The organism is Pseudomonas sp. Je.1.5.c (genome assembly GCF_051129895.1).
Taxonomy (GTDB): domain Bacteria; phylum Pseudomonadota; class Gammaproteobacteria; order Pseudomonadales; family Pseudomonadaceae; genus Aquipseudomonas; species Aquipseudomonas urmiensis.
On the sequence record NZ_JBCPSP010000006.1, the window covers coordinates 1 to 55,973 of the forward strand.

Annotated in this window: 53 protein-coding genes and 2 pseudogenes; 29 read left to right on the plus strand and 26 right to left on the minus strand. The window is 62.3% G+C overall.

Translation table 11 applies throughout. The annotated features are described in order from the left end of the window. Positions 1-54: 54 nt before the first annotated feature. On the minus strand, positions 55-1,602 hold the full coding sequence (locus AAZU54_RS06955; protein WP_186553887.1) for an AmpG family muropeptide MFS transporter: 1,548 nt from the start codon (positions 1,600-1,602) through the stop codon (positions 55-57). Between the two features lie 43 nt (positions 1,603-1,645). Next, complete coding sequence (locus AAZU54_RS06960) at positions 1,646-1,999, minus strand: MGMT family protein (protein WP_312152139.1); 354 nt, start codon at positions 1,997-1,999, stop codon at positions 1,646-1,648. 153 nt (positions 2,000-2,152) lie between these two features. Here AAZU54_RS06960 and AAZU54_RS06965 point away from each other — a divergent pair, with 153 nt between their 5' ends. The 10 genes from AAZU54_RS06965 (at position 2,153) to AAZU54_RS07010 (ending at position 10,723) form a co-directional block, all read left to right on the plus strand. Beyond that, the gene (locus tag AAZU54_RS06965) at positions 2,153-3,160 is read left to right on the plus strand and encodes a DUF481 domain-containing protein (RefSeq protein ID WP_186553889.1); all 1,008 of its coding nucleotides are present in this window, start codon (positions 2,153-2,155) and stop codon (positions 3,158-3,160) included. Positions 3,161-3,294: 134 nt separating this feature from the next. Continuing rightward, a complete protein-coding gene (locus AAZU54_RS06970) occupies positions 3,295-4,026 on the plus strand; it encodes a HugZ family protein (RefSeq protein WP_186553890.1) in 732 nt (243 codons plus the stop codon). 65 nt (positions 4,027-4,091) lie between these two features. Then, complete coding sequence (locus tag AAZU54_RS06975; RefSeq protein WP_186553891.1) at positions 4,092-4,553, plus strand: FxsA family protein; 462 nt, start codon at positions 4,092-4,094, stop codon at positions 4,551-4,553. A gap of 259 nt (positions 4,554-4,812) precedes the next feature. Continuing rightward, a complete protein-coding gene (locus AAZU54_RS06980; RefSeq protein ID WP_003260750.1) occupies positions 4,813-5,106 on the plus strand; it encodes a co-chaperone GroES in 294 nt (97 codons plus the stop codon). A gap of 48 nt (positions 5,107-5,154) precedes the next feature. After that, complete coding sequence (gene groL, locus AAZU54_RS06985; protein WP_186553892.1) at positions 5,155-6,804, plus strand: chaperonin GroEL; 1,650 nt, start codon at positions 5,155-5,157, stop codon at positions 6,802-6,804. 190 nt (positions 6,805-6,994) lie between these two features. Further along, entirely contained in the window at positions 6,995-7,678 is a 684-nt protein-coding gene (gene colR, locus AAZU54_RS06990; protein ID WP_186553893.1) for a two-component system response regulator ColR, read from the plus strand. Beyond that, positions 7,668-8,996, plus strand: a complete 1,329-nt coding sequence (locus AAZU54_RS06995; RefSeq protein ID WP_312152137.1) for a sensor histidine kinase — start codon at positions 7,668-7,670, stop codon at positions 8,994-8,996. The genes colR and AAZU54_RS06995 overlap by 11 nt, the downstream gene beginning before the upstream one ends. 114 nt (positions 8,997-9,110) lie before the next feature. Next, the gene (locus tag AAZU54_RS07000; protein WP_434726899.1) at positions 9,111-9,791 is read left to right on the plus strand and encodes a class I SAM-dependent methyltransferase; all 681 of its coding nucleotides are present in this window, start codon (positions 9,111-9,113) and stop codon (positions 9,789-9,791) included. A gap of 6 nt (positions 9,792-9,797) precedes the next feature. After that, positions 9,798-10,499 carry a lipopolysaccharide kinase InaA family protein gene (locus tag AAZU54_RS07005; RefSeq protein ID WP_186553896.1) on the plus strand — a complete coding sequence of 234 codons (702 nt, stop codon included), beginning with the start codon at positions 9,798-9,800 and terminating at the stop codon, positions 10,497-10,499. Then, a complete protein-coding gene (locus AAZU54_RS07010; protein ID WP_434726900.1) occupies positions 10,496-10,723 on the plus strand; it encodes a hypothetical protein in 228 nt (75 codons plus the stop codon). The genes AAZU54_RS07005 and AAZU54_RS07010 overlap by 4 nt, the downstream gene beginning before the upstream one ends. A gap of 100 nt (positions 10,724-10,823) precedes the next feature. Here the strand turns inward: AAZU54_RS07010 and AAZU54_RS07015 are convergent, their stop codons facing one another. The 5 genes and pseudogenes from AAZU54_RS07015 to AAZU54_RS07035 form a co-directional block, all read right to left on the minus strand. After that, positions 10,824-13,877, minus strand: coding sequence for a multidrug efflux RND transporter permease subunit (locus AAZU54_RS07015; protein ID WP_312152134.1), 3,054 nt, complete (start codon positions 13,875-13,877; stop codon positions 10,824-10,826). Between the two features lie 10 nt (positions 13,878-13,887). Next, entirely contained in the window at positions 13,888-15,042 is a 1,155-nt protein-coding gene (locus tag AAZU54_RS07020) for an efflux RND transporter periplasmic adaptor subunit (protein ID WP_186553899.1), read from the minus strand. A gap of 139 nt (positions 15,043-15,181) precedes the next feature. After that, positions 15,182-16,276: pseudogene (locus AAZU54_RS07025) on the minus strand (DUF1513 domain-containing protein); the annotation flags it as partial. 2 nt (positions 16,277-16,278) lie between these two features. Then, entirely contained in the window at positions 16,279-17,343 is a 1,065-nt protein-coding gene (locus AAZU54_RS07030; RefSeq protein ID WP_186553901.1) for an imelysin family protein, read from the minus strand. Between the two features lie 19 nt (positions 17,344-17,362). Continuing rightward, a complete protein-coding gene (locus AAZU54_RS07035; RefSeq protein WP_434726901.1) occupies positions 17,363-18,784 on the minus strand; it encodes a di-heme oxidoredictase family protein in 1,422 nt (473 codons plus the stop codon). Between the two features lie 173 nt (positions 18,785-18,957). Between AAZU54_RS07035 and AAZU54_RS07040 the strand changes: the two genes are divergently transcribed. Next, positions 18,958-19,707, plus strand: a complete 750-nt coding sequence (locus AAZU54_RS07040; protein ID WP_434726902.1) for a hypothetical protein — start codon at positions 18,958-18,960, stop codon at positions 19,705-19,707. A gap of 2 nt (positions 19,708-19,709) precedes the next feature. Beyond that, on the plus strand, positions 19,710-20,111 hold the full coding sequence (locus AAZU54_RS07045) for a hypothetical protein (protein WP_186553904.1): 402 nt from the start codon (positions 19,710-19,712) through the stop codon (positions 20,109-20,111). Positions 20,112-20,323: 212 nt separating this feature from the next. On the opposite strand, the gene AAZU54_RS07050 is transcribed toward AAZU54_RS07045, so the two are convergent. The 4 genes from AAZU54_RS07050 to AAZU54_RS07065 form a co-directional block, all read right to left on the minus strand. Then, positions 20,324-21,661, minus strand: a complete 1,338-nt coding sequence (locus tag AAZU54_RS07050) for an imelysin family protein (RefSeq protein WP_186553905.1) — start codon at positions 21,659-21,661, stop codon at positions 20,324-20,326. 149 nt (positions 21,662-21,810) lie between these two features. Further along, entirely contained in the window at positions 21,811-23,862 is a 2,052-nt protein-coding gene (locus AAZU54_RS07055; protein WP_186553906.1) for a putative bifunctional diguanylate cyclase/phosphodiesterase, read from the minus strand. Positions 23,863-24,193: 331 nt separating this feature from the next. After that, the gene (locus AAZU54_RS07060) at positions 24,194-24,790 is read right to left on the minus strand and encodes a superoxide dismutase (RefSeq protein WP_186553907.1); all 597 of its coding nucleotides are present in this window, start codon (positions 24,788-24,790) and stop codon (positions 24,194-24,196) included. 193 nt (positions 24,791-24,983) lie between these two features. Continuing rightward, positions 24,984-25,583, minus strand: coding sequence for a LysE/ArgO family amino acid transporter (locus AAZU54_RS07065; RefSeq protein WP_186553908.1), 600 nt, complete (start codon positions 25,581-25,583; stop codon positions 24,984-24,986). Positions 25,584-25,708: 125 nt separating this feature from the next. Here AAZU54_RS07065 and AAZU54_RS07070 point away from each other — a divergent pair, with 125 nt between their 5' ends. The 3 genes from AAZU54_RS07070 (at position 25,709) to AAZU54_RS07080 (ending at position 28,559) form a co-directional block, all read left to right on the plus strand. Further along, the gene (locus AAZU54_RS07070; protein ID WP_368972814.1) at positions 25,709-26,599 is read left to right on the plus strand and encodes a LysR family transcriptional regulator ArgP; all 891 of its coding nucleotides are present in this window, start codon (positions 25,709-25,711) and stop codon (positions 26,597-26,599) included. 49 nt (positions 26,600-26,648) lie between these two features. Continuing rightward, entirely contained in the window at positions 26,649-27,644 is a 996-nt protein-coding gene (locus AAZU54_RS07075) for an NAD-dependent epimerase/dehydratase family protein (protein ID WP_186553910.1), read from the plus strand. 90 nt (positions 27,645-27,734) lie between these two features. After that, positions 27,735-28,559: an ATPase gene (locus tag AAZU54_RS07080; RefSeq protein ID WP_186553911.1), complete on the plus strand. Its 825-nt coding sequence runs from the start codon at positions 27,735-27,737 to the stop codon at positions 28,557-28,559. A 116-nt stretch (positions 28,560-28,675) separates the two neighbouring features. On the opposite strand, the gene AAZU54_RS07085 is transcribed toward AAZU54_RS07080, so the two are convergent. Genes AAZU54_RS07085 through AAZU54_RS07095 form a run of 3 tightly spaced genes read right to left on the minus strand, consistent with a single transcriptional unit; the run spans position 28,676 to position 31,230 of the window. Next, complete coding sequence (locus AAZU54_RS07085; protein ID WP_434726903.1) at positions 28,676-29,725, minus strand: alkene reductase; 1,050 nt, start codon at positions 29,723-29,725, stop codon at positions 28,676-28,678. 19 nt (positions 29,726-29,744) lie between these two features. Continuing rightward, positions 29,745-30,914: an MFS transporter gene (locus tag AAZU54_RS07090; protein WP_186553913.1), complete on the minus strand. Its 1,170-nt coding sequence runs from the start codon at positions 30,912-30,914 to the stop codon at positions 29,745-29,747. A 13-nt stretch (positions 30,915-30,927) separates the two neighbouring features. Continuing rightward, the gene (locus tag AAZU54_RS07095; RefSeq protein ID WP_186553914.1) at positions 30,928-31,230 is read right to left on the minus strand and encodes an ArsR/SmtB family transcription factor; all 303 of its coding nucleotides are present in this window, start codon (positions 31,228-31,230) and stop codon (positions 30,928-30,930) included. 154 nt (positions 31,231-31,384) lie between these two features. Here AAZU54_RS07095 and AAZU54_RS07100 point away from each other — a divergent pair, with 154 nt between their 5' ends. Then, on the plus strand, positions 31,385-31,954 hold the full coding sequence (locus AAZU54_RS07100) for an ACP phosphodiesterase (protein WP_186553915.1): 570 nt from the start codon (positions 31,385-31,387) through the stop codon (positions 31,952-31,954). A 72-nt stretch (positions 31,955-32,026) separates the two neighbouring features. On the opposite strand, the gene AAZU54_RS07105 is transcribed toward AAZU54_RS07100, so the two are convergent. Both AAZU54_RS07105 and olsB read right to left on the minus strand, forming a co-directional pair. Next, positions 32,027-32,815, minus strand: a complete 789-nt coding sequence (locus AAZU54_RS07105) for a lysophospholipid acyltransferase family protein (protein ID WP_434726904.1) — start codon at positions 32,813-32,815, stop codon at positions 32,027-32,029. Then, positions 32,815-33,570, minus strand: a complete 756-nt coding sequence (gene olsB, locus AAZU54_RS07110) for an L-ornithine N(alpha)-acyltransferase (protein WP_186553917.1) — start codon at positions 33,568-33,570, stop codon at positions 32,815-32,817. Before olsB ends, AAZU54_RS07105 begins: the two co-directional genes overlap by 1 nt. Positions 33,571-33,705: 135 nt before the next feature. Between olsB and AAZU54_RS07115 the strand changes: the two genes are divergently transcribed. From AAZU54_RS07115 to AAZU54_RS07140, 6 genes are all read left to right on the plus strand, one after another. Next, on the plus strand, positions 33,706-34,593 hold the full coding sequence (locus AAZU54_RS07115) for an acyl-CoA dehydrogenase (RefSeq protein ID WP_434726905.1): 888 nt from the start codon (positions 33,706-33,708) through the stop codon (positions 34,591-34,593). Between the two features lie 42 nt (positions 34,594-34,635). Further along, positions 34,636-35,724 (plus strand): serine hydrolase domain-containing protein, encoded by a 1,089-nt coding sequence (locus AAZU54_RS07120; RefSeq protein ID WP_434726906.1) that lies wholly within the window; start codon positions 34,636-34,638, stop codon positions 35,722-35,724. Beyond that, positions 35,721-36,017, plus strand: coding sequence for an amidase (locus AAZU54_RS07125; protein ID WP_312155890.1), 297 nt, complete (start codon positions 35,721-35,723; stop codon positions 36,015-36,017). The genes AAZU54_RS07120 and AAZU54_RS07125 overlap by 4 nt, the downstream gene beginning before the upstream one ends. A 44-nt stretch (positions 36,018-36,061) precedes the next feature. Next, on the plus strand, positions 36,062-36,643 hold the full coding sequence (locus AAZU54_RS07130) for a YceI family protein (protein ID WP_264236535.1): 582 nt from the start codon (positions 36,062-36,064) through the stop codon (positions 36,641-36,643). 1 nt (position 36,644) lies between these two features. Continuing rightward, entirely contained in the window at positions 36,645-37,802 is a 1,158-nt protein-coding gene (locus tag AAZU54_RS07135) for a phospholipase D-like domain-containing protein (RefSeq protein ID WP_405129549.1), read from the plus strand. Positions 37,803-37,932: 130 nt separating this feature from the next. Continuing rightward, the gene (locus AAZU54_RS07140; protein ID WP_434726907.1) at positions 37,933-38,511 is read left to right on the plus strand and encodes a DJ-1/PfpI family protein; all 579 of its coding nucleotides are present in this window, start codon (positions 37,933-37,935) and stop codon (positions 38,509-38,511) included. 71 nt (positions 38,512-38,582) lie between these two features. Here the strand turns inward: AAZU54_RS07140 and AAZU54_RS07145 are convergent, their stop codons facing one another. Then, complete coding sequence (locus AAZU54_RS07145) at positions 38,583-40,106, minus strand: fumarate hydratase (protein WP_186553924.1); 1,524 nt, start codon at positions 40,104-40,106, stop codon at positions 38,583-38,585. A 250-nt stretch (positions 40,107-40,356) separates the two neighbouring features. Here AAZU54_RS07145 and AAZU54_RS07150 point away from each other — a divergent pair, with 250 nt between their 5' ends. After that, a complete protein-coding gene (locus AAZU54_RS07150) occupies positions 40,357-41,277 on the plus strand; it encodes an iron-sulfur-binding ferredoxin reductase (RefSeq protein ID WP_186553925.1) in 921 nt (306 codons plus the stop codon). 140 nt (positions 41,278-41,417) lie between these two features. On the opposite strand, the gene pyk is transcribed toward AAZU54_RS07150, so the two are convergent. After that, complete coding sequence (gene pyk / locus AAZU54_RS07155) at positions 41,418-42,872, minus strand: pyruvate kinase (protein WP_186553926.1); 1,455 nt, start codon at positions 42,870-42,872, stop codon at positions 41,418-41,420. A gap of 181 nt (positions 42,873-43,053) precedes the next feature. Here pyk and AAZU54_RS07160 point away from each other — a divergent pair, with 181 nt between their 5' ends. The 3 genes from AAZU54_RS07160 (at position 43,054) to sbcB (ending at position 45,443) form a co-directional block, all read left to right on the plus strand. Beyond that, positions 43,054-43,440 carry a tetratricopeptide repeat protein gene (locus tag AAZU54_RS07160; protein ID WP_186553927.1) on the plus strand — a complete coding sequence of 129 codons (387 nt, stop codon included), beginning with the start codon at positions 43,054-43,056 and terminating at the stop codon, positions 43,438-43,440. A gap of 122 nt (positions 43,441-43,562) precedes the next feature. Further along, the gene (locus tag AAZU54_RS07165; protein WP_312153048.1) at positions 43,563-43,922 is read left to right on the plus strand and encodes a PilZ domain-containing protein; all 360 of its coding nucleotides are present in this window, start codon (positions 43,563-43,565) and stop codon (positions 43,920-43,922) included. 90 nt (positions 43,923-44,012) lie between these two features. After that, on the plus strand, positions 44,013-45,443 hold the full coding sequence (gene sbcB / locus AAZU54_RS07170) for an exodeoxyribonuclease I (protein ID WP_186553929.1): 1,431 nt from the start codon (positions 44,013-44,015) through the stop codon (positions 45,441-45,443). Positions 45,444-45,508: 65 nt separating this feature from the next. Here the strand turns inward: sbcB and mvaT are convergent, their stop codons facing one another. Beyond that, positions 45,509-45,886: a histone-like nucleoid-structuring protein MvaT gene (gene mvaT / locus AAZU54_RS07175; RefSeq protein ID WP_186553930.1), complete on the minus strand. Its 378-nt coding sequence runs from the start codon at positions 45,884-45,886 to the stop codon at positions 45,509-45,511. 300 nt (positions 45,887-46,186) lie between these two features. Between mvaT and purU the strand changes: the two genes are divergently transcribed. Both purU and AAZU54_RS07185 read left to right on the plus strand, forming a co-directional pair. After that, the gene (gene purU, locus AAZU54_RS07180) at positions 46,187-47,038 is read left to right on the plus strand and encodes a formyltetrahydrofolate deformylase (RefSeq protein ID WP_186553931.1); all 852 of its coding nucleotides are present in this window, start codon (positions 46,187-46,189) and stop codon (positions 47,036-47,038) included. Between the two features lie 16 nt (positions 47,039-47,054). Continuing rightward, a complete protein-coding gene (locus AAZU54_RS07185; RefSeq protein WP_405129548.1) occupies positions 47,055-47,291 on the plus strand; it encodes a hypothetical protein in 237 nt (78 codons plus the stop codon). Here AAZU54_RS07185 and AAZU54_RS07190 read toward each other — a convergent pair. From AAZU54_RS07190 to AAZU54_RS07210, 5 genes and pseudogenes are all read right to left on the minus strand, one after another. Continuing rightward, the gene (locus AAZU54_RS07190; RefSeq protein WP_186553932.1) at positions 47,194-48,189 is read right to left on the minus strand and encodes a lysylphosphatidylglycerol synthase transmembrane domain-containing protein; all 996 of its coding nucleotides are present in this window, start codon (positions 48,187-48,189) and stop codon (positions 47,194-47,196) included. The genes AAZU54_RS07185 and AAZU54_RS07190 overlap by 98 nt on opposite strands. Then, positions 48,186-48,953 carry a DUF2334 domain-containing protein gene (locus tag AAZU54_RS07195; RefSeq protein WP_434726908.1) on the minus strand — a complete coding sequence of 256 codons (768 nt, stop codon included), beginning with the start codon at positions 48,951-48,953 and terminating at the stop codon, positions 48,186-48,188. The genes AAZU54_RS07190 and AAZU54_RS07195 overlap by 4 nt, the downstream gene beginning before the upstream one ends. Beyond that, on the minus strand, positions 48,946-50,067 hold the full coding sequence (locus AAZU54_RS07200; RefSeq protein ID WP_186553934.1) for a glycosyltransferase family 4 protein: 1,122 nt from the start codon (positions 50,065-50,067) through the stop codon (positions 48,946-48,948). The genes AAZU54_RS07195 and AAZU54_RS07200 overlap by 8 nt, the downstream gene beginning before the upstream one ends. 235 nt (positions 50,068-50,302) lie before the next feature. After that, on the minus strand, positions 50,303-51,067 hold the full coding sequence (locus AAZU54_RS07205; RefSeq protein ID WP_428626912.1) for a methyl-accepting chemotaxis protein: 765 nt from the start codon (positions 51,065-51,067) through the stop codon (positions 50,303-50,305). A 93-nt stretch (positions 51,068-51,160) separates the two neighbouring features. Further along, positions 51,161-52,177: pseudogene (locus tag AAZU54_RS07210) on the minus strand (HAMP domain-containing protein); the annotation flags it as partial. 169 nt (positions 52,178-52,346) lie between these two features. On the opposite strand from AAZU54_RS07210, the gene AAZU54_RS07215 reads away from it, so the two are divergent. Next, positions 52,347-53,822, plus strand: a complete 1,476-nt coding sequence (locus tag AAZU54_RS07215; RefSeq protein ID WP_186553936.1) for a helicase HerA-like domain-containing protein — start codon at positions 52,347-52,349, stop codon at positions 53,820-53,822. A gap of 133 nt (positions 53,823-53,955) precedes the next feature. Here the strand turns inward: AAZU54_RS07215 and AAZU54_RS07220 are convergent, their stop codons facing one another. Both AAZU54_RS07220 and AAZU54_RS07225 read right to left on the minus strand, forming a co-directional pair. Next, complete coding sequence (locus AAZU54_RS07220; protein WP_186553937.1) at positions 53,956-55,428, minus strand: inorganic phosphate transporter; 1,473 nt, start codon at positions 55,426-55,428, stop codon at positions 53,956-53,958. A 302-nt stretch (positions 55,429-55,730) separates the two neighbouring features. Beyond that, positions 55,731-55,931, minus strand: coding sequence for a hypothetical protein (locus AAZU54_RS07225; protein ID WP_186553938.1), 201 nt, complete (start codon positions 55,929-55,931; stop codon positions 55,731-55,733). Positions 55,932-55,973: the final 42 nt, after the last annotated feature.

Genomic DNA, 55,973 nt, shown 5'->3' on the forward strand with positions numbered 1-55,973 from the left:
ACAGCAGGCTGTGGGCTGCGTGGGAGCGGGCTTGCCCCGCGATAGCTCTACCTGTCAGGGTTGTTCAGGCGCAGAACCTTGCACTGGCGCTTGCTTGCCCCGCCCAATCTCCTGACGCCACTGCAGGGCGATCAGGATCAAGGTCGGCACCCCCAGCAGCGCAGTGATCAGGAAGAAGTCGTGATAGCCGAACTTCTCCACCATCACCCCAGAGTAACCACCAATCAAGCGCGGCAACAGCAGCATGATCGAGCTGAGCAGGGCGTACTGAGTTGCCGAGAACTTCAAATTGGTCAGGCTGGACAGGTAGGCGACGAACGCTGAAGTGGCCATGCCGGAGCTGAAGTTATCCAGCGAAATAGTCACCACCAGCATTTCCAGGTTCGGCCCCATATCGGCCAGCATCAGGAACAGGATGTTGGTCGCCGCCGATGCCACGCCACCGATGAACAGGATCGGCATGATGCCGAAACGCACGATCAGCAGCCCGCCAGCACCGGCGCCGAGCAGGGTCATGATCAGGCCGAAGATCTTGCTGACGCTGGCGATCTGGTCCTTGGTGAAGCCCATGTCGATGTAGAACACGTTGGCCATTACGCCCATCACCGTATCGGACATGCGATAGGTGGCAATCAGACCCAACAGCAGCAACGCCTGCCAGCGATAACGCGCGATGAAGTCATTGACCGGCGTCAGCACCGGCGCCAGGCCGCGGCGGCCCAGGGAAGACAGGCAAGCCCAGGTCAGCAATACATACAACAGCAGACGCAGGAAGGCGCGGTCTTCGAGAAACAGGTCGAGTACGGTCGAGTCGCCGAACACCACGCTGGCCCAGTCGGTATTGAACAGCTGGGTGAAGCTGGCTGGGACCGATACCAGCAGGATGATCAGCACGAACACCGAAGCCAGCTGGTGGCCCAGGCCATAACGTGCGGCAGACAGTTGAGTGCGCAGCGGAACCGGTGGCTCACGCATCACCAGGGTAGTGAATACCGCAGGCAGCATGATCACGCCAAACAGCACGTAGGTGCCGGTCCAGGCCTGATGCAGGTAACTGAAGCCGGTGGAGCCAAACCACTCGGCGAAGAACAGCGCACCCGCCGTGGCCAACAGCGCGGCGACCCGGTAACCGGCCATGTAGCTGGCGGCGAGGGCGGCTTGGCGCTGGTCGTCGGCGATTTCCAGGCGATAGGCATCGACGGCGATGTCCTGGGTCGCTGAAGCGAAGGCCACCAGCACCGCCAAGGCAATCAGCCACGACAGATGCTTTTGCGGGTCGCACAAGCCCATGCCGACCAGGCCGATCACCACCAGCACCTGCGACAGCAGCAGCCACGAGCGACGCCGGCCAAGGCCGCCGAGCAGTGGCAGGCGCCATTGGTCGAGCAGTGGCGACCAGACCCATTTGAAGGCGTAGGCAAGGCCGATCAGGCTGGCATAGCCGATGGTTTCGCGCGCCACACCGGCTTCGCGCAACCACACCGAAAGCGTTGAGAACACCAGCATGTACGGCAGGCCGGCGGCAAAGCCAAGCAGCAAGAGCACCAGGGTTGACGGGCTGGCATAGGCAGCGAGCGCAGCGCGCCAGGTTTTACGGGGCATGGGCCAACATCTGCCTCAAGTTTACGAAAACAAAGCGCGCACTCTAACCGCTGTGCTCCATTGGGCGCCAGCCATGGCGCGTCATATCCACACGATTATTGGTTACATTGACCCCTTCCGCGCGCAGCCGGGCACGCTGTTCGTCGCCTGACGGGGTACCCAGTGCCAAGCTCAGGCGCCCTCCGGCGCCGAGCACCCGGTGCCAGGGCAAACGGGTATCCGCAGGCAGTTGCCCAAGGGTACGCCCGACCCAGCGCGCTGCTCGCCCAAGCCCTGCCAGCTCGGCCAGCTGGCCATAGCTGACGACCTTGCCCGAAGGAATCTGGCCCAGCACGGAATACAGTGCCATTCGTCGGGCATCAGCATCTTCTGCCGAAAGGCGCGAAACCCCTGACATCAGGCGAGCGCCGGGTGTGGCAGGCCGAACGGCGTGCCAACTTGGTAAATGAGAGTTGAACTCAACGGCATGGGCTGGGTCTGTCCTTGCTCTAGTCGTGTGTATCTGGATAATGCCCGGCTTTTTTCGTCAAACCGAGCCCGTAGTCAGCTTATGTATTCTAGAACCTTGCTCTGCCTTATCGCCGCATCCCTGTGTACCCCTGTGTTGGCCGACACCGTCTGGATGAAGAACGGTGACAAGCTCAGTGGCAAGATCAAGGTCTTCGACGGCGGCAAGCTGCTGCTCGAGACGCCGTATGGCGGCTCCATCGCCCTGGACTGGAAACAGGTGCAGACCCTGGAGAGCGATCAGGAGATGCTGGTCAAGCAGGACGCCTACACGGGCGAGAAAGCCAAGTCGCTCAAGGCCGCCGAGCCAGGCAAGGTCACCCTGGCCAACGGCGATGCGCCCAAGACCGTCGATCTGGCCAGCATCGAGCAGATCATGAAGCCGCGACCTTTGGTCGAAGACTTCCTGTGGAAGGGCAATGTCGACCTGGCCATGGACTACAAGCGCGCCGAGAACGACACCGACGACTACGACGTCAGCTTCAAGACTACCGCCCGCCACGGCCGCTGGCGCCACAATGCCGAAGGCGAGTACAACCGCGAAACCAAGGACGACGTCACCACCACCAACAACTGGAGCGCCGAGTACGCGCTGGACCGTTTCCTCACTGAGAAATGGTTCTGGCAGGGCCGTCTGGAATACAAGCGTGACCACATCGAAGACCTGGCTCGCCAGCGCACCGTGGGTACCGGCCCGGGTTACCAGTTCTGGGATGACGAACTGGGCGCGTTCTCGCTCGGCTCGCTGATCAACCGCACTGACTACCAGTACCGCGATGGCGGCAAGGACAACTTCTATTCGGCGGCAGTCAAGTGGGACTACACCCGCTACCTGATCGGCAAGAACGTCCAGCTGTTCACCAATGGCGAGCTGGGCAAGCCACTGGGTGGGGTCGCCGACTACTCGCTGGATGCCGAGATCGGCCTGCGCTACAAGGTTACCGAGTGGGCCTCGCTGAACCTCAAGGCCGAGAAGGACATGATCCAGGGCACCCGCGACAGCGATCTGGACAAGACCCGCTATACCGCAGGCTTTGGCGTTACCTGGTAAAAGCAGTTGCTAGCGGTAAGCTACAAGCGCCAAGCAAGAGCGGACGTACGGACCTCTAACCGGCGTCGCTGGCTTGCTTTTTCTTGCCGCTTGTAGCTATAGCTTGCAGCTGATTTTCTTCAGGAGCCTCTTTCGTGAGTACCAACGCCCTTCGCCCCGCCCGGGAACTGCTGCTCAAGGAATACCGCGGCGTGCTCTCGACCCATTCCAAGTCCATGCCCGGCTACCCGTTCGGCTCCGTCGTGCCGTACTGCCTGGACGCCGAAGGCCATCCGCTGATCCTCATCAGCCGCATCGCCCAACACACCCACAACCTGCACAAAGACCCCAAGTGCTCGCTGCTGGTCGGTGAGCGCGACGCCGAAGATGTGCAGGCCGTCGGCCGCCTGACGGTCATGGCCGAGGCGCACAAGCTCACCGATGAAGCGGCCATCGAAGCGGCCGCCGAGCGTTACTACCGCTACTTCCCGGAAGCCGCCAACTACCACAAGGCCCATGACTTCGATTTCTGGGTGCTGCAGCCGGTGCGCCACCGCTACATCGGCGGCTTCGGTGCGATCCACTGGCTCGACCAGGTCACCCTGGCCAACACCTTCGCCGGCAAGGCCGAAGCGAGCATGATCGAGCACATGAACAGCGACCATGCCAACGCCATCGCCCACTACGTCGAACTGAGCGACTTGCCACGCACGCCAGCGGCGCACATGGTCGGTATCGACAGCGAGGGGATGCACCTGCGCATCGGCCAGGCGGTTTACTGGCTGCCATTTCCAAGCACCTGCAATACGCCGACACAAGTTCGCGAAGCCCTGGTTTTGCTGGCGCGCGCCGACAACTGGCCATCTGCGACACACGTCGAGGGTTGAAAAAGCGAGCACACGCATCCATTTGAGGTCTTACTGGAAGGTTGTCTTCCGTCGAGGAACCCTTGATGCGTGTTTTCCTACTGCTGTTTCTGATTTTTCCGGTGCTGGAGCTGTTCGTCTTCGTCAAAGTCAGCGCCGCCATCGGTTTCTTCCCGGCGCTGCTGCTGATCATCGCCGGTTCCGCCCTGGGTGTGCTGGTGATGCGTGTGGCCGGCTTGGCCACCGCCCTGCGTGCCCGTGAGAGCCTGCAGCGCGGCGAGCTGCCCGCCGAGGACATGTTCCAGGGCATGATGCTGGCGGTCGGTGGTGGCCTGTTGCTCATCCCAGGTTTCATCAGCGACGTGCTCGGCCTGATCTGCCTGCTGCCGTTCACCCGTCACCTGGCGGCGCGCAAGCTGCGTCAGCGGGCCGAGGCCCAGGCCATGCGCCAGCGAGCGTTCCAGGACGATCCGTTCAATGCCCGTCCGCCAGAAGGCGCCCACCGTCCTAACGTCATCGAAGGCGAGTACGAGCGGCGCGACAAGTAATTGTTGCAAGCCTTTACCCAACGGCCCCGAGAGGGGCCGTTGTGCGTTTTGCGATAAGCCTATGAAATATTTTCCAGGGCAAGCCTTGTAATTGTTTCCAGCGACCTCATGTATGTGGTCACCGCAAGGTTTCTGGTGGAAACGCCAGACAAGACTCAGGGGTTTGCCTGATGCAGGCCCCTCCCGGCAACGCCGGAATGCCTCAACCCGCCGGTGTCGATACCGGCCGATGAAAACCACAATTTGGGAGAGATCGACAATGAAGCTTCGTCCTCTGCATGACCGCGTAGTCATCCGTCGCAGCGAAGAAGAATCGAAAACCGCTGGCGGTATCGTCCTGCCGGGTTCGGCCGCTGAAAAACCAAACCGCGGTGAAGTTGTTGCCGTCGGCACCGGTCGCATCCTGGACAACGGCGAAGTTCGCGCGCTGGCCGTGAAAGTGGGTGACAAAGTGGTTTTCGGCCCTTACTCGGGCAGCAACACCGTGAAAGTCGATGGCGAAGACCTGCTGGTAATGGCTGAGAACGAGATTCTCGCCGTTATCGAAGGCTGATTTCCCCGATTTCCCGTTACTCCAAAGAATTCCAAGGATTAAACGATCATGGCTGCTAAAGACGTAAAATTCGGCGATTCCGCCCGTAAGAAAATGCTCGTTGGTGTCAACGTTCTGGCTGACGCTGTTAAAGCGACCCTCGGCCCGAAAGGCCGTAACGTTGTTCTGGCCAAGAGCTTCGGCGCGCCAACCATCACCAAAGACGGTGTTTCGGTTGCCAAGGAAATCGAACTGAAAGACGCCTTTGAAAACATGGGCGCCCAGCTGGTCAAGGAAGTTGCTTCCAAGGCCAACGATGCTGCCGGTGACGGCACCACCACCGCTACCGTTCTGGCTCAGGCCATCGTCAACGAAGGCCTCAAGGCCGTCGCTGCCGGCATGAACCCGATGGATCTGAAGCGCGGTATCGACAAGGCCACCGCCGCTGTTGTCGCCGAGCTGAAAAACCTGTCCAAGCCATGCGCCGACTCCAAGGCCATCGCTCAGGTAGGCACCATCTCCGCCAACTCCGACACCTCCATCGGTGAAATCATCGCCGAAGCCATGGAAAAAGTCGGTAAAGAAGGCGTGATCACCGTTGAAGAAGGCTCGGGCCTGGAAAACGAACTGTCTGTCGTAGAAGGCATGCAGTTCGACCGCGGCTACCTGTCGCCTTACTTCGTCAACAAGCCAGACACCATGGTTGCCGAGCTCGAAGGCCCGCTGCTGCTGCTGGTCGACAAGAAGATCTCCAACATCCGTGAGCTGCTGCCAGTTCTGGAAGCCGTTGCCAAGGCCGGCCGTCCGCTGCTGATCGTTGCTGAAGACGTTGAAGGCGAAGCGCTGGCTACCCTGGTCGTCAACAACATGCGCGGCATCGTCAAGGTTGCTGCGGTCAAGGCGCCAGGCTTCGGCGATCGCCGCAAGGCTATGCTGCAAGACATTGCCGTCCTGACTGGCGGTACCGTCATCTCCGAAGAGATCGGTCTGTCCCTGGAGTCGGCTACCCTGGAGCACCTGGGTAACGCCAAGCGCGTCATCCTGTCCAAGGAAAACACCACCATCATCGACGGCGCTGGTGTCGACGCTGACATCGAAGCACGCGTCAAGCAGATCCGTGCCCAGATCGAAGAGACTTCGTCGGACTACGACCGTGAGAAGCTGCAAGAGCGTCTGGCCAAGCTGGCTGGCGGTGTTGCCGTGATCAAGGTCGGTGCTGGCACCGAAGTTGAAATGAAAGAGAAGAAAGCCCGCGTTGAAGACGCCCTGCACGCTACCCGTGCAGCCGTTGAAGAAGGCGTGGTGCCTGGCGGTGGTGTTGCCCTGGTACGTGCCCTGGCAGCCATTGTCGACCTCAAAGGCGACAACGAAGACCAGAACGTCGGTATCGCCCTGCTGCGCCGCGCTGTTGAATCGCCGCTGCGCCAGATCACTGCCAACGCCGGCGACGAGCCAAGCGTTGTCGCTGACAAGGTCAAGCAAGGTTCGGGTAACTTCGGTTACAACGCCGCTACCGGCGAATACGGCGACATGATCGAGATGGGCATCCTTGACCCAGCCAAGGTCACTCGCTCGGCGCTGCAAGCTGCAGCTTCGATCGGCGGTCTGATGATCACCACCGAGGCGATGATTGCCGATGCTCCTCAGGAAGCTGCTGCTGGCGGCATGCCTGACATGGGCGGCATGGGTGGTATGGGCGGCATGGGCGGCATGATGTAAGCCAGCCTTACCCCCTCGCTGTAACGAGAAGCCCCGCCTAGTGCGGGGCTTTTTGTTTTTTGTGTCGAGATGCAGGTTCGGTGAACAAAGCGTCGGCATCGACGATATCCCCGCAAGGCTGGCGCCCGGCCATTGATGGCCGTAAGCTGCGCCTGCCGCGCACTGCGAAAGCGCCGCACAGGAGACCCCGATGCGCATTCTTTTGGTTGAAGACAACCGCGATATCCTTGCCAACCTGGCCGATTACCTCGGCATGAAGGGCTACACCGTCGATTGTGCCCAGGATGGTTTGTCTGGCCTGCACCTGGCCGCGACCGAGCACTACGACCTGATAGTGCTCGACATCATGCTGCCTGGCATCGATGGCTACACCCTGTGCAAGCGCCTGCGCGAGGATGCCCGTCGCGATACGCCGGTGATCATGCTCACCGCTCGCGATCAACTGGATGACCGCCTGCAGGGCTTTCGCTCCGGTGCCGACGACTACCTGCTCAAGCCGTTCGCGCTGTCGGAGCTGGCCGCGCGCATCGAAGCGGTGCTGCGCCGCAGCCAAGGGGGAGGGCGTCGCACGTTGCAGGTCGCCGACCTCAGCTATGACCTGGACACCCTCGAAGTCACCCGCCAGGGCCGCTTGCTCAAGCTCAATCCGGTGGGCCTCAAGCTGCTCGCGGTACTGATGCAGAAGAGCCCGCACGTGCTGCGCCGCGAAGTGCTGGAAGAAGCCCTGTGGGGCGATGACTGCCCCGACAGTGACAGCCTGCGCAGCCACGTCCACCAGCTGCGCCAAGTGATCGACAAACCTTTCGACAAACCTTTGCTGCATACCGTCCACGGCGTCGGCTATCGCCTCGCCGAGGGTCGCGATGGAGTTTAAGCAAAGCCTTGCCCAGCGCATCATCATCGCCTTTGCCTTGATGAGCGCCCTGGTGGCCGGGGCCTTCGCCTTCGGTATCGTCGCCACCGTGCACCTGGTCGAAGAACGGCTGATCTCTGCCGTGCTCGGCGGTGACCTGCAGCGCCTGCTGCGCATGGACAGCGTCAGTGACTGGAGCCACCGGCCACGCCCGGACCAGCTGTTCTACTTCAGTGGCGGGCGCGACGATTTCGAGTTGCCCAAGGACTTGCGCCACCTCAACGCCGGTTTCCATGAGGTGTTCCGCGATCAGTTGTCTTACCACGCCATGGTCGAGGTAGTGGACGGTCGGCACTACGTGCTGCTGCAGGACCAGAGTGATTTCGAAGAGCGCGAGCGGGTGTTGTTCGCAGTGGTGGTGGTTGGTTTCGTGCTCAGCCTGGTGCTGGCGGTGTTCCTCGGCTGGCTGCTGGCCCGGCGGGTGATGGCCCCGGTAATCCGCCTGGCGCGCCAGGTTCGCCATCGCGATCAGTTGCTCGGCCTGGCGCCGCCCTTGGCCCCGGACTATGCGGCGGACGAGGTTGGCCAGTTGGCGGTGGCCTTCGATGACACCCTGGGCCGGTTGCGCGATGCGTTGACCCGCGAGCGGCTGTTCACCAGTGACGTCAGCCATGAGTTGCGCACGCCACTGATGGTACTGGCCACTTCTTGCGAGCTGCTGATGGAAAACCCCGGTCTGGACAGCCGCGCGCGTAACCAGGTGGAGCGCATCGCCCGCGCCACCGAGGAAATGCGTGAGCTGGTGAAGACCTTCCTGATGCTCGCCCGCGCCCAGCGCGATGAGGGCGCGGTCGCCTCCAAGGCGACTTTGCGTGAGGTGGCCGACGATCTGATCGGCGTCTGGCGCGATACCGTCGAGCAAAAGGGCCTGACCCTGTACTACGACGGTCGGGTCAGCGCCAGCCCGGTGCTGTACAACGCCACCTTCCTGCAATCGGTGATGGGCAACCTGCTGCGCAACGCGGCGCACTACACCGACAGTGGCTACATCCGCCTGAGCCTGGAGGCTAACGGTTTCAGTGTCGAGGACAGTGGTGTGGGTATCCCGGAAGAGCAGCGCGAAGCGATGTTCCGCCCCTTCGTGCGTGGCGACGAGCGCCGCGGTGAGGGCCTGGGCCTGGGCCTGTCGCTGGTGCAGCGGATCTGTGACGACCAGGGCTGGCGGGTCACCCTGAGCGCGACCTTGCCACACGGGTGTCGCTTCCAGGTCGACCTCAGTCAGGGCGCGCCAGCGCCGGAAGCGGGCACGCTGATCGGCCAAGAGCCCTCTACCAAGTAATTAGTAACTTCTTGCAAAACTTGTGGAAAAGTCCGACAGATTTTTCACATCGGCATGACCTGATTCCAACGTGCGCTTACCTAAGGTGAGCGCACTGGAGTCTGGAGATGCCCAATGCGTAGCCCCATCAAACTCGAATTTTCCGAGAAGTACGACCAGCAACACGCGCGTGACTACTTCCTCAAGCACCAAGATGGCTTGGCTCGTCGCCTGTCGCACCAGCGTGATGAGCAACTGGCACGGCGCGCCCTGGCGCTGGCGGGTGACCCTGGCCTGGTGCTCGACCTGCCCTGCGGCGCTGGCCGCTTCTGGCCGCTGCTGGCGGAAAAGACCAATCGGGTAATCATTGGCGCCGACAACTCCGAAGCGATGATCGAGACAGCCTGTGCCGCGCAACCGCCAGAAGTGGTGGCGCGGGTACAGCCCTTGCAGACTTCAGCCTTTGCCATCGATCTTCCGGACAACGCCGTGGACAGCATCTTCTGCATGCGCCTGTTCCACCATATTGGCGAAGCGGCCCATCGCCAGACCATTCTCTCGGAGTTTCATCGGGTTAGCCGCGACAGCGTAATCCTGTCGCTGTGGGTTGATGGCAATTTCAAAGCCTGGCGGCGCAAAAAGCTTGAGCAGCGTCGTAGCGCCAAAGCGGAGCAGGGCAGTTACCAAAACCGCTTCGTGTTACCCGCTGACACAGTCGAGCAAGAATTTTTGGCTGCCGGCTTTCGCATTCAGGAACGTCTGGACTTCCTGCCGTTCTACGCCATGTGGCGAGTTTACGTATTACGCAAGGGGTAGGCATTCATGGCAGTAGCCCAGAGTCGCGGTTCGCAGTTCGATTACTATTGGCAACAGCAGGGTGAGTGGGTCGAGGAACCCAATCAGCGGCGCGGCGGCGAAAGCGGCGTGCAGCGGCTGAACGACGCGAGCGGGCAGCTGCTGTATGCCAAGCGTCAGGTCGGGCATCTCTATCGCAGCCTGCTGCATCCGTTTGGCCGGCCAACGGTGCTGCGCGAGCAGGACGCCTTGCACAGCTTCGAACAACTGGGTGTGCGCGTGCCGCGCATCGTCTACTGCGGTGCTCAACGCGATGGCGATCACCAGTGGCGCGCGCTGTTGGTCAGCGAAGCGCTGGATGGCTTCGTCGATCTGGATACCTGGCATGCCGAAGGTGCGCGGGAGCGCTATCCGCAGGTGCTGCACGAACGCATGCTCAAGGATTTGGCCGACAATCTGGCGCGCATGCACCTGGGTCATTGGCAGCATGGCTGCCTTTACGGCAAGCATGTATTCATCAAGATCAGTGGCGAGGGCGAGCAAGCCCGCGCTGAAGTCGCGTTGCTCGATTTGGAGAAGTGCCGGCGGCGCATCAGTCGCCAGCGTGCAGCGCTGAACGACTTGGGTCAGCTACGCCGCCATTCGTCACTCAACGAGGCAGAGTGGCAAACACTGCTCTATTTTTACCAGATGGCGTTTGGCAGCGCTGTCAAAGGGTTAGAGCAATGAAACTAGAAATAGCTCGAGCTTTGTTTCTGGTGGGTGCATTGGTGGTGACGACGGCGGCTGCTGCTGCCTGGGACGAACCGGGCCCAACAGTATTCAGCAAAGCTGGTCAGGCAGGGCAGTGCGCTCTGCCGCGTGTGGCAAAACAGCAAGCCGTGGCGCAGCCAGACAATGATCTGCTGTTGTTCCTGTTCGGCTTGCGTCAAGGGTTGCGGCCGTTCGGCTGACAATATCCGAGTCATTCATTCCCTGTAATAGCCGGCGAAGCCTGCGACGGGCTGCATAGCAGGCCCAATCCGCTAGCGAGGGCTTCGCCAGTTCCCACGACTACCTCTCGATCACCGTCTGCTGTTCCCCTGCAATCGTCTTGTGCGCCAGCAAGGTATAGATGCAGGGCAGCACGAACAGGGTAAACAGTGTCCCGATCGACATCCCGGTGGCGATCACCATGCCGATATCGAAGCGGCTCACCGCCCCGGCGCCTGTCGCCAGGATCAACGGCACCATGCCGAACACCATCGCGGCGGTGGTCATCAGCACCGGGCGCAAGCGAATCGCTGCCGCTTCTTCAATCGCCTCGCGCCTGCCCAGGCCCTTTTCTTCACGCAACTGATTGGCGAATTCGACGATCAGAATGCCGTGCTTGGTGATCAACCCGATGAGTGTCACCAAACCCACCTGGGTGTAGATGTTCATGCTCGACACCCCCAGAAACAACGGCAGCAACGCCCCGCAAATCGACAGCGGCACGGTCACCAGAATCACCAGCGGATCGCGGAAACTCTCGAACTGCGCCGCCAGTACCAGGAAAATGATCGCCAGCGCCAGGCCAAAGGTCACCCACAGCGCGCTGCCTTCCTGGACGAACTGCCGCGCGACTCCGGCATAGTCGAAAGAAAAGCCTTCCGGCGCCTCTTCACGGGCGATCTGCTGCACGGTTGCCAGTGCCTCTCCCATGCTGACCATCGGCACGCCCTGGATCATCGCCGAGTTCAGCTGCTGGAACTGGTTGAGCTGGCGCGGGCGGGCGCGGTCGCTGAGGGTGATCAGGGTCGACAGCGGCAGTAGTTGGCCCTGGTCGTTCTTCACGTAGTAGTTGTTCAGCCAGCCTGGGTTGTCGCGGTACGGCCGCTCGACCTGGGCGATGACCTTGTAGCTGCGCCCTTCCAGGGTAAAGCGGTTGATCTCGGCTTCGCCCAGCAAAGTCGCCAGGGTACCGCCGAGCACGTCCATCGACACGCCCATCTGCGCCGCTTTGGCCCGATCAATGTCGACCACCACTTCAGGCTTGTCGAACGCCAGGTCGATGTCGAGGAAGGCGAACTTGCCTGAGGCCTGGGCACGTTCCTTGACCCGCTGGGCGACGTCTAACAGGGCGGGGTAATCGCCAGCGCTGTTGATCACGAACTGGAACGGCAGACCCTCGCCGGTGCCCGGCAGCGAGGGCAGGTTGAAGCCAAAGATCTGCAGGCCGCCGATCTCTTCGAGCTTGGCTTGGACCAGCGGCAGCAACTCCATCTGGCTGCGTTCGCGCTCATTCCACGGCTTGAGCAAAAAGCCGCCGATGCCGCTCTGTACCCCATTGAAACCGTTGATCTGGAACGAGGAGTAATACTCGGGGAAGCTCTTGAAGATCGTGGTGAATTCGTCGGTGTAGGCGTTCAGGTAATCCAGGTTGGCCGGCTGCGGCGAGCTGCTCATCATGAAGATAACCCCCTGGTCTTCGTTGGGCGCCAGTTCACTCTGGGTGAATTTCAGCAGGACCGGGATCAAGCACAGGATGATCACGGCGAACACCAGCACCACTGGCCGGCTGTTGAGGGTGGCGTGCAGCAGACGCTGGTAGCGAACCTTGAGCCCTTCGAACAGCACATCCAGGCGATGGGCCAGGCCGCTGGGGTTCTGCTCGTGACGCAGCAACAGTGCGCACATCATCGGCGACAGGGTCAGGGCGACAACGCCGGAGATGATCACCGCACCCGCCAGGGTCAGGGCGAATTCCTTGAACAGGGCGCCGGTCAGGCCTTGCAGAAAGCCGATCGGCGCATACACGGCGGCCAGGGTGATGGTCATCGACACCACCGGCATGGCGATTTCGCGGGCGCCCTCCAGGGCTGCATCGAAGGGTGACTTGCCCTCTTCGATATGGCGGTGGATGTTTTCCACCACGACGATGGCATCGTCCACCACCAGGCCGATGGCCAGCACCATCGCCAGCAGCGTGAGCAAATTCAGCGAATAGCCCATCATCTGCATGAAAAACAACACGCCGATCATCGACAGCGGGATGGTGATGACCGGGATCAACACCGAACGCAGCGCGCCGAGGAACAGGAACACCACGACGATGACGATCAACACCGCCTCGCCGAGGGTCTTGATCACCTCATCGATCGAGGCCTGGATGAACAGCGTGGCGTCGTAGGCGATGGACACCTTCAGGCTTGCCGGCAACTGGCTCTCCAGCTCTGGCATGATCCGCCGCACTTCCTTGATCACCTCCAGCGGGTTGGCCGCAGGCGTCGCCTTGATGCCGATGTACACCGATGGCGTGCCGTCGAACGAGCTGACCGTGTCGTAGTTCTCCGCGCCCATTTCGACGCGCGCGACGTCGCCCAGCAGCACCCGGGTATCGCCCTCGGTCTTGAGCGGCAGGGCGGCGAAGGCTTCCGGCGATTTCAGTTCGGTGGTGGCGTTGATGCTGGTCACCACGTACTCGCCTTTGACCTCGCCGGCAGCGGAAAGGAAGTTGTAGCGGCGCACCGCTGCGGTGACATCGTTGGCCGAAAGGCCGAAGCCTGCCAGCTTGACCGGGTCGATCCAGATGCGCATGGCGAACACCTGGTTGCCGAGGATCTCGGCTTCAGCCATGCCTGGCAGAGTGGCCAGCTTGGGCTGGATCACCCGCGACAGATAATCGGTGATCTGCGGGTTGCTCATCTGCTCGCTGTAGAAGCTGATGTACATCAGCGCCGAAGCGTCGGCGGCTTCTTTGCTCAGCACCGGGTCTTCGGATTCTTGCGGCAGCTTGTTGCGCACTTCGTTGGCCTTGGCCAACAGCTCGGTGAACAGCCGGTCGCTGTTGGCGCCGATACGCGCGTAGATGGAGATGATCGAGAAGTTCTGGCGGCTCACCGAGGTCATGTAGTCGATGCCTTCGGCGCTGGCCAGGCTCTGCTGTAGCGGCTGGGTGATGTAGCCCTGGATGGTTTCGGCGTTGGCTCCGGGGTAGGCGGTGGTCACCGTGATCAGGGCGTTTTCCATCTGTGGGTATTGGCGGATCTGCAGCTTGCTCCAGGCCTGGAAACCCAGCAGCAGGATCAGCAGGCTGACCACGCTGGCCAACACCGGGCGGCGGATGAACGGGTCGGTGAACGCCATGCCAGCCTCCTCAGTCCGCGCGCTGCGCGTTGGGTGCGTTTTGCCGCTGCAGGGCGTGGTCGGGGGCAATCCGGATCGGCGCGCCCGAGGTCAGCTTCAATTGCCCGGCGCTGACCACCTGATCGCCCGCCTTGAGCCCTTCGCTGATCACCACCACGCCATCGCGGCGTTCGCCGGTTTGTACCGTGCGCTGCTCGGCGATCAGCACGGGTTGGCCTTCTGCGTTGGTTTCGGGCTGGCCGCCCTTGTCCTTTTTGGCGCTGACGACGTACACCGAATTGCCATACAGCGTGTAGGTAATCGCGCTTTCCGGCACCACCACTTGCGGGCGTGGATCAGGCAGCAGGATCAGCAGATTGGCGAACATCCCCGGCAGCAGCTTGCGCTCGGGGTTGGCCAGGGTGGCGCGCACCAGCAGGTTGCGCGTGCTTTCCTCGACCTTGGGGTTGATCGCGCTGAGGCTGGCTGGGAAGGTCTGTTCGGGGTAGGCGCCCACCTGTACCAGTACCTGTTGGCCGAGGCTCAGCTGCGGCAGGGCTTGTTCGGGCACGTTGAAATCGACGTAGAGGCTGGACACATCTTGCAGGGTGGCGATCACCGTGCCGCTGGCGAGGAAGTCGCCGACATCCACCTGGCGAATGCCGATGGTGCCGCTGAACGGCGCCTTGATGCTCTTTTTCGCCAGCGATGCCTTGAGCTGGTCGACCACGGCCTGGTTGCGCCGATATTGCGCAGTCAAACGGTCGAACTCACCGCGGGAGATGGCTTGGTCGCCGACCAGTTGGCTGCCGCGGCCGAAGTCCACCTTGGCCAGCCCCAGGTCAGCCTGGGCGGTGCCCAGCAGTGCGGTTTCGGCGTCGCTGTCCAGTTGCAGCAGCAATTGCCCGGCCTTGACCTGTTGGCCGGAGTCGAAGTGCAGCGACTTGACCGTGCCGGCCACTTCCAGGCTCAGGTCGACGCCCTGCAAGGCCTTGAGACTGCCGACAGCGGGCAGTCGCTGTTGCCACGGGCGCTGCTCGGCGGTCGCGGCGGCCACGCTGATCGGTGGCTTGGGCGCGGTGAATACCTGGATCTGGTTGTAGATCGAGAAGGCCTTGATGCCCCCCAGGATCAATACAATCAGCAGCACGACGGCCAACATGATCAGCATGCGGCGGCGCAGCATAAGTCCGGTTCCTTGGATGCGTGGTTGTTATAGGTATGGCACGACCACGGGCGATCCTGCCCACGTGCGGATGGGAAGAGTATTGCCTGTTTTCAGGAAAACGTGGAGAGCAGGGGCCGACTGGCCTCATCGCGGGGCAAGCCAGATGCAGGTGGTTATCCCAGAACCCCGAAGGCAGTTCCATCGGCTGGCCGATCAAGTCTTGCTTGCGACAGTCATAGAAGCGGCAGCGCCCCTGCCCGGAGGTGACGACAAAACCATCTTTTACCGCCCCCACCCCAGCGCAATCGGGCATCGGTGCATCAAGCCTGACCTGGGCACTGTCCAGATCCCAGATAAACAAGCGGTTGGCACGCGGCGCAGTCAGCGCCACCAGGCGTAAATCATTGTGGATGGCCACGCTGGCGGTGTACTGGGCCATGGCCTGCAACTGCCGCTCGGGCACCGGGAATGCCCTGAACGGCTCGCCCGGGCGCTTGATCGCAAGCAGTTCGGCAGTTTCATCGGCATCGCCCATGAACTGCTGGCAGGCGACCACCGTGCCATCGTCGGCAATGGCCAGGTGACGCACGCTGTTCATCTGCTGGGTAAGGGTTTCCTTGCTCAGCAGGGTGCCGTCGCGCTGCATCAGGACCAGGCTCGGCTCCATCGCATTGAGGTTCATTTCTACCCGGCTTTCGGCCTCGGTGCGGATACCGCCATTGGCCACCACCAGGGTTTCGCCGTCGGGTAGCCAGGCCAGCTCATGTGGACCGATTCCGTGAGTGGGGATCTCGCCCGCATGCACCAGCCGTTCACCTTCGAAGCGGTAGACGCCAAGCACGCCACGTCCTGGGTCGGTGGTGTCGTTCTCGGTGGTATACAACCACTCGCCGCTGTTATGGATCACCGCGTGGCCATAGAAGTGGCGGTTGGGTTGCGAGCGGATGGTTTGCAGCAGGCGCCCGTCACGCAGGTCGACCAGGTAGCTTTCGGTACCTGGGCGGCGGGCGACGAACAGGGCGATCGGTAGCTCGGGGTGGTTGATGATGGCGTGGCAACGCTGGCCCACTTCGGTGGCGAACACGTGGCTGCCGTCCAGCCGGTAGCCCACTGCGTAGTGCTTGCCGTCGGCGTCGTCACGCGCCGACAGCAGCAGCGGTTCGCTGCCTTTGTTGCGCAACAGGCTCCAACCGCCCAGGGTCAGGGCGCTGAGCAGGAGGCTACCGAGTTTGAGGGCCTGGCGTCGCAGCATGATCAGTCACCGTCGTTGGCATTGAAGCCCAGCTGGATGTTCAACGCCTTGGCCAGCTCGCCTTCATGCAGGCGGTGCACCACGTTGAGGCTGTCGTAGATCTGGTTGAGCGTCTGTTTGCCGGCATCGTCGGCCAGCAGCTCGCCCAGGGTCTTGTGGTTGTCGGCCAGCAGTTTGACCGAGCTTGCGTAAGCGTCGTCGATCTTCTGCGCGAGGGCGCTCTGGTCTTTGCCAAGCAGGCCGCGCAGGCCTTGATTGTCGACCCCGACCCATACCGCTTGGGCGGCTTTGAGGCTGGCTTCCAGGCTTTTCAGCGAAGAGTGGCTACGCCAGGCTTCGGCTTGCAGCGGCTGGGCGATGCCCTTGCTCTGGCGGCCCATGGGTGCGCCGAGCTTCTTCTTCAGGGTATCCAGGGCGGTGACCTGGGCGCGCAGCAGATCGGCGATCGCTTCGTGCGAGTCAGCGTAGCGCTGATTAGGGAACTTGGTCATCTGCGAGAGCATGCCGTCGGTGCTGTTCCAGCCCTTGAGGATCTCTTCGGCCAGGGCCTTCTGGTGATCGCCAATGGCCACCAGCAGCGGGCAGTAGCGGGCCTTCTGCTCAGGCGTGGCGACGTCTGGCTTGCTGTCGAAGAGGATGTACTCGTAGGCCGACAGACCGCGTACCACTACGCTGGCCTTGCCCAGGCTCTGGGCGTCGATTGGCTTGTCGGCGTTGACCAACTGCTCGACCTGACGGCCGACCAGGTTTTTCTTGTCGGGCCAGAACTGCACCTGCCAGGGGCGATTGCCCTCGGCCAGTGGGCCGACCAGCAGCGGTTGCAGCTCGGCCCAGGCTTTCTGCGCGTTGAGGAAGTCGGCGCGGGCGGCGTCCAGCGAGGTTTTGCCTTCGCAGTAGGCCAGGGCACTGGCGGCCAACTGGCGGTCGGCTTCGACCCAGCGGCTGTAGGTCGGCAGGATCACCTGCTTGGCGATGGCGGCGGAGGTCACCGCTTGTGGGTCTTGCGGCGAGCAAGCACCCAGGGCGAGTGCGGCGAGGCTGGTGAACAACAGTTTGGGTCGGAACATGCCCGGCTCCTTGCGCGTTTTAAAGTGAGTTCAGGAACGCCAGCAGCGCGGCGCGCTGCTCGGCATTGAAGGTCAGAACCTGGTCGCGCGCCGCCTGCGCTTCGCCGCCGTGCCAGAGCACCGCTTCGAGCAGGTTGCGGGCGCGGCCATCGTGCAGCAATTGGCTGTGGCCGCTGACCGCTTCGGTCAGGCCAACGCCCCACAGCGGTGGGGTGCGCCAGTCTTGGCCGCCAGCGGCAAATTCGCTGCGGTGGTCGGCCAGCCCCGGGCCCATGTCGTGCAGCAACAGGTCGCTGTAGGGGCGGATGAGCTGGTTGGCCAGTTCAGGCTCGGCGGCATCGGCGGCGGTGGTGAACTGCGGTGTGTGGCAGCTTTGGCAGCCCGCCTGGAAGAACAGGTTCTTGCCGGCCAGCACCTGCGGCGCAGCCACGTCGCGCCGCGCTGGCACGCCGAGGTTGCGGGTATAGAAGGTGACCAGGCGCAGGATGTTGTCGCTGACTTCCTTCTCGCCGTCGGCGCCATCGCCGTTGGGCGCGGCCAGGCAGTCGAGTTGGGCGGGTGTGCAGTCATCGTGCGGCAGCAAGGTAGTGGTCAGGCCCATGTCACCGGCAAAGGCGTGGACGTTCTGCTGGTTGACGTTGGGCTGGCCGGCCTTCCAGCCGAATCGGCCGAGCACGGTCTTGCCTTGGGCATCATCCCAGACTTGATTGGCCCGCCCGCGAATGCCGTCGCCATTGCGATCGTCCGGGTCGGCGTTAGCCAGGATCGCCGCCTCTGGAATGGCTTCGAGCAGGCCCAGGCCGATCATCGGCGGTGCTACGCGGGCGGAGAAGCGGGTATCGGCATGCATCGGCCCATAGCCGAGTTGGCTGATTTGCAGCTGCGGCCGGCGTAGCTCGACGCTGTAGCCATCGGCGAAGCGGACCGTCTCGCTGCTGTAGGTCACGCGCACCTTGCCTTCCGGGGTCACGCCGGGGATGGCCATGTCTTGCAGTTGGGTGCCGTAGGTAGGTTCCGGTACCACGCCCAGGCGCTGGATTTCCTGGGCGTAGGCAGGTTGGTCAGGAATCGACAAACGCACCAGCATCGACACCGCATTGCTGGCACCCGGCTCGGGAGGATGTCCGCGTCCGTCACGCACATGGCAGTTCTGGCAGGCGTTGGTATTGAACAGCGGGCCGAGGCCATCACGCGCGGTGGTGGTGGCGGGGGCGATCACCCAGGGGTTACGGAAAAAACTGTTGCCAACGGCAAAGTCCAGCCGACGCTCCGGCGAGAGGTTGGCCGAAGGCAGGGAAAAGGCATTGCGGTCGCTGCGCAGGACCGTCGCCTTGCCGCCAGACAGGGCCTCGCCGGGCTCGGCCTGGGTGAAACGCGGGGCGTCGTCACAGGCGGCCAGGGCAGTAGCCAGTAGCAGGGGGCTTAGGCGGAGCAAGGACATCAACGATCCTGGGCTTGGGCAAAAAACCGGCGTGCAAGCTTAGCAGGCTAGGGGTGTTTGAATAAGAGCAATTTGCAACTACTGGATGAAATCGTTGTCAGTTACCGCGCCGGTTTGTGGGACGGTTCTTAAATTCGCGAAGGACTTGCGCGGCGATCCGGGCCGAGATCGACATGGGCTCCAAGGCGATCGATGCCTTGGAAAGCCAATTGCCGGAAGGCGCGGCCAGCAAGATCCTGCGCGGCTACACCTTCATTGGCGGCGACAACCTCAGTGACTGGACCTTGGCCGGCCAGCTGCACCTTGACTACATCGCCCAGCTCTACCAATCGAACGATCCACGCTGGATGAGCGAAGCCAGCAAATACACCGAGCAAACCGGCTTCAGTCCCTTTGGCTTGAATCCGCTGGCGCTCGGCGGCATGGGTAAAGGCCTGGCCACCGCGGGCTCCGTTGGCAAGGCTGGGAGTGTTGAGCCAGGCAGCGTTTCACCAGGCTCGACGCCAGCCAAATGGGACAACGCCGTGTCGCGTGCCGAAGGCGACTTTGGCGCGCTCAATCAGCCGTCGAAAACGGGCCAGACGCCTGCGTTCTTCAATCCGCAACGGTCGGCCAGTGAGGCGCTGAACAACGGTCGAATTCACATCGATGATCTGCGCAAGCTGGTACCTCCGGGCACACCTGACGGATTCAAACCTTCGGTGACGATTACCGACGGGAGTAAGTTCAACTACGTCATTGGTGGGCAGAAGGTCGAGGTCAAATGGCATGCGCCGGATAGCAATGCTGCGGCTAAGTTCCCCGGCTCCAACTCTGGCGCCGGCTGGACTGCGCAAATCAGGATTGGTGGCAAGCTGCTGGGCCAGGATGGCAAGCTCTACAGAAAGGCCGGTAATCAAACTCACATTCCCGTAGATTTCTAGCGATGAAAACGCCTGACTATTATCAGTCCCTGCCCGACGGCATGCCGCCGCAGAGTATTCGTGATGAGTTCGAAGCCATCCTGCTGGCGCCGGATGACATGGCCACACTGCCACTGACCGAGGCGCTATACGAGCTGGCTGATCGGCAATGGCATACCTACAGCTTGCTCGATGAGGCGCTGAAGGGGCGGCTGGAACAGTTGCTCATCAGTCGCTGGCGGGATGATTTTGAGATCACCGAGAACCTGTTGTCGATAGTGTCTCGACTGGGCTTGGTGGGGGTGTGGGAATTTCTTCTGGGGCTCGATAAGCAGCGGATTTCAGCTGCAACCCGCGAGGCGATCGACGATGCCGTGGCGGAGATGGCTGACAGCATTGCCGATCCCTACAGCGGGATGCGCTAGGGCCACCAAACGACAACGCCCGGTATATACGAATTGGGGCCGCTTTGCGGCCCTTCGCGGGCAAGCCCGCTCCCACAGGGATTGCGTCGACCTTCAGGTAAACGCTTCCTCTGTGGGAGCGGGCTTGCCCCCGAAGGGCTGCAAAGCAGCCCCGATTCTTGATTGACTGGCCGGCCCGAAGGCCGCCATTTGATTGATCCAGTATCAGCCGATCAGAATTCGTGATCAGCGGTATCCGGGTTCAGGTTGGCAATGCCCAGCTTGCCGGCAGCCTGCTCGATCGCGCCGGTCTGCTTGACCAGCGAGGCGATGGCGTCACGCACGATCTGGTTGCCGGCAGCGTTGTCGGCGGCGATCAGTTGATCGTAGTGCTCGCCCTTGAGCGCGTGGTCAACGATGACCTGGATCTTGGCCTCGGTGGCCTCCAGGTCAGCCTTGAGGGTGGCGTCAGCGGCCGGGTCGACCTTGGCCACCAGCGACGACAGGCTCGGGCCGGTCAGCTTGCTGCCATCGACTCGGGTGTACTCGCCCAGGTAGACGTTGCGGATACCCTTGGCGTCGTAGAAGTGCGAGTAGTGGGTGTTGTCGCTGAAGCAGTCGTGCTCGTCTTCAGGCGAGTTGGCTTCCAGGGAGACCTTCATGCGCTCGCCGGCCAGTTCACCCAGCGACAGGCTGCCCATGCCGAACAGCATCTTGCGCACGCCGTCGTTGACAGGCTCGGCTTCAAGCTTGGCGCGGTAGTTGTCGGCGACGTTCGGTGCCCAGTTGCCAACCATCTCTTCGAGGTCTTTGACCAGCAGGTCGGTGACCGCTTTGAGGTAGGCACGGCGACGCTCGTTGTGACCGCCAGTGGCGCCTTTGCCTTCCAGGTAGTCGGTCGCTGGGCGGTTGCCCGCGCCTGGGCCGGTGCCGTTGAGATCCTGGCCCCAGAGCAGGAATTCGATCGCGTGGTAGCCGGTGGCGACGTTGGCTTCCGAACCGCCCAGCTCATTGAGGCTGGCGAGCTTCTCGGGGGTGATGTCCTTGACGTCGATCTTGTCTTCGCCGACCTGGATCTCGGTGTTGGCGATGATGTTGGCGCTGGCGGCTGGGTTACCCAAGGCGTGCTCGTAGCTCTTGTCGACGTAGTCGATCAGGCCTTCGTCCAGCGGCCAGGCGTTAACTTGGCCTTCCCAGTCGTCGATGATGGTGTTGCCAAAGCGGAATGCCTCGCTCTGCAGGTAAGGCACGCGCGAGGCGGCCCAGGCGTCTTTGGCCGCTTTCAGGGTTTCATCGTTAGGCTTGGCCAGGAACGCGTCGATGGCGCTCTGCAGGGTCTTGGCGGTGCTCAACGAGTCGCTGTACACGGCATGGACCAGCTCGGCGTAGTGCTTGACCACGGCCTTGCCGGCGGCTTCGTCGATCGCCCCAGGCGCCGCAGCAGCGGTGCTGGCGGCAGCAGGTGCCTGGGCTTGCGGTGCGGCAGCCTTGTCGTCCTTGCCTTCGCCGCAACCGGCGAGAGCGATGGCGATGGCCAGCAGACTGGCGGAGGCCAGAGGCATTCGAATCATTATTGGTTTCCCTGCGTCGTGTGGTTGGACTGCGCGGCGTGGCACGCGAAACCGCAACATCATGCGAAAGATTTGCATTTGCTGTAAAGGGGTGGGCACGCAATTCATGCAAATGCCGGTTACCAGGGCATTCTCAGCAGTGGCAAGGGTTACAGCGCCGACACCTGATTGCGTTGCGCCTGGCGCAGGAAGGCGGTGAGCTCCCGGGCCGACAACGGTTTGCTGTAGTGATAGCCCTGACCTTCATGACAACCCTGGGCAATGATGTAGGTCTCTTGTTCGGCGGTCTCCACGCCTTCGGCGATCACCTGCATGCCCAGGCTCTTGCCCAGCTGGATGATGGCGCGAACGATGGTCGCGTCGTCATCGTCATCGAGCAGGTCCTGGACGAAGCTCTTGTCGATCTTGATCTTGTCCAGCGGCAGCGATTTCAAATAGCTGAGCGAGGAATACCCCGTACCGAAGTCGTCGATGGCGATCAGCGCGCCGGAGCGGCGCAGGCTCAGCAGGTGCTGGGCGGCGGTGCTGATGTCTTCCATCAGGCCGGTCTCGGTGACTTCCAGCTCCAGGCTGCGCGGCGGCAGGCGGTAGGCCTGCAGCAGGTTGTTGACCACCCGCGGCAGCTCATTGTGGTGCAGCTGCACGGTCGACAGGTTGACCGCCATGCGCAACTCGCTGAAGCCCAGGTCGTGCCATTCACGCAGCTGCCGGCAGGCCTGGTCGAGCACCCATTCGCCGATGCTGATGATGTTGCCGTTTTGCTCGGCCAGCGGGATGAACTGATCCGGCGGGACCATGCCCAGTTCCGGGTGCTGCCAGCGCAGCAGCGCTTCAACGCCGACCACGCGATGATCGCGATAGCTGATCTGCGGCTGGTAGACCAGGTACAGCTGGTTGCGCGGCAGCGCTTCACGCAGGTCTTTTTCCAGCTCGCGGCGCCGACGCATCTCGCTGTCGACGCTGGCGATGTAGAACTGGTAGCGGTTGCGCGAGCGGGCCTTGGCCAGGGTCATGGTCTGCTCGGCCTTTTGCAGCAGCTTCTCGGTGCTGTCACCGTCTTCCGGGAACAGGGTGATACCGATGGTCGCGCGCAGGCGGATTTCCTGCAGGTCGACGGCGAACGGCGCTTCCAGATCATCGAGGATGCTCTGGGCCAGCTCGGCCGCTTCATAGGGCTGCTCGATATTGGCCTGGACCAGGGCGAACTGATCGCCGCCCAAGCGCGCCAGGGCGCCAAGGCGGCCGCTGTGGGCGCGCAGGCGGTCGGCCAGGGCCAGCAGCAACTGGTCGCCGACCTGGTAGTTGAATTGCTCGTTGATGCTCTTGAAGTCGTCCAGCCCCACGCACAGTACCGCCACGCGCCGTTGCAGGCGGCCACCATCGACGAGGATCTGGTCGAGCTGCTGTTGCAACTGCTGGCGGTTGGGCAGACCGGTGAGGAAGTCGTACTGGGCCATGCGTTGCAGGCTGTTTTCGGCTTCGTGGCGCAGATGCGTGTTGCGTTCGATCGACGCCAGCAGCTGGTTGGCCGTATTGACCCACAGCCCCAGTTCGTTGCGTTCATGACCCTTGATCAGTGGAATCTGATGCTGGCTAGGGCGGTCGGGGTTGATCTGGGTGAGGTGCTCGATGATTTTCGACAGCGGCTTGGTCAGCAGCCAGTGATAGACCAGGTACAGCACCAGGCCCATGGCCAGCGCGCGCAGCACGCCGGAGATGAAGATGATCACTGCGTTGATCAGAAAATCTTCGCCATAGGCGGCGGTGTCGAGGGTGATGCTCAGGTCGCCGTAGTATTCGCTATAGGGCCCGCGGCCGACCAGTTGAGTGGTGTAGGTGCGTTCCTGGCCGAGAAACAGGTCGGTCAGCCAGCGCATGGACATATCCTGCAGCGGCCGGGATTTTTCCGCCAGCATGGTTTCGTTGGGGTGGCCGATAGAGGCCATGCGCACCGACTCGTCCTGGAACAGGCCTTCCATGACCTGCATGCCCATTTCCCGGTCGAGGCTATACACAGCCTGGGTCGACGGGTCGCGGAACATGTCGAGGATGCGCTGGGCATCATTGTTCACGGCCTGGCGGGTCTTGTAGGTGTCGTAGACGATCTGCGCACAGCTCAGAACCACGCCGACCGCCAGTGCGCAAAGCAGCACAACCCTGAGCAACTTGACCGATAAGCTGTTGCGAAATTCCAGCTTCAATGGGGTTTCCTTAATCCATGCGCATGCCACTATTTTGCCATTAGCTTCGGCAATAGACTATCGACCTTGCTGCCTTCGGTACTGTATCGGTTGCGCGCCCCTGCGACTTGAGTGCGTTGCGTCAACTTTCCAGACGTTTGATGTTAGCGCGCTATGCCAGGGGAGCAAGAGGGGGAAGGCCGCCAGACGGTGAAAAATTGTAGGGGCTGGCACTGATCGGGGCTGCCCTTGGCCTCGCTGTGCATGCCCCAGGCTTCTCTAGCGCCATGCCATAGCGCTGCCACAAAAAAACCCGGCAAGTGCCGGGTTTTTTCTACAAGCCAGAAGCCACTCAGGCAGTGAAGGTCTTGCCTTCGAACTGCTCGGCAACGAACTTCCAGTTGACCAGGTTCCAGAACGCCTCGACGTACTTCGGACGGACGTTGCGGTAGTCGATGTAGTAGGCGTGCTCCCAGACGTCGCAGGTCAGCAGCGGAGTGTCGCCGTTGGTCAGCGGGTTGCCAGCGCCGATGGTGCTGGCCAGGGCCAGGGAACCGTCAGCCTTCTTCACCAGCCAGCCCCAGCCGGAACCGAAGGTGCCAACCGAAGTCTTGGTGAACTCTTCCTTGAACTTGTCGAAGGAACCGAAAGCGCTGTTGATGGCGTCGGCCAGAGCACCGGTCGGCTGACCGCCAGCGTTTGGCGCCAGGCAGTTCCAGTAGAAGGTGTGGTTCCAGACCTGAGCGGCGTTGTTGAAGATGCCGCCCGAAGAGGTCTTGACGATCTCTTCCAGGGTCTTGCCTTCGAATTCAGTGCCTGGGACCAGGTTGTTCAGGTTCACGACGTAGGTGTTGTGGTGCTTGTCGTGGTGATACTCCAGGGTTTCCTTGGAGATGTGCGGCTGCAGGGCATCGTGGGCGTAGGGCAGCGGCGGCAATTCAAAAGCCATGGTGGATCTCCTGATTCAGGTCTAGTTCGCGGTTTGCGCAAGGCCGATCACGGGCGGCCCGGTAAACGTCGGCGAGTTTGTACTCTTTGCGACGCAAGCTCTGGATCATATCACCAGCCCCGGCGCATAACCACGCAACAACTATAGGGAATAGAGGTTCCAGAGCGGTTACATGGCCGCTGACCTATGGCCGTCAATTGAAGATCAACTGCGCAGCCACGGCGAACATCATCACTGCCACCATCAGGTCGAGCAGGCGCCAGGTGGTGGGGCGCGCCAGCCATGGGGCCAGCCAAGCGGCGCCCAGGGCGAGGGTGAAGAACCACACCAGCGAGGCGCTGGCAGCCCCGGCCACATAGGCTCCGGGTACGCTTTGCTGGGCGCCCAGCGAGCCGATCAGCAGCACCGTATCGAGATACACGTGCGGGTTGAGCAAGGTCACGGCCAAGGCGCTGAGCAGTACCGCGCGACGTGAGCGCATGCCCTGGCCTTCCTGTTGTTGCAGGCTCTGCTTGGAGCACGCCCGTTGCAGCGCCTTGGCGCCATACCAGATGAGAAACACCGCGCCGCCCCAGCGCGCTGCCGCCAGCAGCATCGGGTTATGCGCCAGTACCGTGGCCAGGCCAAACACCCCGGCAGCGACCAGAATGGCGTCACACACGATGCACAACAAGGCCACCGGCAGGTGGTGCTCGCGGCGCAGGCTCTGGGCCAGGACAAAGGCGTTCTGCGTGCCGATGGCCATGATCAGACCAAAGGCGACCAACATGCCGTTTAGATAGCTTTGCCACATAGCGCGAACACTCCACTGACGCCAACCGCTGGGTCGACGCTGTTTTGCTGATTGAATGCTGTCATTGTGGATAATCCCGCTGTATAAGAAAAACAAATAAAGCTGATCAGTCATTAGGAAAATCGATGTTCGATTACAAACTGCTTGCCGCCCTCGCTGCGGTGATCGAACAGGGCGGTTTCGAGCGTGCGGCGCAGGTCCTGGGGCTGTCGCAGTCGGCGATCTCTCAGCGCATCAAGTTGCTTGAGGCGCGGGTCGGCCAGCCGGTGCTGGTGCGGGCTACCCCGCCCAGCCCTACCGAAGTCGGCCGGCAGTTGCTCAACCATGTGCAGCAGGTGCGTTTACTTGAGCGCGACTTGCAGCGCCAAGTGCCGGCGCTGGACGAGGAGGGCATGCCCGAGCGTCTGCGGATTGCCCTCAACGCCGATAGCCTGGCGACCTGGTGGGCAGGCGCCGTGGGCACCTTCTGCGCCGAGCAGCAAGTGTTGCTGGACTTGGTGGTGGAGGATCAGGAAGTCGGCCTTAAACGCATGCGCGCCGGCGAAGTGGCGGCGTGCCTGTGTGGCAGCGAACGGCCGGTGGCCGGGGCGCGCAGCCTGCTGCTGGGGGCGATGCGCTATCGAGCCCTGGCAAGCCCGGCGTTCATGGCTCGCTACTTCCCCCATGGCTTTGACCCCAAGCGGCTGGCGCGCACCCCGGCGATCGTGTTCGGCCCGGATGATTTTCTCCAGCATCGTTACCTGGCTTCACTGGGCATCCAGGAAGGCTTCCTGCATCACCTGTGCCCGTCTTCCGAAGGTTTTTTGCGCCTGACCGAAGCAGGCTTGGGTTGGGGGTTGGTGCCGGAGCGCCAGGTCGCCGCCCAGTTGCAGGGAGGTGAATTAGTGGAAATCTGCGCCGATACCCCTATCGATGTGCCGCTGTACTGGCATCATTGGCGCAACGGCGGGCAACTGCTCGCGCAATTGACCGAGCACCTGCGCCAGATGGCGCCGGGCTGGCTGGTGCCCTTGTAGGGGCTGGCGACGTCAACTGCATCTGAAATCTGGCAAGGCGGAGTGTTACATGCGAATTCTGGTCACCGGCGCGAGCGGCTTCATTGGCGGGCGCTTTGCGCGTTTTGCCCTGGAGCAGGGCCTGGACGTGCGCGTCAATGGCCGGCGTGCCGAAGGCGTGGAGCACCTGGTCAAGCGCGGCGCGCAGTTCATCCCCGGTGATCTGGGCGATGCCGAACTGGCCCGGCGCCTGTGCCAGGGCGTCGATGCCGTGGTGCACTGTGCAGGGGCGGTGGGTAACTGGGGCCGCTACCAGGATTTCCACCAGGCCAATGTGGTGGTCACCGAGAACGTGGTCGAAGGCTGCATCAAGGAGCATGTGCGGCGCTTGGTGCACCTGTCGTCGCCGTCGATCTACTTCAATGGCCGCTCGCGCCTGGATATCCGTGAAGACCAGGTGCCGCGGCGCTTGCATGATCATTACGCGACCACCAAGTATCTGGCCGAGCAGAAGGTCTTTGGTGCCCAGGAGTTTGGTCTTGAGGTGCTGGCATTGCGGCCGCGCTTCGTCACCGGCGCAGGCGACGCGAGCATTTTCCCTCGGCTGATGCAGATGCAGCGCAAACGCCGTCTGGCGATCATCGGCAACGGCCTGAACAAGGTCGACTTCACCAGTGTGCACAACCTCAACGAGGCGCTGCTCAGCGCGCTGTTCGCCGATGACCAGGCCTTGGGCCAGGCCTACAACATCAGCAATGGCCAGCCGTTGCCGCTGTGGGATGTGGTCAACTACGTGATGCGCCAGATGCATCTGCCGCAGGTCACCCGCTACCGCTCCTACGGCCTGGCCTACAGCATGGCGGCCCTGAACGAAGCCGCCTGCATGCTCTGGCCCGGTCGCCCGCAGCCGACCTTGTCGCGCTTAGGCATGCAGGTGATGAGCAAGGACTTCACCCTCGACATCAGCCGCGCGCGCCAGTATCTGGACTACCGCCCGCAGGTCAGCTTGTGGAGCGCGCTGGATGAATTCTGCGCGTGGTGGAAGAACGTCCCAGGCAACCAGTGAACCTGGCGCAGGTATGAAGGTCATCAGTGCGCCGCCGTTTGCGCGGTTTATACTAATGCCTCTTTGCTACCACTGCGGTTGAATCCACCCATGCGTAACGATGCTCGAGACGATTTCGACGACGTGCCCACCCTGCGCGCCGGCACCCCCGATGATGATGAACTGCTCCCTGCGCATGTCGCGCGCACGCGGCAGAAGGCCGCGCGGCCGGCCAGCAATGGCCCGCTGTGGGCACTGCTGGGCGCGTCGTTCATCGCCTTGGCCGGGTTGGGCTGGTGGAGTTTTCAGCAGATCTCGCTGATGGAGCAGCAACTGGTGGCCACCCAGGAAAGCTTCGCCCGCATCAGCGAAGAAGCTGCCGGTCGCTTGCAGGCGATCAGCGGCAAGGTCGATGCCAGCGATGCCAGCGTCAGCACCGGGAGCGAGGCGTTGAAGTTGCAGATTCGCCAGTTGCAGGCAAGCTTGGCCGAACAGGGCAAGCAGCAGCAGGGGGTGGCGGGGCAAGCCGGGGATTTGGGCAAGCGCCTGGAGCAGGTGCTGGCCGATACCCGCGAGCAGCAAAAAGCGGTGACTGAGTTGCAGAGCCAGTTGCAGGCGCAACTGAAAGCGGTCAACGCTGAGCTGGCGGCGCTCAAGTCGGGGCAGTTGGACGGTGGCAAGCTGGACAGCGAGCTCAAGAGCTTGAGCAGTGAAGTTGCAGCGTTGAAGAAGCAGGGCAATCCGAGCGCGGCGATCGAGAGCCTGGAGCAGGATGTGCTGGTACTCAAGAGCCAGGTCGACAACAAGCCAGCGGCCACGGCTGGTGGGGCTTCGGTACAGGAGTTCGATGCGTTCCGCGGGCAGACTACCCGCAGCATCAACACCCTGCAGAGCCAGATTCAAAACCTGCAGCAGCAGATCAACGCCCGGCCCTAGAGATCGTGAGGCCGCTTTGCGGCCTTTCGCGGGCAAGCCCGCTCCTACAAGGTCAGCGCGGATCTGTAGGAGCGGGCTTGCCCGCGAAGGGGCGCACAGCGGCCCCGGGATGTCACTTACAAGCGCGGATAATCGATATACCCCACCGCCCCCTTGCCATAGAAGGTCTCCGGCCGCGGCTCATTGAGCGGCGCATCGCCAGCCAAGCGCGCCGGCAAATCAGGATTGGCAATAAATGGAATGCCAAACGCCACTGCATCCGCCTTGCCACTGGCCAACGCCGCATTGGCACTGGCCTTGTCGAACCGCTCATTGACGATATACGGCCCGCCAAAGGCTTGTTTGATCAGCGGCCCAATGCTGTCATCGGCCTGTTTTTCCCGCGAGCAGATAAACGCGATACCCCGCTTGCCCAATTCGCGGGCAACGTAGGTAAAGGTCTCGACCCGATCGGCATCGCCCATATCATGCGCATCGGCCCGCGGCGCCAGGTGCACGCCAACGCGGCCCGCACCCCACACCTCGATCACCGCATCGGTCACTTCCAGCAGCAGTCGTGCGCGGTTCTCCAGCGAACCACCGTAGTTGTCGTTGCGCTGGTTGGTGCTGCTTTGCAAAAACTGATCGAGCAGGTAACCGTTGGCGCCATGAATCTCCACGCCATCGAAACCCGCCGCCTTGGCGTTCTCCGCACCCACCCGATAGGCATCGACGATATCGGCGATCTCTTCGCTTTCCAGGGCCCGTGGTGTGGGGTATTCGGCCAGCGGCCGGACCAGGCTGACATGGCCTTTGGGCTGGATCGCACTCGGTGCGACCGGCAATTCGCCATTGAGGTAGCTGGGATGGGAGATGCGCCCAACATGCCACAGCTGCAGGACGATTCGCCCGCCAGCCCCATGCACCGCCTTGGTCACGTTGTTCCAGCCGCGCACCTGGTCGTTGGACCAGATCCCTGGGGTGTCCGGATAACCGACGCCCATTGGCGTGACAGATGTCGCCTCGCTGATGATCAGCCCGGCGCTGGCGCGCTGCACGTAGTACTCGGCCATCAGTGCGTTGGGCACCCGGCCTGCGTCGGCGCGGCAACGGGTCAGCGGCGCCATGATGATGCGGTTGGGCAGTTGCAGCTCGCCCAAGGCCAGCGGATCGAACAGCGTGGTCATCGGTGTTACCTCGCAAGGATCAATGGGAAGCAGCGGCCAGTTCGGCGTCGCCACCGCGCTGGCTGAAAGCGATCAGGGTGACGATCAACGCCAACAGCGCCAGGGCGGCTGCGGCCAGCGGCACGCGGGTCAGGCCCAGGCCATGGGCGATGACGCTGCCACCGACCCAGGCGCCCAAGGCATTGCCCAGGTTGAACGCGCCGATATTCAGGGTCGAGACCAGATTCGGTGCGGCCTTGCCGTAGCTGACCACGTTGACCTGCAAGGCCGGCACTGCGGCAAACGCGGCGGTAGCCCAGAGGAACAGGGTGATCTCGGCCGGCACCAGGGCGCTGCTGGTCCAGCTCAGCGCGGTGGACACCACGGCCATGGCGGCGAACACACCGACCAGGGTGGCGCCCAGGCGCCGGTCAGCCAGCTTGCCACCGAGGATGTTGCCCAGGGTCAGGCCCAGGCCGATCAGCAGCAGGGTCCAGGTCACCCCGCGTGGCGAAACGCCGGTGACATCACCGAGCAGCGGCGCGACATAGGTGAACAGGGCGAACATCGAGGCGGCGAACAGCACGGTCATGCTCAGCGACAGCCAGATGCCGATACCCTTGAGGGCGGCAAGCTCAGCGCGCATGTCCACCGCTTCTTGCTGACGTTGCAGCGGCAGGAAGCGCACCAGGCCGATCAGCGCGATCACGCCGATACCGGTGACTGCCCAGAAGGTCGAACGCCACCCCGCCACCTGCCCCAGCGCCGTGCCCAGCGGCACACCAAGCACGTTGGCCAAGGTCAGGCCGGTGAACATCAACGCCACTGCCGAGGCGCGGCGATTGGCTGGCACCAGGCTGGCGGCGACCACCGAGCCGATACCGAAGAATGCGCCGTGACACAGCGCGGTGACCACGCGGGCGAACATCAGCAGGTTGTAGTCGCTGGCCACGGCACACAGCAGGTTGCCGACGATGAACACGCCCATCAGCGTCACCAGTGCGGCTTTACGCGGCAGGCGGGCGGTGGCCAGGGCCATGAACGGCGCGCCGATGGCCACGCCCAGGGCGTAGCCGGTCACCAGCCAGCCGGCACCAGGGATCGACACACCCAAATCCAGCGCCACCTCGGGCAGCAGGCCCATGATGACGAATTCGGTGGTGCCGATGGCGAAGGCGCTGAGCGCCAGGATCAAGAGGGGAAGCGGCATTGCAAGGTCCTTTTCAGAGCTCTTGGCTCATCTGCTTGAGAAACGCCTGGATGGTGTCCTCGTTGCGTTTGAAGAAGTGCCACTGACCGATCTTCTGGCTGCTGATCAGGCCGGCACGCTGCAGCGTCGCCAGGTGCGCAGAGACGGTCGACTGCGACAGGCCGCAGCGTTGGTCGATCTGCCCGGCACAGACACCGTGTTCGGTGCTGTGGTGCTGGTCGGGGAATTGCGCCGCCGGGTCTTTCAGCCAGGTGAGGATTTCTCGCCGTACCGGGTGGGACAGGGCTTTTATTATTTCGTCGAGATCGAGAGGCATGAGAGGGGCTCGTGATGTGTAGCGGTATATCGCGATGGGGCGAAATATAAATCGGTATTTCGCGATATACAAATATGAAAAGATGCTGAGCTCAGCGCCAATCGCTATATCGGGTTATAACGATATGCCTGCGGCCAGTGCTAGACTTGGCGCCATGAACTACCTCGCACACTTGCACCTGGGCGGCCAGCAGCCGCAGCAATTGCTCGGCAGCTTGTATGGCGATTTCGTCAAAGGCGGCTTGCAAGGGCGCTTTCCACCGATGCTGGAGGCGGCGATTCGGCTGCACCGGCACATCGACAGTTTTACCGACAGCCACCCGCTGGTGCTGGCGTCGCTGGCGCGTTTTCCGCGTGAGCGGCGGCGTTATGCCGGGATCGTCCTGGATGTATTTTTCGATCATTGCCTGGCGCGGCACTGGCAGGACTATGCCGAGCAGCCATTGGCGCAGTTCACCCACGGGTTCTATCAGGTGTTGCTGGCCGAGCCTGAGCTGCCGGGGCGCTTAGCGCAGATTGCGCCGTTGATGGCGGCGGATGACTGGCTGGGGGCGTATGGAGATTTCGCGACGCTGGAGCAGGTGTTCAAGGGTATCGCCCGGCGCTTGTCGCGGCCTGAGGGGATGGCGGGGGTGATGGGCGAGTTGGACGAGTTGTATGAGCCGTTACTGGCGGACTTTCGTGAGTTTTATCCGCAGTTGCAGGCATTTGCGGCTGGCCGTTGATGATGTGTCAGCAGACCCCGCCTCTTCGCGGCGGTTCGGCGCGAAGAGGCCGGTACTGATTTCAGCAAGCCATCAGGCCGCACGTGCCTGTCGGCGAGGCGCCATCTCGATGTCTTCAGCACCGAACAGCGCCATATGAATGGCCTGCTGGGCCTGTAAGGCCAGGACCGCACGTTCTTTTTCCAGGCTGTCGATCGGTGGCAACAGGTGAATCTGCACCTGCCCACGCGGCTGAGCAAACAAACGCATCAAGTGCGACAGCAGGTCATCATCGCCAATGAACGGCGCGATCGAGTCGACCTCACCTTCACGCAAGTACTGAATCGCCACCGGCTGCACCGGCGTCCCCTGGTCAATCGCACCCGCCAGCAGTCGGCCATGGAAGGTGCGCAAGCTGCGCCCATTGGTGGTGGTGCCTTCGGGAAAAATCAGTAAAGGCCGCTGCTGAGCCAATTGCGCGCTGATCTGCTCACGCAGGCGTTGGCCATCACCACCGCCGCGGCGAATGAACAACGTCCCGGCTTTCTCTGCCAGCCAGCCCGCCAATGGCCAGTGACGCACCTCGGCCTTGGACAGAAATGACAGCGGAGTGAGCATGCCCAGCAGCGGAATGTCAGTCCAGGACACGTGGTTGCCGATCCACAACATGGGGCGCTGCGGTAACTCACCGATCACCTGCACCTCAAAGGGCAGGGCGGCGACCAGCCGTTGCATGAAAAACCGGCTCCAGCGCTGGCGTCGCTCGATCGACATCTCCAGCCCCAGGCGTTCGCGTACAGCCACCACGCTAGCCATGCCAGCGCCGAGCAACAGCACCATCAGCAACCGGGCCAGGCGGGCGATCACCCGCAGCCGCAGCATCAGACCGCTGCCTTGAAGTGGCGGGCGTAGCGCGGGCAGAGATCGTCGCGCTTGAGCAGGATGAACACGTCGGCGACTTGGAAGTCTTCGTCCCAGCAGGGCTCGCCGCAGATCTTCGCGCCCAGGCGCATGTAGGCCTTGAGCAATGGCGGCATTTCGGCGATGACATTGTTCGGCAGGGCAAGGCTTGGCAGCGGCTTTTTCGGCTCGGCGCGCAAGTGCTCGGTGCACAGGTAGCGCTCACGCAGGCGCTGCATGATGGCGTGGGCCTGCACGCCGCCGTCCTGCATAGGGATGCTGGCGCAGCCCATCAGGTAGCTGTAATGGCCTTCGTTGAGCACTTCGGCCAGCTCGCCCCAGAGTACCGCGATGGTGCCGCCGTTGCGGTACTCGGCGGCGACGCAGGTGCGGCCCAGTTCGAGGATCGGGCCTTGCAGCTGCAGCAGGCCATGCAGGCTGAATTCTTCTTCGCTGTAGAAGCGACCCAGGCTACTGGCGGCCTGGTGGTCGAGCAGGCGGGTGGTGGCGACCAATTCGCCAGTGGTCAGGTCGCGTACGCCAATATGGCGGCAGTGGATATCGTAGTCATCCATGTCCAGGCCCTGTTCGGCGCCTTTGAGCTTGGCCTTGAATTCGGCGCTGAACACCTTGAAACGCAGGGCCTGTGCTTCCTGCAGGGCCGCAGCGCCGACCAGGCGTTCGGCTTGCAGACGGCGTTCAGTGCTGTTGTCGCCAGAGCGAGCGATCCGAGTCATTACGAGTCTCCATAAGCCAGCCATTAAGGGTTGCGGCCGGTCGGCTTTGTTGTGCAAAGTCAGCCTAGGTACGCCTGGTGTCACCTCGGTGAATCTTTGGTGATGCTTGCGTGACAGCCTTTTAAGGAGCGTCTGATGGCCTGGTTGCAACGACTCAACGACCCATTACGCCAACCCCTGGCCGCCAGCCTTGGGCAAACCTATGCCGCGCAGCTCGAACGCCTGGGCACCGCTGCGCCGTTCGAATTGGCGGTACTTGGCGGGCGGGCCATGGCCACCCCGGGGCTGGCGTTCCTGATCGGCTATCAGGCGGCCTTGCGCGTGCTCTGGCCCAGCGCCCCGGCCGCGCTCGGCGCGTTGTGCGCCACTGAGCGGCGCAGCGTGCGTCCGGCAGATATGCACAGCCGCCTGGAGGGCTTGCGTGTGACCGGGCGCAAGGACTTCGTCACCGCCGGGCTCGAAGCTGAATGGTTGCTGGTGGCGGCGCGTTGCGAAGCTGCGGGCGAGTCTGCTCAGTTGAAGCTGGCGGTGGTCTACCCAGGTGAGCCGGGGGTAACCCTGGAGGCGTTGCCGACCCTGCCGCTGATGCCCGAAGTCGGCCATGCTCGCCTGACATTGCAGCAAGCCGCCTGCGAGCTGCTGGCAGGCGATGGCTGGGACGCCTACGTCAAGCCGTTCCGTTCTCTGGAAGATCTGTATGTACTTGCCGCCCTGGTGGCCTGGTTGTACGGCGTCGGCCAGGAAAGTGCCTGGCCCCAGGCGTTGCAGCTGCGTCTGCTGGGCCTGCTCGGCGGCTGCGCTGAAGGTAGCCGGCAGTGCGCCGACAGTGTGGGCTGCCATCTGTTGTTAGGCGGCCTATTCGCCCAGTTCCACGCCTTGCGTGGCGAGCTCGACCAAGCCTTGGCCGCAGGGCCTGAGCAGTGGGCTCAGTTGTGGCAGCGCGACCAGGGCGTGCTGGCCCTGGCCACTGCCGCACGGGATAAGCGCTTGGCCAAGGCCTGGGCCGCTGTCGGACTGTCATGAAACGGTGCCAGGCTCGCCTGATCGTAGATGAGAGGGCGGGGCATGCGCGTGTTTCGCGGTGGGCTGTGGCTGCTGTCGCTGCTGGCCTGTGCGGCGCCAGCGGAGGACTGGCCTGTACCTGACTGGCAAAGCCAACCTGCTGCTATCGACTGGCGGCCCGTCGACGACTATGCCTTCCCCGAACGCAACGAGACCGAGCGCAGTGGCGTGCGTAGCGATGCACTGCTGATCATTCGCGATGGCCGCATCCTGTATGAGCGCTACCACGCGCCGACTGCAGCCAATACCTCGCACTTGACCTGGTCGGTGAGCAAAAGCGTGCTGGCCACGCTGCTCGGCGTTGCTTATGGCGAACAGCGATTCCGGCTAGAAGATCAGGCGGCGCGCTTCTACCCACCTTTGGCCAAGCACCCTGAGCTGCGCCTGATCGATCTTTTACACTGGGCCAGCGGTCTGGCCTGGCAGGAGGATTACGAATACGCCCCGCTGAAGTCGTCGGTGGTGGCCATGCTCTATACCCGTGGTCGTCAGGATATGGCGGCCTACGCGGCGGCAATGGCTGCTGACCAGGCGCCGGGCCAGCGCAGTCGCTATTCCAGCGGCGACAGCAACCTGCTGGCCGCTGCCTTGCGCGGGATGCTCGACCCGCAGCAGTACGCCAGCTACCCCTGGCAAGCGCTGTTCATCCCGCTGGGTATCGACAGTGCCGTGTGGGAACGCGATGGCGCCGGGACCTTTGTCGGCTCCTCCTATCTGTACCTGAGCGCCCGCGACCTGGGACGCATCGGTTTGCTGATGCTCAGGGAAGGTCGGTGGCAAGATCGGCAATTGCTACCCGTCGATTGGGTCGCCTTCAATCGAGCACTGTTTGCTCATGCGCAAGCTATCGAGGGTGAGGCCAATCCTGGCGGCCACTGGTGGCTCAACCGACCAGTGCCGGGCCATCCGCCACCCTGGCCAGACGCCCCGCAAGATGTGTACGCCGCGCTCGGCCACTGGGGGCAGGCGCTGTATGTACTGCCGAGCCAGAAACTGGTGGTGGTGCGCTATGGCGATGATCGCGATGGCAGCTACAGCCACAACGCGCTGCTCGAGCGGGTACTGGCGGCGGTGGCTGGGGAGGGTAGATGAAGCGCGTGCTATTGCTGTTAGTTGCACTGCTGCTGGCGTGGGCCTGGCATGAGCGGCAAGCGCTGGCGGACTTCCCGGGGATTCTCTCAGCCTACTCGGCCAAGGAGTACTGCTCGTGCCGCTTCGTCATGGGCTTGGACGAGCACTACTGCCGAGGTTATGTGCAGCAGTACCTGCCGCTCACTCGCCTGCAAGAGCACAGCGCCACCCGTGTGGTTATCGCCGAGGGCCTTGGCCGCAGCAATCAAGCCGCTTGGCAGGGCCCGCGTGAGGGCTGCCGCTTGCTGCCGTGAAGGCGGGCGAGTAAGGTTGAACGCTTTGTTTCACAGGATTTTCCATGTTCAAGTTTGCCCGCCTCCTGCCTGCCCTGCTGCTGGCTTTGTGCCTGCCCGCTCACGCCAACTGGCACCTCGACGGCGAGTCGTCGCGCTTGTCATTTGTCACAGGCAAGAATGGCGACACCATCGAGGTGCATCGCTTCCTGGTGCTGCATGGCAAGGTCGACCGCAAGGGCACGGCAGGGCTGAGCATCGAGATGGATTCGGTGAGCAGCGGCATTCCACTGCGCGACGAGCGTATGCGCGATGGCTTGTTCGAGTTCGAGCGCTTCCCCGAGGCCACGGTCAAGGCGCAGATCGATCTACGCCCGATCAACGACCTGGCTGACGGTGCGCAGATCGAGTTGCGCTTGCCGGTCACCGTCACCCTGCACGGCCAGTCGCACAGCTACAACGCCCTGCTGCTGGCCACCCGTCTGGATGAGCGGCGTTTCCAGGTGGTCACCCTCGAACCGCTGATTCTGCGCGCCAGTGATTATGGTCTGCTGCCGGGCCTTGAGAGCCTGCGCAAATTTGCCAAGCTCAACTCGATCAACCCGTCGGTGCCGGTCAATGCGGTGCTGATCTTCACCGCCCGCTGACATGCCGGGGCCGGTCTTTCCCTGGCGCGATGGCAACCAGTTCGAACTGCTGATCGACGGCCCCGAGTTTTTTCCGCGCATGCTCACGGCGATCGTGCGCGCCCAGCACCAGGTTGACCTGGAGCTGTACCTGGTGGAGGCCGGTGCCTGTGCCGAGGCGGTGGTCGACGCGCTGGAGCAGGCAGCGCGGCGAGGCGTGCGGGTGCGCTGCCTGTTCGATGACTATGGCTCATTGGCGTTTACCTCGGCATTGCGCGAGCGCTTGCTCAGCGCTGGGGTGCTGCTGCGCTGGTACAACCGGCTGAACTGGCGTCGCGGTTTTCGCAACCTTTATCGGGACCACCGCAAGATACTGCTGGTCGATGAACGCTGGGCGGTGGTGGGCGGGACCGGCGTCACCGATGAGTTCTGGACCCCGGACGCCGATGCCAGCGAATGGCATGAAGTGATGGTGCAGATGCAGGGGCCGATCGTCAGCGACTGGCAACTGCTGTTCGATCGCCAATGGCACGCCAACAACCGCCGCACGGCCTGGCGCCCGCCTGAGGGCTTCGGTCTGCCGCGCTTGCCGAAAGTGCCGGCGCAGGGTCAGGGCATGGGCCGGGTGGCCTACGCCGATGCCCGCCAGCACCGCGACATCCTCCATTCGCTGGTACGCGCGCTGAACAGCGGCCAGCGCCGGATCTGGCTGGCGACGCCGTATTTCCTGCCGACCTGGAGCGTGCGCCGCTCCCTGCGCCGGGCGGCGTCACGCGGGATCGATGTGCGTCTGCTGCTGACCGGCCCGCGTACCGATCACCCGTCGGTGCGCTATGCCGGTCATCGCTACTACCCGCGCTTGCTGCGCTCGGGGGTGCGCATCTTTGAGTATCAGCCGTGCTTTTTGCATCTGAAGATGGTCCTGATCGACGATTGGGTCAGCGTCGGCTCGTGCAACTTTGACCATTGGAACCTGCGCTTCAATCTGGAGGCCAATGTCGAGGCGCTCGACCCGCCCTTGACTGCGGCGGTGGCGGCCAGCTTCGAGCGGGATTTCCTCCTGAGCCAGGAGGTCGACCTGGATCACTGGAATGCGCGCCCGCTCTGGCGCCGGGTCAAGCAACGAGTGTGGGGATGGCTGGATCGGTTGGTGGTGTTGTTGCTCGATCGGCGCAGCTGAGCGCGCTTTTCCCAGCTATCGTTGGCGTTCCTGCTGGCTTATTTAATGTGTCTGTACCGGGGGTCCCGTGGGAGCGGGCTTGCCCCGCGATGAGGCCGGCACAGACACCCCAAACAGAGAGGTGCTTGCAATGACGGCAAAGAAAATTCTCATGCTGGTGGGCGACTACGTCGAGGATTACGAGGTAATGGTGCCGTTCCAGGCCCTGACCATGGTCGGCCATACCGTGCACGCAGTCTGCCCGGAAAAAATCGCCGGGCAGACCGTACGCACGGCCATCCACGACTTTGAAGGTGAGCAGACCTACAGCGAAAAACCTGGGCACAACTTTGCCCTGAACTACGATTTCGTTCAGGTGCGTGCAGAAAGCTACGATGCCTTGGTGATCCCCGGTGGGCGAGCGCCTGAGTACTTGCGTCTGAATGAGCAGGTGCTGGCCTTGGTCAAGGCGTTCGATCAGGCCAGCAAACCGATTGCAGCGGTCTGTCACGGTGCCCAGCTTCTAGCTGCTGCCGGTGTGCTGGAGGGCCGGGAGTGCAGTGCCTATCCTGCCTGCGCGCCTGAGGTGAAGTTGGCTGGCGGCACGTTCATCGATATCGCGGTGGATCAGGCCCATGTCGAGGGCAATCTGGTTACGGCGCCCGCCTGGCCTGCACATCCTGCTTGGTTAGCGGCGTTTCTCAAGGTGCTTGGGACCAGGATTTCCTGACTGGCCGGCAGTTCGCGATCAAAAAAAACCGCCCATGTAGGGCGGTTCTTCTATACCCAGCGAAAGTAAAGTTACTTAACTTCTACCGCCAGGCTTTCAGCGATCTTGCCCTGCCACAGCGCGGGACCGGTGATGTGCACCGACTCACCGTTGCTGTCCACCGCGACGGTGACCGGCATGTCCTTGACCTCGAACTCGTAGATCGCTTCCATGCCCAGTTCGGCAAAGGCCAGCACCTGCGATTTACGGATCGCTTGAGCTACCAGGTAGGCAGCGCCGCCAACGGCCATCAGGTACACGGCCTTGTTGTCCTTGATCGCTTCGATCGCGGTCGGGCCGCGCTCGGACTTGCCGATCATGCCCAGCAGGCCAGTTTGCTCAAGGATCTGGCGAGTGAACTTGTCCATCCGCGTTGCGGTCGTCGGGCCGGCTGGGCCAACCACTTCGTCACCGACCGGATCGACTGGGCCGACGTAGTAGATGAAGCGGCCTTTCAGATCGACCGGCAGCTCTTCGCCACGGTTGAGCATTTCGACCATGCGCTTGTGCGCCGCATCGCGGCCAGTGAGCATCTTGCCGTTGAGCAGGATGGTCTCGCCCGGCTTCCAGCTGGCGACTTCTTCTGGAGTGATGTTGTCCAGGTTGACCCGGCGGGCGCTTGGACCGGCTTCCCAGACGATCTCTGGGTAGGCGTCCAGCGACGGCGCTTCCAGCTCGGCTGGGCCAGAACCGTCGAGCACGAAGTGAGCGTGACGGGTGGCAGCGCAGTTAGGGATCATGCACACCGGCAACGAGGCGGCGTGGGTTGGGTAGTCCATGATCTTGACGTCGAGCACGGTGGTCAGGCCGCCCAGGCCCTGGGCGCCGATGCCCAGTTGGTTGACCTTGTCGAACAGCTCCAGGCGGATCTCTTCGATGCGGTTCTGCGGGCCACGGGCCTTGAGCTCATGGATGTCGATGGATTCCATCAACACTTCCTTGGCCATGACCGCGGCTTTCTCGGCGGTGCCGCCGATGCCGATGCCGAGCATGCCAGGCGGGCACCAGCCAGCGCCCATGGTCGGCACGGTCTTCAGGACCCAGTCGACGATCGAGTCGGACGGGTTGAGCATGGCCATTTTCGACTTGTTTTCCGAGCCGCCGCCTTTGGCTGCGACATCGACTTCGACCTTGTCGCCTGGGACGATCGAGTAGTGGATGACGGCCGGGGTGTTGTCCTTGGTGTTCTTGCGAGCACCGGCCGGGTCGGCCAGGATCGAGGCGCGCAGGACGTTTTCAGGCAGGTTGTAGGCGCGACGCACACCTTCGTTGATCATGTCGTCGACGCTCAGGGTGGCGCCGTCCCAACGCACGTCCATGCCGACGCGCACGAACACGGTAACGATACCGGTGTCCTGGCAGATCGGGCGGTGGCCTGTGGCGCACATGCGCGAGTTGATCAGGATCTGGGCGATCGAATCGCGCGCAGCAGGCGACTCTTCACGCAGGTAGGCCTCGTGCATCGCCTGGATGAAGTCGACGGGGTGGTAGTACGAGATGAATTGCAGGGCGTCGGCAACGCTCTGAATCAGGTCGTCTTGCTTGATCACGGTCATGCAGCGCGCTCCTCTTAAAGACGGGAACATTCGTAAAGGCTTTCCGACGCTGCACACCTGCGCGTCGAAACGCCTGGCAAGGCGTCGGCAGGTCAGGCCGACGCAAAAAAGGCGCGGCAGTATAGCGCGCATCGGTGGCCGAAACACCTGCGGGTGGTCTGGACCATGGTCGGCAAGCGACGGGCACCCTTTTTGCTGCCGCTGCCCGCTTGCCTTAGAGTGGCGCTGTAGACCCGGAGAAATGATGACCATGCCTGAACTCAGTGTCGGCGAGCGCCGCTGGACGGTGCCCACTGGCAGCAACCTGCTCGATGCCTTGAACGAGGCGGGGTTGAATGTGCCCTACAGCTGCCGCGCCGGCAGTTGTCACGCTTGCCTGGTGCATTGTCTGGAGGGGCAACCGGCGGATGCCTTGCCCGAAGCCCTGGCACTGGAAAAACATGCACAGGGTTGGCGCCTGGCCTGCCAGTGCCGGGTAGTGGGCGACTTGCGCGTGGCGGTGTTCGACCCGCTGCAGGATGGTATTCCCGCGCAGGTCTGCGCGATGGACTGGTTAGGTGATGTGTTGCGCTTGCGCCTGCGGCCCGAGCGGGTGCTGCGTTACCAGGCCGGCCAGCATGTGGTGCTGTGGAACGGTTCGGTCGCGCGGCCTTATTCGCTGGCAAGCCTGCCGGGTGAAGATGATTTTCTCGAGTTTCATATCGACTGCCAGCGGCCAGGGGCTTTTTGCGACAAGGCCCGTGGGCTGCAAGTGGGTAATGTGTTGCGCCTGGGCGAGCTCAGAGGCGGGGCGCTGCATTACGACCCCGATTGGCAGGCGCGTCCGCTCTGGTTGCTGGCGGCGGGTACAGGGCTTGCGCCATTGTGGGGCATCCTGCGTGAGGCTCTGCGGCAGGGGCATCGGGGTGAAATCAGGGTGATGCATGTGGCGCGTGACCACGCAGGGCATTACCTGGCCGAGACGCTGGAGGCTATTGAAGGGGTGGCTGTCGAGCGGGTGCTGGCGGCGCAGCTGGATGAAGCACTGGCGGCATTGCGGCCGTCGTCACGGCAGACCGTGGCGCTGGTGTGCGGCTCGCCGGGGAGTGTGGAGCGGTTTGCGCGGCGGCTGTTTATTGCGGGGGTGCCGAGGAATCAGGTGTTTGCCGATGTGTTTGTCGAGCATGCCTGATTTTTTGCGGTGTTCATGCTGGCCTCTTCGCGGGGCAAGCCCGCTCCCACAGAAAACCTGCTGCCGTTGAGTTCAGTGGGTTGCCTGTGGGAGCGGGCTTGTCCCGCGAAAGGGCCGCAGAGCGGCCCCTTCGCAGGCTATCAGCCGACCAGCGGATCACCGACATGCAGGATCTTCATGCCGTTGGTGCCACCAATGGTGTGGTAGCTGTCGCCTTTGGTCAGGATGACCCAGTCACCTTGCTCGACCAGGCCGCGCTTGAGCAGCTCATCGACCGCCGCTTGGCTGACCTTGTCGGCCGGCAGCGAAGCCGGGTCGAACGCGATCGGGTAGACGCCGCGGAACATCGAGGCGCGCGCTTGGGTAGCGCGGTGCGGCGACAGGGCGAAGATCGGCACGTGCGAACGCAGGCGCGACATGATCAGCGGGGTGTAGCCACTTTCGGTGAGGGCAATGATCGCCTTGACGCCGGGGAAGTGGTTGGCGGTGTACATCGCGGCCAGCGCGATGCTTTCGTCGCAGCGCTCGAAGGTGGTGTGCAGGCGGTGGCTGGATTTCTGGTTGGTCGGGTGCTTCTCGGCACCCTGGCAGATCCGCGCCATGGCCTGGACCGCTTCGATCGGGTAAGCACCGGCGGCGCTTTCGGCCGAGAGCATGACCGCGTCGGTGTTGTCGAGCACGGCGTTGGCCACGTCGGACACTTCTGCGCGGGTCGGCATCGGGTTCTGGATCATCGACTCCATCATCTGGGTCGCGACGATCACTGCTTTGTTGTTGCGGCGGGCGTGCTGGATGATCTTCTTCTGGATACCGATCAGTTCGGCGTCGCCGATTTCCACACCCAGGTCACCACGGGCGACCATGACGGCGTCGGAGGCGGCGATCAGGGCGTCGAGGGTCTCGTCGTCTGCCACGGCTTCGGCGCGCTCGATCTTGGCCACCAGCCAGGCGCTGCCGCCGGCTTCGTCACGCAGCTTGCGGGCGTATTCCATGTCCTTGGCATCGCGCGGGAAGGACACGGCCAGGTAGTCCAGGTCCATTTCTGCGGCCAGCTTGATGTCGGCCTTGTCTTTTTCGGTCAGGGCCGGTGCGGTCAGGCCGCCGCCTTTGCGGTTGATGCCTTTGTGGTCCGACAGCGGGCCACCGACGATCACCACGCAGTGCAGGGCATCGGCAGTGGCGGTCTCGACGCGCATGACCACGCGGCCGTCATCGAGCAGCAGTTCGTCACCGACGCCGCAGTCCTTGACCAGGTCGGGATAGTCGATACCGACGATGTCCTGGTTGCCTTCGGTCAGCGGGTGGACGGTGGAGAAGGTGAAGGTGTCACCGATCTTCAGTTCAATGCGCTTGTTGCTGAACTTGGCGATGCGGATCTTCGGACCCTGCAGGTCGCCCAGCAGTGCGACATGGCGACCATTCTTGGCAGCGATCTCGCGGATCAGGCGAGCGCGGGCCTTGTGCTCGTCCGGAGTGCCGTGGGAGAAGTTCAGGCGTGCCACGTCCAGGCCGGCCAGGATCAATTGCTCGATCACTTCCGGCGAGTTGCTGGCGGGGCCAAGGGTGGCGACGATTTTGGTACGGCGGATGGTCATGCACAGACTCCTATAGTGAAGCGCAGCGAAAGGCTACTCCTCAATTGCGCTGTAGTCATTGTTCCGTTGCACTACCTTGCATCCTGCACGGGTGGCATTTGAACGGTGGGGGTATCCTTGCAAATGCCTGTGAAGATTTGCCGTATCTGGCCGATACACTGCCTAGCAAAGGAGATTCCCCATGCGAGCCCTGATCGTTTTAGCTGTCGCGGCCAGTGTCGTCGGCTGCACCCGGTGGTCGATGGACCATCATCTGAACAATGCCTACCGTGCCTATGATCGCGGCGACTGCCAGCGGGTCATGCTGGAGCTGTCCCAGGTCGATCGTACCAGTCGCGCCCGGCCGTTCATCCACCCGGAAGTATCGCTGCTGCGGGGCCAGTGCCTTGAGCGGCAGAAGCTCTACGTCGATGCTGCCCAGACCTATGAATACCTGATCCAGCGTTACCCGCAAAACGAGTACGCCTACCGTGCCCGTGCGCGCTTGCAGACCCTTGAAAAGCTCGGGCATTACCGCATTGGCGAAGCGGCGGCGGCCAACCCGGTCAGGACTACCCCTTGGCGTTAACACCAATGTGTCCTTGATTTCACGAGATTTGCACTGCGTGCTGGGCTAATCTGTCTCTTAGATGTAACAGCAACCGCCAGTACCTCGTATTCCTGGCCCGGGTACGGACAACCATTGCGATCATGTTCATTCAGCGCCACATCCAACGTCACCAGCTGCCTTGTGTGCTCAAGGTGTACAACCGCTTTACCGATCAAGAGATCGGCTACCTGGGCAATGCCTCGGAAGACGGACTGATGTTGATCAGCACTTTACCGATCTTGGTCGGGCCGGACTTCGAATTGCAGCTGCGGGTGCCGTTGGCGGGCGGTGGGCATCAGTTCATCAATCTCACCGCCAGTTGCCTGTGGTGCCGCGAAGACCAGACGCCAGGGCATTACGACTCGGGCTTCATGCTGTTGCAGGCGCCGCGCGAGTACGACGACTTCGTGCATTCTCTTCGTGACTTCTTCAGTTTTCGCCCTGCCAACGCCTCGGCCTGAGGCATGTGGACACATCGTGCCAGGATTGGGGATTCGATTTAGCGGCGCAGGCCGCTAGACTCACGGTCGACCTAGCTACAGGAAGACCCCGTGACCTCCAGCATCTTCTGGCACGACTACGAAACCACCGGAATCAATCCGCGCTGCGACCGCCCGTTGCAGATGGCGGGTGTGCGCACTGATTTTGAACTCAACGAAATCGACGCGCCGGTCAACCTCTATTGCCGCCCCTCGGACGATATCCTGCCGCACCCGGCGGCGTGCCTGGTCACCGGTATCACCCCGGCGGAACTGGCCAGCAAAGGGCTGTGCGAAGCTGAGTTCATGACCCGCGTGCATGAGCAGCTGGTGCGCCCCGGCACCTGCGGCGCGGGCTACAACACCTTGCGTTTCGATGACGAGGTCACCCGCTATAGCCTCTACCGCAACTTTTTCGACCCCTATGCCCGTGAATGGCAGGGCGGCAACAGCCGCTGGGATCTGATCGACATCGTGCGCACCGCCTATGCCCTGCGCCCTGAAGGGATTGTCTGGCCGCAGCAGGACGGTCGCACCAGCTTGCGCCTGGAATTGCTCAGCAAGGCCAATGGCATCGATCACGGCCATGCGCACGAGGCGCTTTCCGACGTGCGGGCAACCATTGCGTTGGCGCGACTGATCCGTGACAAACAGCCCAAGCTGTATGACTGGCTGTTTGAGTTGCGCAGCAAGCACAAAGTCATGGAGCACATTCGCCTGTTGCAGCCGTTGGTGCATATCTCGGGGCGCTTTTCCGCCGAGCGAAATTATATTGGCGTGGTCTTGCCATTGGCCTGGCACCCGCGCAACCGCAATGCACTGATTGTGTGCGACCTGCACTTGGAAACCTTACCTTTAATACGGGAAAGCGCCGAAACATTACGTGAGCGGTTATACACTCGGCGCGATGATCTCAGCGCAGGGCAATTACCGGTGCCCCTGAAGTTGGTGCATATCAATCGCTGCCCAGTACTGGCGCCATTGAAGGTGTTGCGACCGGCCGATCAAGCGCGGCTGGGTATTGACCTGGCAATGTTGCAATCGCGTGGCGAGGCCTTGGCCAGTCAACAGAGCAGTTGGCAAGATAAGCTCGAACACATTTACAGCGGGGAAGAGTTCCCGCCGTGCGAAGATCCCGAACAACAATTGTATGACGGTTTTATCGGAGATCGCGATCGGCGCCTGTGCGAACAGGTGCGGGTGGTCGACCCAGCGCAACTGGGTCATTCGCAGTGGATGTTCGATGACCCGCGGCTACCTGAGTTGTTGTTCCGCTACCGCGCGCGAAATTTCTTTGAAACATTGAATGAACAGGAGCAGCAACGCTGGCTGCTATTTTGCCAGCAACGGTTGAGCGATCCGCGCTGGGGCGCGCCCAACACCCTGGGTGACTTCGAGCAGGCTTGCCAGAGCAGTTGGGCCACGGCCGACGAGGCGGGGCGCCGCGTGCTGGAGGCCTGGCAGGTGCATGTCCAACAATTGAAGACGCAGTTGCAGCTGTAATGTGATTGAGCAAATAAAAACGCCGGCATCAGCCGGCGTTTTTTGCAAAGCGGGTCACGGACATATTAGTCCAGCAGGGTCGCCCAGCTTTCAACCACATCGCCACCCCATTTGGCTTTCCACTCTTTCAGGGTTTTGTGGTTGCCGCCTTTGGTTTCGATCACTTCACCGTTGTGCGGGTTTTTGTATTGCTTGACCTTACGCGCACGCTTGGTGCTGGTGGTCTTGGCGGCGCCACGTGGGGCTTTGCTCAGTTTGGCTTCTGGGTCGAGCAGGGCAATTACGTCACGCAGCGACTTGGAGTATTCGCCCATCAGGGTGCGCAGCTTGCCTTCGAATTCCAGCTCTTTTTTCAGCTTGTCATCTTGCGACAGGTTGGCCAGACGCGCTTGCAGTTCTTTGATGGCTTCTTCGGTAGCGCGGTATTCGTTGATCAGGGACATGGCGTGTTCCTTAATGCATGTTCAGAGAGACAGTGTGGGCCAATAATAGACAGGCGATTCTCGCAAGTAAACAATTAATCAGGTAATAAACTGTAATCGACTCGGCAATAACAAGATTCTTTGGTTAAGAAAAATTTACATATGACTTGCCGGTCTCATCAGAACCGATGTGCTTAAGGTCTAATTGTCGCGGCTGCGGGCGGAGGGCTGGTCCGGTCCGGGCAGGCGCCGATGATTACTGCGTTTTTCCTGGCAGCTCGTTAGAATATGCGCCTTTGCGAAGTTCTTGGAGTCTCCCTCATGCGCACCTATCGACTGGTGATTGCCTGCCCCGACCGTGTCGGCATCGTGGCGAAAGTCAGTAATTTCCTGGCCTTGTACAATGGCTGGATCAACGAAGCCAGCCACCACTCCGACGAGCAGAGCGGTTGGTTCTTCATGCGTCATGAGATCCGTGCCGAGTCGCTGCCGTTTGGCATCGAGGCGTTCCGTGAAGCCTTCGCGCCAATCGCCGAAGAGTTCTCGATGATCTGGCGCGTGACTGACTCTGCGCAGAAAAAACGCGTGGTGCTGATGGCCAGCCGCGAGTCGCACTGCCTGGCGGACTTGTTGCACCGCTGGCACACCGATGAGTTGGATTGCGATATCCCCTGCGTGATTTCCAACCACAATGACCTGCGCAGCATGGTCGAGTGGCACGGTATTCCGTTCTTCCACGTTCCGGTCGATCCAAAGGATAAACAGCCGGCGTTCGCCGAAGTGTCGCGCCTGGTCGAAGAGCATGGCGCCGATGTGGTGGTGCTGGCGCGTTACATGCAAATCCTGCCACCGCAGTTGTGCGAGCAGTTTGCTGAGCGGGTGATCAACATCCACCACAGCTTCCTGCCGTCCTTCGTCGGCGCTAAGCCTTACCACCAGGCGGCACTGCGTGGGGTCAAGCTGATCGGCGCGACCTGCCACTACGTTACCGAAGAACTGGATGCCGGCCCGATCATCGAGCAGGACGTGGTTCGCGTTAACCATGCCGACAGCATCGAAGACATGGTCCGCTTTGGGCGTGACGTCGAGAAAATGGTATTGGCGCGCGGCCTGCGTTATCACCTGGAAGACCGCGTCCTGGTGCATGGCAACAAGACCGTGGTGTTCGATTAAGCAAGAGGGCGGGCCCATGGCTGATCCACGCGACAAGGCCGGCGCCAAGGCGCCACCCACCTTGGGCGAAGGCTGCCTGGCCCGCTTCGACCCCGAGGCGCTAAGCGCCGAGGATGGCACCGAATTCCCCGGCGCCGCCGCCCTGTGGCGCCAGCTCAACCCGCCTGATGGCGCCGCCAGCGCTCCAGCAGCGGACGCGCCAGCAGGCAAACGAACACAGGGCCGCCCGCCAGCAGATAAAAGTAGTAGGTAACCGCGCGCCAGATCAGGATCGCGGCGGCCGCGGTCGAGCTGCCCACCAACGGCGTCAACAGGCTCGCCGAGGTCAGCTCGGCGGCACCTGCGCCACCTGGCAGCAGGCTGAACTGGCCGGCGCTGAGCGAGAGCATCTGCACCAGAAAGCTCGGTATCCACGACAGCTCCACGCCCAATCCGCGCAATACCAGGTACAGCACGCTGTAGCGCAGGCTCCAATGCACGCAGGTCAGGCTGAACACCAGCGCCAAGGTCCGTTTGGGTAGCCGCCAGGTCTCAGCCAAGGCCTGCACGAAATGCAGCAACTTGCGCGCCCAGCGTCGGCGCCGATGCACGGCCATGCCCAGTCGCCGCAAAAGCCGGCCATTGAAACGCATCACGGCGCGCCGATAGCGCAGCAAGCCCAACACGCACGCCAAGGCGATACACAGCATCAGCGCGCTGCCCAGCAGCATGCTCTCTTGACTGTGTCCCAGGCTGTGGAACAGCGCATAACCGGCGATGGCCAGCATGGCGCAGAAGAAGAACAGCAGATCGTTCAACTGATCCATGGCGAACACCGCGCCACTGCGCGCTGGGCCGATCCGTTCACGTGCCAGCAGGGCCATCAAGGTCAAGGGGCCGCCGCTGCCTGCGGGGGTGGTGCAGATGGCGAACTCGGTGGCCATGATTACCCCAAGGCTGCGCACCCGGCCTAATTGGGCGCCTTGCTGGCCGAGTAGCAGGCGCAGGCGCAGGGCATTGATGATCCAGCACAGCAGGATCATCCCCAGCAGCGTCAGCATCAGCCCAGGGGCGAAGGTTTTCAGTCTTGGCAGCAACTCACTGCCCCCCAGCAGGGCTGGCACCAGCACGGCGAACAGCAGTGCCAGGGCCAACCAGCCAAGGCGATTCATGCTGCGATCTGGCGTTCGAGCCAGGCCGACTTGGTCAAGGGTTGGCGACCTTGCGCCATCAGCGTTTGCAGTGCGTTTAGCCAATAGTTTCGAGAGCTGGGGTGGCGCATGTCGACAGGGTGCAGGCCCAGGCGCACGGTCGGCGCTTCATGCCAGCGTCGGCGCTGCCAGTCGCAAACCACCCGTGACAGACCCCGGCGCCAGGCGCTGCGGGCGCTCCAGACCAAGCCAGGGGCTTCGATCGCGGTGAACTCAGGCAAGCGGTACAGGTGCTGGGGTGTGCTGGTGTAGCGCAACGGCAACTGGCGCAACGCCTGGCGCGTGCCTTCGCTCATCAACCAGGCCGGGGCAACGAAGCCTGCCACCGGCCAGCCCTGGTTATTGAACAGCTCAAGCCCTGCTTGCAGGCGTTGCATCGCCTGGGCTTGGTCGAGCCCATAGAACTCGCCTTCGTGGGTGTAGATCCGGCGCATGAAATAGTCGCGGCTGCTGCGTGGCGGCGGGCCGTCGTCGGCATGGTAATAGCCATGCAGGGCCAGCTCGTCACCCCGGCGCAGGCGTCGTTCGAGCAGCTGGCAGAAGCTGGGTGAACGGCTCAGGGCGTTGCGATGGTGAAAGTCCGGGACCACCAGCCACGTCATAGGCACATCGCCCAGTTGGTCGACGGCCTCGACGAAGGGCTGGTAGTCGGGCCAGGTCTCGGGGGCAACATCGTGCAACACCAGCATCAGGCTGCGTGGGCTCGGATTGGCCGGTTCAGGCATGGGCGCGGACCTGTGGCTGGTGGCCGAGAACCGCCTGGTAGTGCTGCAGCAGGCCGTTGACCACGTTGTCCCAGGAATAATGCTGCTCGACATGCCGGCGCGCCTGCAGGCCCAGTTTGCGCACGCCGTCTTCGAAGACCTCGCGCACCGTCGCCGCCATCGCCAGGCTGTCGTTGGGCGCGCACAGGCGGCCGCACTGCTCGTTGACGATCTCGCCAAACGCGCCGGCACGCACCGCCACCACTGGGGTGGCGCTGGCCATGGCTTCGAGGATGACCAGACCGAAGGTTTCCTGGTCGCCGGCGTGCACCAGCAGGTCGGCGCTGGCGATGAGCCGGGCGACTTCCTGCGGGGCGCAGAACTGATTGATCACACTGACGTTGTCCGGCACGTTGGCCGGCATCCCCGAGCCCACCAGCAGCAGGTGATAGTGGCGGCCCAGCTGGCGCATGCAGTCGAGCAGGACCGGCAGGTTCTTCTCGCGCGAACCGCGCCCGGCGAACACCAGCAGGCGGGTGGTGTCGGCGATGCCCAGTTCAGCACGCAGACGGCTGTCGCGATGTTCGGGGTTGAAGGTTGCGAGGTCGACGCCCAGCCGCTGTACGTGCACTTCCTTGACGCCGAGCCTGCGCAGTTTGTCGGCCATCACCTGGCTTGGCGCCAGGACCCGGTCGAAGTTGCCGTAGAGCTTGCTGACGTAGGCTTCGACATTGGGCGTGAACCAGTTGCCCATGCGGTTGCCGACCAGCAGCGGCAGGTCGGAGTGGTAGAAGCCGATCACCGGCACCTCAAGCTTGCGCCGCGCCTCCAGTGCCGCCCAAGCGGTCAAATAGGGGTCGCCCACTTCAATCAAGTCGGGTTGCAGTTCGCGCAGTACGTTGCACCAAGGCGCCAGGCGAACCGGGAAACGGTAGCCTTTGCCAAACGGCAGGGGCGGGGCGGGGACTTGGTACACGCCATCGGTATGGCTGGCGCTGGCGCCGGGGATCAACAGGCTGTGGCGTACGCCAGGCATGGCATCGAGGCGGCGGTGTTTGGCATCAAGATAGGTACGTACGCCGCCGCTGGCCGGGGCGTAGAACATGGTGATGTCAGCAATGTGCACGATCAGCATCCCTCCGGGATCGTCTTCGGGTCTGTCATCCGGCTGAAGCAGCCGGCGATGACGCGCCTAAAGGTTGACCTCTCAGAAGAATAGTTTGTTCGATCGAGGTTTGGAGGGAGGTACTGCAAACAGAGTCGCCCGTTTCTCGGGCAAGCCCGCTTACATAGACCGCTCAGGCCGTGAAGCCGGTGCGGTCCCTGTAGGAGCGGGCTCGCCCGCGAAACGGGCGACGCGCTAGCTCAATTTAGATGCGGAAACTGCCCACCAGCTGCTTCAGTCGACCCGCCTGCTGCTCCAGGTCCGAACATGCCCGCAGGGTAGCCTGCAAGTTCTCCACGCCCTCCTGGTTAAGCATGTTGATCTCGCTGATGTCCATGTTGATCGACTCGACCACCGCCGTCTGCTCCTCGGTCGCCGTCGCCACCGACTGGTTCATGCCGTCGATTTCGCCAATGCGCACGGTGACGCTTTCCAAGCGCTCGCCGGCTTGGTTGGCGATCTGCATGCTGTCCTGGCTGTGCCGCTGGCTCTGGCCCATGGTCTCGACCGATTCCCGCGCGCCGACTTGCAGCTCCTCGATCATGGTCTGTACCTGTTGCGCCGATTCCTGGGTGCGGTGGGCCAGGTTACGGACCTCATCGGCCACCACCGCGAAACCACGACCGGCCTCGCCAGCGCGCGCCGCTTCGATCGCGGCGTTCAACGCCAGCAGGTTGGTCTGTTGCGAAATGCTGGTGATCACTTCCAGAATCTGGCCGATGTTGACCGTCTTGCTGTTGAGCGTCTCGATATGGCCGCTGGAGGTAACGATCAGGTCCGACAGGCGATTCATCGCCTCGATGTTGCGATCCACGACCTGCTGCCCTTCTTCGGCGAGCAAGCGCGCGGAGCTGGCGTGTTGCGAGGCCTGGGCGGCGTTACCGGCAATCTCCTGAGCGGCGGCGCCGAGCTCGTTGATGGCCGCAGCGACGCTGTTGGTGCGGTTGGATTGCTCGTCGGAGTTGCTCATCGACGAGTTGGAGGCGCTGATCACCCGCAACGCCACCTCGTTGACTTGCTCGGTGGCCGAGGACACTTCGCGGATCGAGCCGTGGATACGCTCGACGAACCGGTTGAAGGCGCTGCCGAGGATGCCGAATTCATCCTGGCTATGGATGGTCAGGCGCTTGGTCAGGTCGCCTTCGCCCTGGGCGATGTCTTCCATGGCGCGGGTCATGGTCAGCAACGGTTGCATCAAGACCCGGATCAGCAGGCCAAGCAGGCCGATGATGATCACCACCGCCACTACAGTGGCGATCACCGCCGAGGTGCGGAAGGTACTGAGCATCGAGAAGGCTTTGTCTTTGTCTACCGACAGGCCGATGTACCAGTTGGCCGAAGGCAGGCCCTTGATCGGGGTGAAGGTCAATAGGCGCGTCTGGCCGTCGGCTTGCACTTCGGTCAGCTCACCGGAGAGTTTCGGCGTATTGTGCGGGAACTGGTCGGCCAGCGATTTCATCACCAGGTCTTTGTCCGGGTGGACCAGGATCTTGCCTTGGTCATTGACCAGGAAGGCGTAGCCCATGCCGCCAAAGTTCAGCGAGTTGATGATTTCGACCAAGCCGTCGAGGGCCAGGTCGCCACCGACCACGCCAACCGAGCTGGACACCTTGCTGAGAATGCCGATGACCATCTTGTTGGTGGTCAGGTCGATGTAGGGTTCGGTAAGAATCGCACCGCTGGCATTCATGCCGTCCTTGTACCAGGGGCGGGTGCGCGGGTCGTAGCCGTCGGGCATCTGCGAGTCCGGACGGACGCTGAAGCCACCGTCGACCTTACCCAGATAAACAGTGAGGAAGCTTGAGATCAGCGCGTTCTGGCCCATCAGTGTTTCGGCGTTGCTCGGCTGCTGGGCGATGTTCTGCGCCAGGTTCTCGACCAACTTGATGCGACCATCGAACAGGTTGCGGATGTTGGTCGAAGTGGACTTACCCATTTCAGCCAGATAATTCTCCAGGTCCTGGCGAATCGCATTACGCTGGAGGTAATCGTTGTAGAGAGTGAAGAGGCTGAAGGCGAGCATCACGATCAGTGAGGCGGCCAAGAGGATCTTATGGCTGAAACGTAGGCTTTTGTTCATGGCGTAATCGGTTCCGCTAAGGTATTTATCGGGTCGTTCGCACAAAGAGCTGGTAAACAGTGCAACAAGTCCCGCTAGTCCTTTTTTGGGATGTTCCTGTCTTAAGGGTGAATATCACCCAGAGATATCGGCCGTTATCGGGCAAAGCTTGAGCAGAGGATGAAACAAGATGTCGGATTCTTCGCAAATAGTTGTAGGAGCAGGCCCTGATGGCCAGCCTGTCAGCCAAGCCATGCGCCTGGCCAACCGACATGGCTTGGTGGCAGGCGCGACGGGGACCGGCAAGACCGTGACCTTGCAGCACCTGGCCGAGGTGTTCAGTGATGCTGGGGTGGCGGTCTTTGCCGCCGATGTAAAGGGCGACTTGTGCGGCCTGGGCGCGGCAGGCGCGCCGCAGGGCAAGGTGGCCGAGCGAATCGCTGGCATGCCGTGGTTGGGCCATACCCCCAAAGCGTATCCGGTGACCTTGTGGGATATCGCCGGACAGTCGGGTCATCCATTGCGCACCACCCTCAGCGAAATGGGGCCGCTGCTGCTGGGCAACTTGCTCGAGCTGACCGACAGCCAGCAGGCGGCACTGTACGCGGCGTTCAAGGTGGCCGACCGCGATGGCCTGTTGCTGCTCGATCTGAAAGACCTCAAGGCCCTGCTCAACCATCTCAAAGACAACCCGCAGGTGCTCGGCGAAGACAGCGCGTTGATGACCAGTGGCTCGACCCAGGCGCTACTGCGGCGTCTGGCGACCCTGGAGCAGCAGGGCGCCGAAGCGCTGTTCGGTGAGCCGGCGCTGCAGCTTGAGGACCTGTTGCAGCCTGATGCTCAAGGGCGCGGGCGCATACATCTGCTCGATGCCAGCCGCTTGGTGCACGAAGCGCCGAAGGTGTACGCGACCTTCCTGCTGTGGTTGCTGGCCGAATTGTTCGAGCAACTGCCAGAACGTGGCGATGCTGACAAACCGGTGCTGGCGCTGTTCTTCGATGAAGCGCACTTGTTGTTCAATGACACGCCCAAGGCCCTGCAGGATCGCTTGGAGCAAGTCGTGCGCTTGATTCGCTCCAAGGGCGTTGGGGTGTACTTCGTTACCCAGTCGCCAGGTGATTTGCCCGATGCGGTACTGGCCCAGTTGGGCTTGCGTATTCAGCATGGGTTGCGGGCGTTCACCGCCAAGGAGCAGAAGTCGCTCAAGGCTGTGGCCGATGGCTTTCGGCCTAACCCTGCCTTCGATTCGCTGGCCGTGCTCACTGAACTTGGGATTGGCGAGGCGTTGGTCGGCACGCTCGAAGACAGAGGTACGCCGGCGATGGTCCAGCGCGTTTTGATCGCGCCACCGCAGTCGCGCATCGGACCGTTGACTGCGGCCGAGCGCAGTGCGCTGGTGGCCTCTTCGTCGTTGATTGGCCGCTATGACAAACCGATCGATCGCGAGTCGGCGTACGAGATGCTCACCCAGCGCAAGGGCGAGCCGGTGGAGCCGGCGCCGCAGCCTAAAGTCGAGCAAGACAGCTTTGCCGACAAGGCTGGCGAGTTCTTGCAGGGCGCGGCGGGGCAGGCGATCAAGTCGGCGGTGCGCCAGGCGGCGAATCAGTTGGGCCGGCAGTTGGTGCGAGGGTTGATGGGCTCGTTGCTGGGTGGCAAGCGGCGCTGACGATGTCTGCGTGCTGCTCGTACTAGCGTGTGGGCTTGCTGAGGCTATCGCGGGGCAAGCCCGCTCCCACGTTTTGTCATGTGTACGAAAAAAGGCGCCCGAAGGCGCCTTTTTCACATTACTGCACAGCGACTCAGCTAATCGCCTTGGTCGCCAGCCAGAACAACCCGGCAGACAGGCCCACGGTGGCCGGCAGGGTCAGTACCCAGGCCAGCAGAATGGTCCTGACGGTGCCGCCTTGCAGGCCGCTCTTGTTCGCCACCATGGTACCGGCGACACCCGACGACAATACGTGGGTAGTCGATACCGGCAGGCTGAACACGTTGGCCATGCCGATGGCGCACGCCGCCGTGATCTGTGCCGACATGCCTTGGGCATAAGTCATGCCTTGCTTGCCGATCTTCTCGCCAACGGTCAGTACCACGCGCTTCCAGCCCACCATGGTACCCAGGCCCAAGGCCAGGGCGACGGCCACGATTACCCAGAACGGTGCATATTCGGTGGTGGCGGTCAGGTCTTTGCGCAGTTTTTCCAGGTCGGCCTTCTCGCGCGGCTCAAGGCCCGGCAGCTTGCCAACCTTCTTCGCCGTGTCGTCCAGGCACAGCAGGTAACGACGCACTTCCACACGCTTCTCGGCGTTCAGGTCGCGGTAGTCGGTGACGCCTTTAAGCGAAGACTGCAATGCGGCAATGGTCGGCTCGGTCTGCTGCGGATTGCAGCTGAACTGCTCTGGCAGGTCGCTGGACTTGGCTTTGCCCAGGGCCAGGTACTCGCCCAGGGTCGCTTCGTTGCGCTGGTAGAACTGGCTCAGGTGCAGGGTAGCGTCGCGGGTGCGCTCGATCTGGTAAGTGGTGCTGTTCAGGTCGAGGACAAACTTGGCCGGAACGATACCGATCAGTACCAGCATGATCAGGCCGATGCCTTTCTGGCCATCGTTGGAGCCGTGCACGAAGCTGACGCCCATGGCCGAGATCACCAGCACCAGACGGTTCCAGAACGGCGGGTGCTTCTTGTCGTCGAGCTTGCGCCGTTGCTCTGGGGTCTTGTGCATCTTCGACAGCGGGCGCCACCACTTCAGGCCCAGCAGGACCAGCGCGGCAACGGCAAAGCCGGCCATTGGCGAGAGCACCAGCGACATGCCGATGTCGATCGCCTTCTGCCAGTTGACGCCATCACCCAGCGGGATGTCGCTGATCAGCGCATTGGCCAGGCCCACACCGAGGATCGAGCCGATCAGGGTGTGCGAGCTGGACGCGGGGATGCCGAAGTACCAGGTGCCCAGGTTCCAGGTGATGGCCGCGGCCAGCAACGAGAAGACCATGGCCAGGCCGTGACCGGTGTTCACATTGATCAGCAGTTCGACCGGCAGCAGGTGGACGATGGCATAGGCCACGCCAACGCCGCCGAGCAAAACCCCGAGGAAATTGAACACGCCGGAGAAGAACACGGCCAGGTGCGGTGGCATGGCTTTGGTATAGATGACAGTGGCTACCGCGTTAGCGGTGTCATGAAAGCCATTGATGAACTCGAATGCGAGCACGAAGGTCAGTGCGAGCACCAAGCTCACCACTACCCAGGCATCCAGTCCGCTGAATAAATCGATCATGAAGGTTTTCTGGCGGTCGTAGGGGGGCCGGATTATGCCAGAAAACCTTGGCAATCGATGCACCCCCGACAGACCGATGGTGTCTTCAGGCGGTTAGCAAACCCGTGGCAATAGCAGGCTTTCGGCAACATTAATGCCGATAAAAATCGCCAATTTCGGCAAAATGGTGCGATTTTTCGAAATTTATCAGGCGCAAGAGGCATTCAAACGGTCGTATGAAATTTGTGTAATTCCATTTCATGCGCGTCATTTGAGTAACGATCTGTCAGCCGCTTGGCCTAGTCACATGCCGGGCCGTAGCGTCAGGATTCGTCGCTGCGCAAATCCTTTTCCATCTTTTCCAGTTCCTGGGCGAATACCTGGTCCTGGACGGTGGCTCGCTTGCGCCACGGTTTGCGTTCCGGCTCCGGTTGCGCCGCATACGTGGTGACTTCACCACCATAAACATCCTTGTAACGTTCAGCCTGGCGCTCGAGTTCTGCGCGCAGTTCATCTTTCGTCACAGTAGTACCTGAATAGTATGAGAGTTGGCTCCGGCTCGGCAT

Bases quoted from the DNA above. Each gene is read 5' to 3' on its own strand.
- AAZU54_RS06955 (WP_186553887.1), bottom strand. From the start codon at position 1,602: ATGCCCCGTAAAACCTGGCGCGCTGCGCTCGCTGCCTATGCCAGCCCG.
- AAZU54_RS06960 (WP_312152139.1), bottom strand. From the start codon at position 1,999: ATGTCAGGGGTTTCGCGCCTTTCGGCAGAAGATGCTGATGCCCGACGA.
- AAZU54_RS06965 (WP_186553889.1), top strand. From the start codon at position 2,153: ATGTATTCTAGAACCTTGCTCTGCCTTATCGCCGCATCCCTGTGTACC.
- AAZU54_RS06975 (WP_186553891.1), top strand. From the start codon at position 4,092: ATGCGTGTTTTCCTACTGCTGTTTCTGATTTTTCCGGTGCTGGAGCTG.
- AAZU54_RS06980 (WP_003260750.1), top strand. From the start codon at position 4,813: ATGAAGCTTCGTCCTCTGCATGACCGCGTAGTCATCCGTCGCAGCGAA.
- groL (WP_186553892.1), top strand. From the start codon at position 5,155: ATGGCTGCTAAAGACGTAAAATTCGGCGATTCCGCCCGTAAGAAAATG.
- colR (WP_186553893.1), top strand. From the start codon at position 6,995: ATGCGCATTCTTTTGGTTGAAGACAACCGCGATATCCTTGCCAACCTG.
- AAZU54_RS06995 (WP_312152137.1), top strand. From the start codon at position 7,668: ATGGAGTTTAAGCAAAGCCTTGCCCAGCGCATCATCATCGCCTTTGCC.
- AAZU54_RS07000 (WP_434726899.1), top strand. From the start codon at position 9,111: ATGCGTAGCCCCATCAAACTCGAATTTTCCGAGAAGTACGACCAGCAA.
- AAZU54_RS07005 (WP_186553896.1), top strand. From the start codon at position 9,798: ATGGCAGTAGCCCAGAGTCGCGGTTCGCAGTTCGATTACTATTGGCAA.
- AAZU54_RS07010 (WP_434726900.1), top strand. From the start codon at position 10,496: ATGAAACTAGAAATAGCTCGAGCTTTGTTTCTGGTGGGTGCATTGGTG.
- AAZU54_RS07015 (WP_312152134.1), bottom strand. From the start codon at position 13,877: ATGGCGTTCACCGACCCGTTCATCCGCCGCCCGGTGTTGGCCAGCGTG.
- AAZU54_RS07020 (WP_186553899.1), bottom strand. From the start codon at position 15,042: ATGCTGCGCCGCCGCATGCTGATCATGTTGGCCGTCGTGCTGCTGATT.
- AAZU54_RS07030 (WP_186553901.1), bottom strand. From the start codon at position 17,343: ATGTTCCGACCCAAACTGTTGTTCACCAGCCTCGCCGCACTCGCCCTG.
- AAZU54_RS07035 (WP_434726901.1), bottom strand. From the start codon at position 18,784: ATGTCCTTGCTCCGCCTAAGCCCCCTGCTACTGGCTACTGCCCTGGCC.
- AAZU54_RS07040 (WP_434726902.1), top strand. From the start codon at position 18,958: ATGGGCTCCAAGGCGATCGATGCCTTGGAAAGCCAATTGCCGGAAGGC.
- AAZU54_RS07045 (WP_186553904.1), top strand. From the start codon at position 19,710: ATGAAAACGCCTGACTATTATCAGTCCCTGCCCGACGGCATGCCGCCG.
- AAZU54_RS07050 (WP_186553905.1), bottom strand. From the start codon at position 21,661: ATGATTCGAATGCCTCTGGCCTCCGCCAGTCTGCTGGCCATCGCCATC.
- AAZU54_RS07060 (WP_186553907.1), bottom strand. From the start codon at position 24,790: ATGGCTTTTGAATTGCCGCCGCTGCCCTACGCCCACGATGCCCTGCAG.
- AAZU54_RS07065 (WP_186553908.1), bottom strand. From the start codon at position 25,583: ATGTGGCAAAGCTATCTAAACGGCATGTTGGTCGCCTTTGGTCTGATC.
- AAZU54_RS07070 (WP_368972814.1), top strand. From the start codon at position 25,709: ATGTTCGATTACAAACTGCTTGCCGCCCTCGCTGCGGTGATCGAACAG.
- AAZU54_RS07075 (WP_186553910.1), top strand. From the start codon at position 26,649: ATGCGAATTCTGGTCACCGGCGCGAGCGGCTTCATTGGCGGGCGCTTT.
- AAZU54_RS07080 (WP_186553911.1), top strand. From the start codon at position 27,735: ATGCGTAACGATGCTCGAGACGATTTCGACGACGTGCCCACCCTGCGC.
- AAZU54_RS07085 (WP_434726903.1), bottom strand. From the start codon at position 29,725: ATGACCACGCTGTTCGATCCGCTGGCCTTGGGCGAGCTGCAACTGCCC.
- AAZU54_RS07090 (WP_186553913.1), bottom strand. From the start codon at position 30,914: ATGCCGCTTCCCCTCTTGATCCTGGCGCTCAGCGCCTTCGCCATCGGC.
- AAZU54_RS07095 (WP_186553914.1), bottom strand. From the start codon at position 31,230: ATGCCTCTCGATCTCGACGAAATAATAAAAGCCCTGTCCCACCCGGTA.
- AAZU54_RS07100 (WP_186553915.1), top strand. From the start codon at position 31,385: ATGAACTACCTCGCACACTTGCACCTGGGCGGCCAGCAGCCGCAGCAA.
- AAZU54_RS07105 (WP_434726904.1), bottom strand. From the start codon at position 32,815: ATGCTGCGGCTGCGGGTGATCGCCCGCCTGGCCCGGTTGCTGATGGTG.
- olsB (WP_186553917.1), bottom strand. From the start codon at position 33,570: ATGACTCGGATCGCTCGCTCTGGCGACAACAGCACTGAACGCCGTCTG.
- AAZU54_RS07115 (WP_434726905.1), top strand. From the start codon at position 33,706: ATGGCCTGGTTGCAACGACTCAACGACCCATTACGCCAACCCCTGGCC.
- AAZU54_RS07120 (WP_434726906.1), top strand. From the start codon at position 34,636: ATGCGCGTGTTTCGCGGTGGGCTGTGGCTGCTGTCGCTGCTGGCCTGT.
- AAZU54_RS07125 (WP_312155890.1), top strand. From the start codon at position 35,721: ATGAAGCGCGTGCTATTGCTGTTAGTTGCACTGCTGCTGGCGTGGGCC.
- AAZU54_RS07130 (WP_264236535.1), top strand. From the start codon at position 36,062: ATGTTCAAGTTTGCCCGCCTCCTGCCTGCCCTGCTGCTGGCTTTGTGC.
- AAZU54_RS07135 (WP_405129549.1), top strand. From the start codon at position 36,645: ATGCCGGGGCCGGTCTTTCCCTGGCGCGATGGCAACCAGTTCGAACTG.
- AAZU54_RS07140 (WP_434726907.1), top strand. From the start codon at position 37,933: ATGACGGCAAAGAAAATTCTCATGCTGGTGGGCGACTACGTCGAGGAT.
- AAZU54_RS07145 (WP_186553924.1), bottom strand. From the start codon at position 40,106: ATGACCGTGATCAAGCAAGACGACCTGATTCAGAGCGTTGCCGACGCC.
- AAZU54_RS07150 (WP_186553925.1), top strand. From the start codon at position 40,357: ATGCCTGAACTCAGTGTCGGCGAGCGCCGCTGGACGGTGCCCACTGGC.
- pyk (WP_186553926.1), bottom strand. From the start codon at position 42,872: ATGACCATCCGCCGTACCAAAATCGTCGCCACCCTTGGCCCCGCCAGC.
- AAZU54_RS07160 (WP_186553927.1), top strand. From the start codon at position 43,054: ATGCGAGCCCTGATCGTTTTAGCTGTCGCGGCCAGTGTCGTCGGCTGC.
- AAZU54_RS07165 (WP_312153048.1), top strand. From the start codon at position 43,563: ATGTTCATTCAGCGCCACATCCAACGTCACCAGCTGCCTTGTGTGCTC.
- mvaT (WP_186553930.1), bottom strand. From the start codon at position 45,886: ATGTCCCTGATCAACGAATACCGCGCTACCGAAGAAGCCATCAAAGAA.
- purU (WP_186553931.1), top strand. From the start codon at position 46,187: ATGCGCACCTATCGACTGGTGATTGCCTGCCCCGACCGTGTCGGCATC.
- AAZU54_RS07185 (WP_405129548.1), top strand. From the start codon at position 47,055: ATGGCTGATCCACGCGACAAGGCCGGCGCCAAGGCGCCACCCACCTTG.
- AAZU54_RS07190 (WP_186553932.1), bottom strand. From the start codon at position 48,189: ATGAATCGCCTTGGCTGGTTGGCCCTGGCACTGCTGTTCGCCGTGCTG.
- AAZU54_RS07195 (WP_434726908.1), bottom strand. From the start codon at position 48,953: ATGCCTGAACCGGCCAATCCGAGCCCACGCAGCCTGATGCTGGTGTTG.
- AAZU54_RS07200 (WP_186553934.1), bottom strand. From the start codon at position 50,067: ATGCTGATCGTGCACATTGCTGACATCACCATGTTCTACGCCCCGGCC.
- AAZU54_RS07205 (WP_428626912.1), bottom strand. From the start codon at position 51,067: ATGAGCAACTCCGACGAGCAATCCAACCGCACCAACAGCGTCGCTGCG.
- AAZU54_RS07215 (WP_186553936.1), top strand. From the start codon at position 52,347: ATGTCGGATTCTTCGCAAATAGTTGTAGGAGCAGGCCCTGATGGCCAG.
- AAZU54_RS07220 (WP_186553937.1), bottom strand. From the start codon at position 55,428: ATGATCGATTTATTCAGCGGACTGGATGCCTGGGTAGTGGTGAGCTTG.